Origin of the sequence: Mesorhizobium sp. 2RAF21 (genome assembly GCF_052115345.1) — a bacterium.
In the GTDB taxonomy this organism is placed as follows: Bacteria; Pseudomonadota; Alphaproteobacteria; order Rhizobiales; family Rhizobiaceae; genus Mesorhizobium; species Mesorhizobium terrae.
In genome coordinates, this window is record NZ_JBFRGM010000029.1 from 1 (window position 1) to 57,671 (window position 57,671).

Here is a 57,671-nt window from a genome sequence, read left to right on the forward strand (position 1 = left end):
CCAGCGGGAGGAATGATCGGCCTCGTGATCCAACACCAGCCGCACCGCACGCTCGCGCACCTCAGGGGAAAACTTGTTCGTCGTTTTGCTCGTCATGGCTCCATCCTATTTGGAAGTTGGAGCCTCCGGCAAACCCGGGGCGGTTCAGAGTGATGCTCCGAGATCGCGCTCCACAGCGCCTCACGGAGCAACGACGCGCACTTCATGGCATGAAGCGCCCTCACCCGCGCCCCGTCCGGCTTCTCGCCATAGTATGTTTCAAGCATGAGCACGTCCTGCGACGCATCGAATTCGTTGTTCGAGGACAAGTTGGCGAGATCGAAGAGTGGGGTGTTCAATCCCGCATAGTCCCAGTCAAGGACCCAAAGCCGCTTCCCGTCGTCGATGAAGTTCGCCGCAAGCAGGTCGTTGTGGCTAAACACAATGTCGACAGGCCCGACTGACGACTCGAGCATTCGGCAGTGAGCAGCAAGCTTCTCGAGTCGTGGCACCAGTCGGCTGCCTTCCCGTCTAAGGCGCGCAATGTAGGACCGCACGACCTGGAAAACCCAGAATGCCAGAACCGGACCGGTGTAATGGTCGCCGATGCCCGTGTGGTACTGTTTTATCAGTCCGACGATACGCTCGATCCGCCCGCTGTTGCGGACATCCGAAGGAGTGAGAGTCGCTCCTGTAACGAAGCGGCTCACCATCATGCCCGGCACGGCGTGCACGACTTCCGGCGAGACACCAGCATGATAGGCAGCGGTCGCCGCCGCCGCCTCGTTGAATCGCATCACTCCATGCACCGGAATGTCGTCGCCGAACCTGACAACGTAGGTGTCGGGGCCGTCCACCACGCGATAGTTCCTATTGGTAAGCCCTCCCGCAAGGGGGCTGACGTCGATGTTGCCATTCCATATTTTCAGGGATTCAATTCGTTCGACTGCTCCCTGCAGGTCGTCCTTGGCCATGTTTTCAGTTCCCAGATTCTTATTTGCCGATCCGATGACGGGCAAACTTGTTACACCAAGAACGACTAAAAGCAACAATATCCAACGATAATTGATCACTTTCCGTGGTTTTGTGTTGACAGACGAGGCTTTCGAAACGTAAATCCACATCAAGAAAGCGGTGGGAACGGAATGCTCGGCGGCTTTAAACCGCCTGCAACGCGCAGATTTTCGTCACCGCTGCTTCGCCTCTCAAAGTCGTTCTTCTTGCGAACCCGAAAGATGGAAAAATGAGCGAGCCTACAAACCTCCGTGGCAACTGGAATTACCCAACCTCGATCCGGTTCGGCGCCGGCCGCATCAGCGAACTCGCCGAGACATGCCGCTCGTTGGGGATGTCGAATCCTCTTTTCATCACCGATGCCGGCCTTGCAAAGCTTCCGGTCGTCACCGACACGTTGGCCCTTCTCGCTCGTGACGGACTTCCATGCGGTCTATTTTCAGAGATTCAGGCAAACCCAGTCGGCAAGAACGTGGAAGACGGCGTCTCGATCTACAAGAAGGGCGGCCATGACGGCGTGATCGCCTTCGGAGGAGGCAGCGGCCTGGATGCGGCGAAGGCAATCGCACTTATGGTCGGCCAGACGCGACCGCTGTTCGACTTTGAAGATCGTGAGGATTGGTTCACTCGTGTCGATCCCGAGGGTATGGCGCCAGTGGTGGCTGTTCCAACAACGTCCGGGACAGGCTCGGAGGTCGGTCGTGCGTCGGTAATCACCGACGAAAGCGATCACACGAAGAAGATTATCTTCCATCCCAAGATGATGCCTGCCGTCGTCATCGCAGATCCCGGCCTAACGGTCGATCTTCCTCCCAAGATTACGGCGGCGGTGGGAATGGATGCGCTTTCGCATAGCCTGGAAGCATATTGCAGCCCCTTCTACCACCCTATGGCTCAGGGTATTGCTCTCGAATCCATCCGCCTGGTGAAAAACTACCTTCCGACAGCGGTGCAAGACGGCAAGAATATTGAGGCGCGTTCGCAAATGATGGTCGCCTCCAGCATGGGGGCCACGGCCTTCCAGAAGGGGCTTGGCGCCATGCATTCGCTGTCGCATCCATGCGGCGCGCTTCTCAACACTCATCACGGCCTGACGATCGCAATCGTCATGCCTTACGTGCTGAAGTTCAACCGCTCGGCGGTTGAGGATCGCATCGTCGCTCTGGCCCGTTATTTGAATCTCCCCAATCCCTCGTTCGACGCGGTCCTCAATTGGATACTCTCGCTCCGCGAGCAGATCGGCATCCCTCATACTCTCGATGCTGTGGGCGTGAAGGAAGAACACATCGCCGAACTTGCGAAGATGGCAGAAAACGACCCGTCTTGCGGCGGAAATCCGATAGCCGTGAACGCAGAAAATCTGGGCAAGCTTTACAAGGATGCTCTGGCGGGTCGCCTGTAGAGCTGACCAGACGGATGCGTCGCCTCGTAAGGCGGCGCATCTTGGGAGGGAATGGAACATGTCGACTTGGACACCTGCAACATGGCGCGGCTTACCTGCAAAGCAGATACCCGACTATCCGGACGTCGAAAGCCTTGCTGCCGTCGAGAACCGCATCGCCGGTTATCCGCCGCTAGTTTTCGCCGGGGAAGTTCGTCAGCTCAGGCAGCGGCTTGCTACGGTTTGCAAAGGTGAGGCCTTTCTTCTCCAGGGTGGAGACTGCGCCGAAAGCTTCGACGATCATGGCGCCAACACGATCCGCGATTTCTTCCGCGTCTTCCTGCAGATGGCGTCTATCGTCACCTTCGGGGCCTCAAAGCCAGTGGTAAAGGTGGGCCGCATCGCGGGCCAGTTCGCAAAGCCTCGTTCCTCCACGAGCGAACGCCGCCAAGGTATTGAACTGCCCGTTTACAGGGGCGACATTGTCAACGGATACGATTTCACACTGGAGCAGCGAACGCCGGATCCAGAAAGACAGGAAGCAGCTTACAGGCAGTCCGCCGCAAGCCTTAACCTTTTGCGTGCCTTTGCGTCCGGTGGCTTCGCAAACTATGAAAACATCCACAAATGGACGTTGGAGTTTGTAGCCGGAACACCGGCCAGCGAACGCTTCGCAAGCCTTGCCCACCGTGTATCGGAAGCATTGGGATTCATGGCAGCGTGCGGTATCGACGCGGAGAATGCCACCGCTCTCCGCAGTACAGAATTCTACACCTCGCACGAGGCCCTGCTCCTGGGGTACGAGCAGTCGCTGACAAGGACAGACTCCACTTCGGGCAACTGGTACGCGACCTCCGGTCATATGCTTTGGATCGGAGACCGAACACGACAGCTCGACCATGCACATGTCGAGTTTTGTCGGGGAGTTCAAAATCCGATCGGGTTGAAGTGCGGCCCCTCGATCAGCGCCGACGAACTGATCCGTCTCCTCGACATACTGAATCCGCTGAACGAGCCCGGCCGTATCGTCCTCATCGCCAGAATGGGCACGGACCGCATCGAGGATCGACTGCCCGAGCTCGTAAAACATGTACGGCGCGAAGGCCGTGAGGTCGTTTGGTCCTGTGATCCGATGCACGGTAACACCATCGAGGCCGGCGGCTACAAGACACGCGCGTTCGACCGCGTCGTGGGCGAGATCGGATCCTTTTTCGATATTCACGAGGCCGAAGGAACATATCCTGGCGGCGTTCACATCGAAATGACGAGCCGCGACGTCACCGAGTGCCTTGGCGGAGCGCACGCGCTTTCACACGAGGATTTGCCGCTTATGTATGAAACCAAATGCGATCCGCGCCTCAATGCAAGCCAGTCCGTCGAACTCGCGTTCATGCTGTCGGAAAGACTGTCAGACTTCAAACGGTCCGTGCGCACGCAGCATATGACGAAACACGTTAATGGAACAACACGATGACTGATGTGCCCGAACGCGAAAGCATGGAATTCGACGTAGTGATCGTCGGCGGCGGTCCTGCCGGCCTTTCGGCGGCGATCAGGCTGAAGCAGGTCAATCCGGATCTCTCCGTCGTCGTCCTGGAAAAGGGTGCCGAAGTCGGCGCGCATATCCTCTCGGGCGCGGTCGTCGACCCCATCGGTATCGATCGCCTGCTGCCCGATTGGCGCGAGGAGGCAGATCACCCTTTCAAGACCGAGGTGAAAGACGACCACTTCCTGCTGCTTGGCCCCGCCGGCTCGATCCGCCTTCCGAATTTTGCCATGCCGCCGCTGATGAACAACCACGGCAACTACATCGTCTCGCTCGGCAACGTCTGTCGCTGGCTGGCGGGCCACGCGGAAGCCTTGGGCGTCGAGATCTATCCAGGCTTCGCCGCCACCGAAGTGCTCTACAACGTCGAGGGCGCCGTCATCGGTGTCGCCACCGGCGACATGGGCGTCGAGAAGAACGGCGAGCCCGGCCCCAACTTCACCCGCGGCATGGAACTGCTAGGCAAGTATGTGCTGATCGGCGAAGGCGTGCGCGGCTCGCTGGCCAAGCAATTAATCGGGAAGTTTGGTCTTTCCAAGGGGCGCCAGCCGCAAAAGTTCGGCATCGGCATCAAGGAGCTCTGGCAGGTCAAGCCGGAGAACCACAAACAGGGTCTCGTCCAGCACTCCTTCGGCTGGCCGCTCGGCATGAAGACCGGCGGCGGCTCGTTCCTGTATCATCTGGAAGACAATCTCGTCGCAGTCGGCTTCGTGGTTCACCTGAACTACAAGAACCCCTACCTTTCTCCGTTCGAGGAGTTCCAGCGCTTCAAGACTCACCCCGCTATTCGCCGCACCTTCGAGGGCGGCAAGCGGCTGTCCTACGGCGCTCGCGCCATCACCGAAGGCGGTTACCAATCGGTGCCGAAACTGACCTTCCCAGGCGGCGCGCTGATCGGCTGCTCCGCCGGCTTCGTCAACGTCCCCCGCATCAAGGGCAGCCACAATGCGGTGCTGTCAGGGATGATGGCGGCGGATCGGATCGCGGCAGCGATTGCCGCAGGTCGCGCCAATGACGAAGTGGTCGAGATCGAGAACGACTGGCGTTCGAGCGACATCGGCAAGGACCTGAAGCGGGTCCGCAACGTCAAGCCGCTGTGGTCGAAGTTCGGCACGGCTGTTGGCGTGGCGCTCGGCGGTCTCGACATGTGGACCAACCAGCTCTTCGGCTTCTCCTTCTTCGGCACGCTCGGCCACGACAAGACCGACGCCCAGTCGCTGGAGCCGGCTTCCAAGCATAAGGAGATCGATTATCCGAAGCCCGACGGCGTGCTGACCTTCGACCGTCTCTCCTCGGTGTTCCTGTCGAACACCAACCACGAGGAGAACGAGCCGGTGCATCTGAAGGTCAAGGATATAGGGCTGCAGGAATACTCAGAGCTAGGAGTTTATGCCGGCCCGTCGACGCGGTTTTGTCCGGCAGGCGTCTACGAGTGGGTGGAAAAGGATGGACGGGAGACCTACGTCATCAACGCCCAGAACTGCGTCCACTGCAAGACCTGCGATATCAAGGATCCCAATCAGAACATCAACTGGGTGCCGCCGCAGGGTGGCGAGGGGCCGGTTTATCCGAACATGTAAGACGGTGAACTTGCGATGTCATCTCCACTACCGCTGGCTTTGGCCCTGCAAAGGATGGACGAGCTCACGAACTGGGAACAGCGGCCACGTGGAGACATGCGCGTTGGCCTTTCCGCAATAGAGGATCTGGCGGATCGCCTCGGCAATCCGCATCGCGGCTACCCGATCGTCCACGTGACCGGCACAAAAGGAAAGGGGTCGACCTGCGCGCTGATCGAGGCGGGGCTTCTCCGAGCGGGTCTTTCCGTAGGTCGATATGGCTCGCCTCATGTCCATCGGGTCAACGAGCGAATTTCCTTGAACGGGGCGACCATCGACAACACCACGCTAGGTGTCGCGTTGAACGCAGCGCTTCGTGCCCACTCCGCCGCGGTCGAAGACGGAACGCTAGGTCGGCATGCTACGTGGTTTGACCTCATGACCATTGCTGCATACCTCACATTTGCACAGTCTTGTATCGACGTCGCCGTAGTTGAGACTGGGCTTGGTGGAAGGCTGGACTCTACCAACATCGCGCGCGCTGACGTCGCCGTCATCACGAACGTGCACCTTGAACACACGGAAGTTCTGGGCAATACGAGGTCAGCTATCGCATTTGAAAAAGCCGGCATCATAAAGCCGGCCTCAGTCGTGGTCACGACGCTGGCCAGCGATGACGAAGCGGGGAGCATAGTACATGCTCGAGCCCATTCGCTTGGCTGCAGGCTCTTTTTAGCAGAAGTAGACGCTGGGCAAACAATCGCGGACAGGAACAGATCCGTGGCATGCACGACACTTGACGCCCTTGGAAGCGCCCTTCCCCGCCTTTCCGTCGGAGGCTGGCTTATCGACAAAGACACAGCAAACTCAGTAAGGCTGCCGGGGCGGCTGGAAGCCTTTACCGAACGTTTCCGCGCACGAGACCGGCTAACGTCGGTGCCTGTAATCGTCGATGGTGCCCACGTGCCATTCAACCTGGCTGCCGTTCTGCAAGACCTGCAGGTTCGACCGGAATGCAGCACCCGGCCCGTCGTCGTTATCTCAATCGCGTCTGACAAGGATGCAGACGGTCTGTTGGCAACCCTTGCGGTCATTTGTCCCACATTGGTTGTGGGAACAATTGTCAACAGAAGCTCGCGCCCACTATCTGACCTCCAAGGCATTTGCGCTGAACTGAATATCAGCTTCGTTGCCCAAGAAAACCCTCAGGCCGCGTATCAGAAAGCAGTCGAGGCTGCGGCAGAATTGAACTCATGGGTCTTGGTGACAGGCTCGCTGCATCTGGCTGGAGCTCTCCAGTCGCCCTATCGCTCCAACTGACACCAGACAGCGAGGAAAGGCTTTGCGGTGCATCTGATCGCGAGGCCGCGTCCCGCATCGTTGAAAGCCATCGAGCCGATACCCATGCGCGTCCAGTGCCCTTCTCCGATCCGAAATTCTCCGTCTGACAAGGCAAGAAACGTTCTGGCGCGCGATTGCGTGTGGTCCGGGAAGCGGGTGTAAGGCGCCATCAGCATGATACCGATCCTTACGTCGCCTCTTTCCTCCATTCCACCAGGACCGACAAGGATTGCCTGCGCATTCGCGTGCTCGAAGTTCACACTGGCGAAAAGGCCGGTTTTGCACGGATACCAGTCCACTTTGGAAGAGATATGCCGGAGAGATTCGGCTAGGCCCTTGAACCGAGTACCAAGTTCGGAAAGTTCAGATAATGCCTGCGCAAAAGGTTCGGTCAGGGAAGTTGCGATAGCCGCCGACGCCGCCCTCGATCTACCTGGCTTGGAGAGATTATGGACGACTTTTGCGGCGGTGAATTTCGCCATCATCGTACTCTCGCTCGCCAACATGATGTTGTAAATGCAGTCGAGCGCTTCCTGCAGGCACGGCGGACGGCCCCTAAGGCCGCCCGCCTGGGCAGTTTCCTGGCTCGGCGCTATCGTGTCAGCGACCAAGAGGTCGGCGTTACTTCTCACTGACCATCCTCCCGCTGCCGACACCATAGCGCTCCCTAGATCGCTTTTTGGAACTCGGGAAGTACCTCGAAAAGATCCGCCACAAGGCCGTAGTCGGCAACCTGGAAAATCGGTGCATCTTCGTCTTTGTTGATAGCGACGATGACCTTTGAGTCCTTCATGCCTGCGAGATGCTGGATCGCACCCGAAATGCCACACGCGATGTACAGGTCCGGTGCAACGACCTTTCCGGTTTGGCCAACCTGCCAATCGTTCGGAGCATAACCGGCATCGACAGCGGCACGCGAGGCGCCGACAGCGGCCCCGAGCTTGTCGGCGACCGGTAGGATCACCTCCTGGAACTTATCCGAGGAGCCAAGGGCGCGGCCACCTGAGACGATGATCTTCGCCGAGGTCAGTTCTGGACGATCCGAGGAAGAAATCGCTTCCGAGACAAAGGATGAAAGCTCGGAGGAAAGAGCTGCCGTCGAGATGGCCTCGACGGCAGCCGAGTTGCCCTGAGCGGGCTGGGGAAACGACGCCGTGCGTACGGTTATGACCTTTTTCGGATCGACGGACTGGACTGTCTGGATGGCATTTCCAGCATAAATCGGGCGCTTGAACGTGTCGGACGAAACAACCTCGATGATTTCCGAGATCTGCGGCACGTCGAGGAGGGCGGCGACGCGAGGCAGGACGCTCTTGCCGACAGAATTCGCTGCCGAAATAACGACGTCGTAGTTTGCGGCAAGCCCGACGATGAGGTCGGCGAGTGGCTCTGCCAGCTCGTTTGCCAGGCTTGGGCTTTCAGCGAAAAGGACCTTGTCGACGCCCGCGAACTTCGAAGCCTCGTCCGCCGCAGCGCGCGCGCCGTTTCCCGCTACAAGTACGTGGACGGGTCCGCCGATCTTCGTGGCTGCGACGAGCGCGCGAGCCGATTGGTCCGACATGGTGTTGTTGTCATGATCAGCAAGCAAGAGAATTGACATAAGAGATACTCCGATATCCGTTTAGAGAACGCGCGCTTCGGTCTTGAGCTTTTCGATCAGTTCCGCGACGGACTTGACCTTGACGCCGGCCTTGCGTCCAGCAGGCTCCTCGACCTTGAGCACCTTCAAACGCGCTTTGGTATCGACGCCGAAGTCGGCCGGCGTCTTCTTGTCCAACGGCTTCTTCTTCGCCTTCATGATGTTGGGAAGCGACGCATATCTCGGTTCGTTCAGCCGGAGATCTGAAGTGACGACGGCAGGCAGCTTGACCTTGATTGTCTGCAGGCCGCCATCAACCTCGCGGGTGACCATGGCGTAGTCGGCATTGATTTCAATTTTTGAAGCGAATGTCGCCTGGGCGCAGCCGAGCAATGCCGAAAGCATCTGACCCGTCTGGTTTGCGTCATCGTCGATCGCCTGCTTGCCGACAATGATCAGCCCCGGCTGCTCCTCAGCGACCACGCCCTTGAGGATTTTCGCGACTGCGAGCGGCTCCGTAACATCATCGGTTTCGATTAGGATCGCGCGGTCGGCGCCCATGGCCAGAGCCGTACGAAGAGTCTCCTCGGTCTTTGACGCTCCGATCGATACCACAACGACCTCAGAGGCCGTTCCAGCCTCACGCAGGCGCAGAGCCTCCTCAACCGATATTTCGTCGAAGGGATTCATCGCCATTTTTACATTGGCGAGATCGACGTCCGATCCGTCGGACTTCACCCGGATCTTCACGTTGAAATCCGCGACCCTTTTGACCGGAACCAATACCTTCATTGAAGCGCCTCTCCTTTGAACCACCACGCCGGCATCCTCATCACAACCGGGTGTTCGAATTGGTGTTTTACTACCTACAAACTCCGCAGATGTCAACGCAAACCCACACATAACCGCACTATAGTGTGGATATTCGAGCGTTTGTCACGCCTTGGTGTGGAAATTCGGCATATCCAAGCGACCTAAGCCTTGTCGCGCGAGGGTTCAGACCAAAGTGTTCGAAATAAGCTCTCGAAAAATGAGAGGACGAGATGAAGCCGCATTGGCTGGCGATCTCGCCAATCGGGATGTTCTTGCTCGACAGCAGATATCTCGAAAGCTCCAAACGCACGCTTTGATAATACCGAGCCGGGGTGCATTGGGCATGTGTTTGAAAGAGTCTCTCCAACTGGCGCCGGGAGATCCCGACGTTGAAGGCGATCTCCTTTAGCGTAAGCATCGGCAGAACGTGGGTCTCCATCAGCTTGATCGCTGCCACGACGGTTGGGTGCGACGCTGGATGCCTGCTTGCGAATGGTCTCGACTGCAATTCGCCACTTGGCCTCACACGCTCGACAATTGCAGCTTGGCAGAAATGAGCAGCTACGGCTTGACCGCCAGCAGATCCCACCAAGTGGGCCATCATATCCACAACGGCAGAACCACCTGCGCAGGTGGCAACATCTTGATTTTCCACGAACAGCTCCCATCTCGCAGGGACCGCCGCGCCGAACTCGGCGAGAAACTCCGATGCGTGGCCCCAATGAAGGGCGGCCTCAGTGACCAGACCGGCACGGGCGAGTTCGAACACGCCCCGTTCAATACCGACAATTCTCGCGCCTAAAGTCCGTTCCTTATTGAGAAAACGCCCGAGCAGTTTGGAAGTCTGGGGACTGACGCTTGAGGAAATGACATAGACACTTTCGAAAAAATTCCCCCGTCCTTCGCCGGACCTATGCAAAAAAGTAGAGTCCGCGGCGATTTTCACGCCCGCGTCGCTGACTACATCGGCCGAGTTCAGCGACATGACCCACCACCCGTATGCCGGCTCGGAGGAGCATTGGTTTGCGATCCTCAATGCCTCGAGGACAGCGGTGAAGGAAAACAGGTTGAATCCATCGGCGACAATGATGCACGCGCGGTGACGAGGTCGCACGGAATCATATACCAAAGGGCTATCAAGTTTTGGCGCATGTTGCATGGTTCGCAGTCCAAACTTCCGTTGAGCCATGAATTTGCCAAATGGCACATAAAGCCACATATAGCCACAGTTATATTGCACAAAATGTGGTTCTTATAGTGTCGTAAAAGTTCGAAACGCGATAAGCGAAGGTGTTGTGGCCTCGGCAGTGTGATCCGTCCGGACCCGAATGGAGATGGGACAGGTAGTTGCGGGAGATTGAATCCACCAGAGTTTGGCGCAATCACATGACCCGTAGGAAACGGGAAGGAGCTAAGATGTTGTCGCACGCACAAGCCACCGTGCGTAGCTCGGATTCAAACATAAAAAAGGGGATCGAGTTCATGAGAATGCTTCGAAAGACTGCAGCAATGCTGGCAGTTCTAACCGCACTCACGATCGCGACAGGCGCTGAGGCGAAGAGTTCCTGTGACGACATAGATAATCGATGCAAGCAGCCGCTCTCTACCGGCATCACAATGTCGTACATGGAGTTCGGGCCGAAAAGCGGTACGCCCGTCATTTTGATACATGGCCTGACGGATAGTGTTCGCTCATGGTCGACGACGATTCCCTTTCTCCTCCGATTTGACCGTAAGCTGCATATCTTTGCTGTCGATCTGCGCGGTCACGGCGGCAGCACGATGCCGCCGCGTAGGCTCTGCGCGACCGAGCCTGAATCGTGCTTTGAAGTGAAAGATTTCGCAGACGACGTAACCGCGTTCATGAAAGCGAAAAAAATCAACAGCACTTTCTTGGTAGGTCACTCGCTCGGCACCTTCGTCACTCAGGAAATCGCGCTCGACAGTCCTTCGATGGTCCGAGGCGCCGTTCTCGTTGCGACAGCCGCGAAGGCCACCGACAATGCTGTGCTGCGCGACTACGTGCTCAATGAGCCGGTAGAGGGAAGTTGGAAGAAGGCCCTTGAAGCAAGGGGTAAGAGATACCCTATCGACTTCTATGACGAAATTCCAGCGAGCGCCGATAAGGACGTGGAGAAGTGGTTGGCCGCGAACTGGGATGTCGATCCACTAGCTCCTGATAGCTTCTTGCGGCCCTATCTTCCCGAGACAGCCCATGTGCGACTCGGTACCTGGATCGGCGCCACCATGGCCCTGCTTGCAACTGATCATACTGAGCGCTTGAAAAAGCTGTCCGTTCCGACGTTCGTGATTTGGGGTTCTCAGGACAACATTTTCCCTGCTTCAGACCAAGAGCAGGTGAGGCAGCTTCTCACAGAAGCGGCCAAGCGTAGGGGCGGCCAAAACTTCTGGAAGCAGTATGGAATGATCCCCCTGCCTGCGTCAGGCGCGCAGGAGAGCGATGTCGGACATAATGTGCAATGGGGAGCACCCGAGGCGGTAGCAAAGGATATCGTTTCCTTTATCGAGACCGGAAAACCTCTGGATGCAAGGCCGGCAGCGAAGAAGACCTCGGACGGCTTCACGATTGTGGAGGTTAAAACTCCTGAGGGCTTTGTGGGCCTGAAGTAGTCGACGAAGGGCGATGCGGCGGTGGTTGCCTTCGCATCGCCGCGTGCCGGAGCGACAGACTACCACGTTTTCATTGGCGAGCCAGCACGGCCTTGGCCGCCAGCCACATCGAGCAATGCAAGTCCGGCATGCGAGCTCAACCCCATGCGGCACTTACCTAGGGAATACACGATATGGATTTTGAAGCACGGAGCTTCTTAACCTCCCTTTTCAAGGCGGCTGTAACGGCTGCCGACCCACTGAACGGTGTTGTGCGGCATCTTCCGGAAAGGCCGAAAGGCAAGACGGTGGTCGTCGGCGCGGGCAAAGGCGCGGCTCAGATGGCGCGCGCACTGGAGAGCATTTGGGACGGCCCACTGGAAGGCGTCGTCGTCACCAGATATGGCTATGGCTGTGAGACCAGACATGTGGAAGTCATCGAAGCTTCGCATCCAGTACCAGACTCTGCGGGGCTCGCCGCGTCGAAGCGCCTGATCGAGACGGTCAAGGATCTATCCGCCGATGACCTCGTCATCGCTCTCATCTGTGGCGGCGGCTCCGCTCTGCTCCCATCTCCGCCTCAAGGTCTGTCGCTTGAGGACGAAATTTCTTTGAACGAGACACTGCTGTCTTCGGGCGCGCCCATCTCCGCGATGAATGTCGTGCGTAAACATCTGTCAACTATCAAGGGCGGCCGCCTGGCGACGGCGACTAAAGCGCGCGTCGTGAGCCTCATAGTCTCTGACATTCCGGGCGACAATCCCGCCCATGTTGCATCGGGCCCTACTGTGCCGGATTACTCAACCCGACACGATGCTCTTGAGATCATTGCCCGATACGGCCTCACATTGCCGCTGGCGGCAATCGACCACCTAAACTCGGCGGCAGCCGACGCGCCGCGGCCCGACGATCCTGCGGTCGTACGCAACAGTCACCACGTTATCGCCTCGGCCGGCGTTTCTCTCGAGGCTGCCGCGCAACTCGCTAGAGCGAACGGCATAGAGGCGGCGATCCTGTCGGATGCCGTAGAGGGGGAAGCTCGCGAGGTGGCACTCGTGCACGCAGCCATCGCCAAGGAGATCCTTGCCCGCAATCGGCCGTTTTCCAAACCTGTTGTGATCCTCTCCGGTGGCGAGACGACGGTCACCATTCGAAAAATGGGCGGCAAAGGTGGGCGAAATGGCGAGTTCGCGTTGGCGGCGGCGATTGCGCTCGACGGGTACGATTTTCACCTCATCGCCGCCGACACCGATGGCATCGACGGCTCGGAGGCCAACGCCGGCGCCTTTGCCGATGGCACGACCGTCAAGCGACTGCGTTTGACGGCGCTGGACGCGCGACGCATTCTTGATGCCAACGACAGTTTCACGGCCTTCAACGCCATTGGCGACTTATTCGAAACAGGTCCGACCGGGACGAATGTCAACGATTTTAGGGCGATCTTGTTGAGCTGAGCCGAGATCAGCGTCGCGAAATACTGTGCTCTATCATCTTGCCGGCACACCATGAGGTAGTGCGGCTTTCGAAAAAGCTCGTTGAGCCTTGTGACCATCTCCGCCCGAACACTCACCACCCGACCCCGTTCGTCTGAGCCTCCACACACCGCCACCTTCCGCGCCGTATTAGCGATCACTTGTTTGATCGGTTGAATTTGTTTGAACGGGGGATCATCGCTGGCACGTCTCGACTCAAGTTTTAGCAATTGCCTTGCAGATCTGGAAAGCTGTGGTGCGATATGTGCGTATCAAACTGACACAACGGAATGGCGCGATGCACGAGACGGCTGCAGCTCTCAGCAAAACGAGATCAGAGATCATCAAGCTCCGCAAGGCAATGGTCGACAAGGCATTGGAACTCGCGACGAAGATCTCTGAACTTGAGAGCCAGATCGCCCCTGCTGATGCACGGGAATTCCTCGTCGCCCGATGCAATTTATCGCGATCAGAAATTGCCTTTTACGGAAAAGTGACGAGAAGGCTTGCGCCATACACCGATGTGCTCAGGAACAACGGTGTCTCCTACGACATGATCAGGAGCTTGGCTTCAGCGCGCGAAAGCGTGCGAGGCCGCGCACTGGCATCGATCGCCTCCGGTGCACGTTTCGACCTGTCCGACTTTCGCGTACTGCGAAAGCGGATCGCGGACGACGCAATGTCCGCGCGCGAAATTTCGGTCTCGATGCGCAAACGCATGATGCACGCTTTTGCAAAGCGACACGCGAAGACCGTGATTGCTGAATTCGAAACCGGTGCAACAGACCTGATGCACGAAATAGCTGGCTTGAACCCGTCGACTGTAGACGGCTCACCTTCCAGTTCGGCTGCCTCCATCGCCGACAAAGCTCAAAAGCTAATGCCGAAGTTTGAAGCAGCCTTCGGATCATCGCACGCCCGCCACGGCGACGCCGAATGGCGATCGCTCAAGCCCGCAGCCCGCGAGGTCGCGACAACCCATCGCGCATTGGGCAACCTCGCATCGGCGGCCGAAGGATCGCCACGGTCGCAGAAAATCCGGTCGCACATGCTTTCCACGCTCGCGACTGGCCCCCTTGGGACCTTGGCCCGATTTACCGGAAACGACCACTTCATGTCAGGGATTTTGCCGCCGCCCAGGCAACCGCTGACGAAGCTGCCGACAAAGCGCCTTCGGACCCTGGAACTGTGCGCGGGGGCCGGAGGTATGGCGATTGGGTTGGAAGCCGCCGGCTTTGAACACGTAGCCCTTATCGAGTTTGATAAAAACGCAGCGGCTACAATGAGACGCAATCGTCCTAACTGGCCCGTTGTCGAAAAGGATCTAACGACGATCGACTTCACCCAATATGCCGGCCAGATTGACCTCGTTTGCGGAGGTCTACCATGTCAACCCTACTCCGAAGAAGGCGAAGGCAAGGGACATGCGGACGAGAGAGATCTACTGCTTGAGGGCGCCCGCGCCGTACGTGAGATCCAGCCCAAAGCATTTCTCTTTGAAAATGTCCGTGGTGCTCTTTTCGCAAAACATTCCGACCAGATAGCGCGCTTTCTGAAGGAGTTGAACGAAGCGGGATACGATGTCCAGATCGTCGAAGTAAACACGCAAGACTACGGGATCGCGCAGAACCGCCCTCGTATTTTGTTCATTGGACTTCGGACGCGCGACCGCCGCCACTTTGAAATGCCTAGCCGGTTCCCAGAGCGCCGTGCCAATGTCGGCGAGACTCTTTACGATCTGATGTCCGCCAATGGTTGGAGCGAAGCGAAAAATTGGGCCGAATATTGCCGAACCGCCACCTTTGAACTCGACGACGGCGCCGTCGTCCAAGGTGCGCAGGCGTTCACACTTCTTGGCAGAAAGGGTAAAGCGCGAAAATTGGAGGCACTCCGCTGGAAGCGCAGTGGTCTCGATCCGTCCGGCGTTCCTGACGCGGCCCCGACCGATGAGCTCGCCCGCAGAAATGGACCGGACTTTGTGCCGGGCTTGACGATCCGCATGAGGGCAGTTCTCCAAAACTTCCCGACCGAATTCGAGTTTGTCGGCGGAAAAGAATCGGTCGCAAAGCAGATTGGCAATGCTGTCGCTCCCAGGATGGCACAGGCATTCGGACTGGCTCTGTATTCCGCGCTGGAACATGTCGAATTTGATATCGAAGCCATGCTGTGGCCTGAGGACGTCCGCCGAAAACGTCCGATTATCGACCCACCACCATTGGAACCCTCTGTCGCGCTTCGAGAGGAAGTGGAAGCCTGACGATGTATTTGCTGATCGTGATCAGGCCTATCTGACCTCCCAAAGACTCGATGGGGTCGGCTCTGTTTGAATGAACCGAACCGGCGATGGATCGACATCTGTCGAGGGTTGTGCTGCTGCACCGCATGTTGTGTTTCCGCCACTCGTCGCGCCTCCATTTCGATTTAATCGAGGATGGCGCGCCGATTTCAACTTCACAACAGGTTTAATCCGCTCGCGCCCTATAGGCAGCCGCTCGGGCGGACATGCGTGTTATATGATTCCTATATTCGCAATTTCGGGAACCCGCGCAAGCAATTGAAAAATATACGTAATTTACGCCGATGAAAATTTACTTCACTACTTTTAGACAGAACTTCACTAGAATTCGAGCAAGTTTGAGCCGGAACGGGAGATTATTCGGGGAGTCGGAACAATAAAGCAGCGCAGTGCGGATTGCGCGACCAATAGATTTGCACTAGCAGGCGCCTTCCCCGCGGATATCTGAGTGGGCATCGAATCCGAGCCGTGATGAGAAAGCAGACGGTCAGTCGATTGTTCGGAGGATCCGAATAACAGTTCGGGAAATCCGATGAAGCGCACTTTGTGGGGACGCACTCTGATTCACCTGGTGGAACGACAGACAATCAACAAAAGGGGCCCGGACTTAACGGGGTCTTGCGTTCGAACTCTTAGTTGAAAAGCTCTGTTGATTGGCATGGCCGACAGCTCGGTCGGCATGGATCTGCGCCCGCCGATTGGCTATCGATATTCAATGGTCGATTTCTACATTAACCGCCGCCTAGTCATTGATCTCGAACACCTGTCAGAGCAGGAGGTTTTGGATCGCGGCTCGGTGTTTGTCGTCCTAGCTGAACCAGGAGCGGGTAAGACCGAGCTGCTAGGCGAGCTGGGTCGAATCTGGGGCGTGAAACCGGTCCGGGCAAGCCTGTTTCGCCATAGCTCTAGGACCGCGCAGACAACACCCTTGATTGTTGACGCCGTGGACGAAGCGGCGAGGATCGATCAGTCGGCAGTAGACCAAATAATTGTTCGGGCACGGGAGGCATGTGACGGTCGCGTCGTATTCGCCAGTAGATCGTCGGAATGGGCGGAAGACCGTACACGCTTGGTCAGGGATTGCTTCGGCACTGACCCGATAATCGTTAGAATCGAGGCGTTTTCTGACGAGGAGCAGAAGCGGCTTTTTGACACACATCTGCATGGCGAATCCTTTAGTGACTTTTCGAAAGAGGTCGAGCGTTTCGGGCTTTCAGATTTGCTGGGCAATCCGCAGTTTCTCAAGCTTCTCGCAGATGCATTTGTTCAGGGTGGTCGGCGCTTCAGTTCCAGAACTCAAATTTCGAGGATGCTGTCGACAGGCTTGCGCTCGAGCTAGGACCGATCGCTGGTCAAAGGCGCGCGCCCACGAAAGACATCGTCGCTGCCGCGTCCGAAATCATGGCGAAGCTCCTACTCTCGGGGACATCGGGCACAGCCACGAAAGAGCAGCAAGCAACCTCGGAGTTTCCCTACCTCCCGCTGCTGTTGAACTCCAAGGTAACTGAGTCATTCGCAGCGCTGGATACGAAACTATTCAAGCCTACCGCCCACTCCGACCATCACGAACCGGCCCACCGGATCGTCGCCGAATATTGCGCGGCGCGGTACATCGTTGGTCGGGTATCGGACGCTCGAAATCCACTACCACTTCGAAGAATTCTCGCCGTGATCGCACCCAATGGCTTCGTGCGCGACGAACTGAGGGGGCTGGTAGGATGGTTAGCAACGGTAGGTTCTGAGGCTATCCAGTGGAAAGCGGTGGAGTTGGATCCTTACGCAGTGCTGGGCAACGGCGATCCTTCGCGACTTGCTACTTCTTCGAAAAGACGCCTGCTCCAAGCGCTGGAAAAAGCGGCGTCGATGAACCCCGGCTTTCGGCGCGGCGATTACGTTCGAAAGTTCAGCGTCAACGGGTTCTTTTGCAACGAGGTGGCAGAGGATGTGGTCTGCCTTCTACGCAGGTTGTCTGTGAACTCGCCTCTTACCGACTTGCTTTTGGAACTCCTGGTGGTGGCCGGTGGTCCGACAGTGCTGGTTGGTGAAGTTAGCAAAATACTCCATGACGTCTCCGCAGCGCAGCACACGCGCGTCTGGGCGTCGCGTGCACTTATCAAAATTTCCGGACAAGAGCCTGAAGCAGATTTTCAAAGACTCCTCGACGAAGGAACAGCCGCGGCGTTAGGCGTGGCTGTTGATATGGTTCATGAAGCGGGAGCAGATGCGTTTTCTGACACACTGTTCGCGAAGTTTCTCGATGTCCTCATTCTCCACCTGCAGCCGCCACGTCGCATTCGTGACGACGCCATATGGATGGCTTCATTCGAGCTCAAGAATGTCCTGGCGAAGTTCGCACCCCAACGGATAGCTCTTCAACTAGATAGACTAACAGAGAACCTCGCTTGTTCTTGCGGTCGACCAAACCACGATTGTCAATGCAGGCGCGGCGTGAGCATTGTCGCTGGACGACTGCTCGACCGCTATTTCACGGACATAGTGGGTCCACACCATCCGCAAAATGTTTGGAAGTGGATCCGGGCGCTTTGGTATGAACATCAGGGAGACGCCAAGACCAACGCCGCAATTCGGTTACTCGTGAACGACGACGGACTTCGCCACTATGTACATAGGCTAGCGTTCATCAATGCCGACAGCATTGACACAGCATGGGATATTCGATGGAGCCTTTGGGATGGTCATCACCACAGTGGATTGTTGCTGAGGAGCGACGATGACCGATTGCTGACTGACTACGCGTTCGAAATCAACAACGTGCATGTCTGGGCTGTCCTATGGCATCGGCCGCGCTCCTCAGGCGAGAACCAAGGCCCGGATGAGCGCCGTCGGCGTCTGCGAGAGCAAGCAGCACAAAAGCCGACTTTCGCGGCGGAATGGGCGCGGCGAGAGAGGCGCTTCCGACTGCAGTTCGCAGAGGATCGGTCGACGAAAAGCAGACGTCTCCGTCGGAGGGAGAGGAAAGACAGGCAGCAAGAGCTTCAGTATCAGGCGAAGCTATTTCAAGAACGTGAACTTATAGAAAGCGGTCGAGACTGGGGATGGGTCAACTATTTCACCAACCGATATCTCTCCGACCGAGCGAGCCTCTCCGATTCAAACGGAGAAAAAGTGATTGCCGAGAATTGTCTAAAAAACTGTCTCCACCATCTCGCCGTGCCATCATTGGCCCAGCTCGCTGTTGGGCGAAATCTTCGAGGCGCACGCGCTGCTTTTGCATCGACTTGGATCCACTCCTGTGAGGGAGGGGCTTTGGACCGGATCGACACGCCGTTTCTGCTTGCCGCTTATGTGGAAGCGAACAGATCTGGCTGGATGGACGAAAGCGAATTCAAAGGATTCGAGCATGAGCTCGAAAAACGTCTTTTCAAAACCGTCAGCGACGTGGAGGCCTTTGCTCGGGGCTACATAGAACCTGGGCTGATGGGGCCGAGGGAAGGATTCACGCACGTCTGGTGGCTCGTCAGAACGCAATTGTGCTCGACGTTTCGTTCGGAACTGGCGCGGGAATGGTTGTGGAGATTCCCAGACATGCCCGCCTCTGCTCAGGAGACACTGTTCAACTTGGCTATAATGACGAAAGATCGCCATAGCCTTCTGGCACTGATTGGCGAGCGCGCGCGTGCTGAGGCATGGTCGGATGGCGAAATGGCTGCCGAAGCTAACGATCGCCATTTGGACAGGCGCTTCTGGAGGATCAGGAGGTTTTTCTTTGAAAGTGAGGATAACGACGGATGGGACGATCTTAGGTTCGACCCTAAATCAATTTTCGCCATCGATGACAAAGCCGGGCGCCTAAGCGACGGGAACAAGGGCTGGCCAGGCCTTTCTGCAGAAAAGATTTACAAGATCCTCGACGCTTTCGTCGAGGAGTGGCCAGAGGTTCACCTTCCCAATACCTGGGGCACAGGAGATCCAGATGAACAGCGCGCCTACCGCTTCCTGCGAGACGAGGTTTGGAGGATAAGTCGCGACGCTCCTGATCGCGCGTTACCGGTGCTTGATCGACTAATTGCCGATCGGCGGTTCGCCGGTTTCGACGAGGCACTATCGACGATGCGTGCGGAAACTCTCAAAAAATTGGCGCTTTCAGGCTTTACTGCACCGACTGCCAGGGAGATTTCATCGCTGTTCGACGTCGCAGGCGTCGCAAGCGTGGAAGATTTGCGGGCACTCATGGTGGAAGAGCTGGAAAATCTTCAGGATTGGCTTCGTACTGCGGAGACTGACGCGCTCGAAACTTATTACCGTGACGACTTGCACGTCGACGAAAACACTGCGCGCAATCGCGTTGTGGACGTACTGAGGCACCGTATGACGGCCATGAACATGCCAATCGTGATCGAGCATCACATGGCGGACAGTAATCGATGTGATTTCACAGCATCCGCAATGATCGAGGGACGGCGCCGTCTTCTCGTGGTTGAAGCAAAGGGGCAGTGGCACCCTAAACTATTTTCGGCCGCCGCGGAGCAATTAAACGAACGCTACGCCACCCATCACGATGCTGAGTCCCAAGGCGTGTATTTGGTTTTCTGGTTTGGACCTGACGTCAAAGTCGCCGATCGCGTCGGCCACGATCTGCGAACCGCGAGTGATCTTCGCACGCGGATTGAGGAAACGATGCCGGCGGAACTGCGAGCGTTCATAGATGTAGTCGTGTTGGACGTGTCTCGGCACCCGTCTGGAGAGAAATATCCTCCTCGTTCAAGTGTCTCTGCGCAGAGAAATGCCTAATGTCGCCACGCTATAGAAGGTTTCATTATCCGCACGGAGGAGCGTCGAGCTGAAGGGACGAAAACTTTGCGTTTATCGATCCACTTTTTGGTTCTATCGATCCAAAAAGTGGATCGTAACCGGTGTCCCGCTCTCACGTTGTCCTCGCTCGATCTGATCTGTGTCGAACAAGCCCTGATGACGATGGAACTGCCGGGCGCCGGCCGCGAGGGAGCAGTCTGAGGCGGTGTCGCTTCACGCCTTTACGTAGACCCAGGCTTTTGTGCCCGAGGCGAGCACAACTTCGATCCGCTTGTAGTCGGACACCTCGTAAGCGTCCGCAGCCTCGAGCTCAGCAGCCGTGATATCGAAGACTGTGCCGGCGATCGCGTCGCCGTAGCTGTCCGACAGAATAACAATCGGGTGAAACCGCTCGCCGCTCTTCGCGAGCACATCAGGGTCGGTGATTTCTACCATCTCTTTGCGGAAACCCGGCATGGCGTCAGGTCGCCCGGTGAGGAGCCGCCCAAACGACGACATCTGGACGTTTTCCAACTGCAAAGTGCCGTAGGAAAAAAGGTGGATCTTCGGGTCGGACATGAACGCCTCTATGTGCTTGCGGCCGAAAACTTCTGAGTTGCAACCGCCGTGCTGGTCGATATATCCGTTGGAATATAGCGATCACCTTAGCGGCGCAACAGCGGCTGGCCGCCGGCAGGCTTAAGCAGGGAGTATGGATTTGACGTTCGAGATAATTGTTTCGCAGGGACGCATCGCCGACCGAACACCTGGTGCCATCACGGGCGCGGCCAAGACGGCGAAGGCCCTTCAGGATCTAACCGGACTGTCTGCGTGCTCCATCGGAACGCCGTCACCGGCCAAACAGGACGACTGGTCGAACAGCCTGCCGGACGCGCGCGACAGTCTGTCCAAGCTCCAGACCGAGGTGGTCGATATCTTCGGCCGCGGCAACACGCCATTGATGGCCATGAACACCTGCTCCGCGAGCTTGGCGACATTGCCGGTTGTTGCGCGTCTATTTCCCGAAGCGACAATCCTCTGGATCGATGCGCATGGTGACTTCAATACGCCGGACACCACCGAGAGCGGATACCTGGGTGGCATGGTCCTCGCCGCGGTGTGTGGTTTCTGGGAAAGCGGCTTTGGCCAAGGCGTGGATCCCACCAGGATCGTAATTGCAGGAGCAAGAGATATCGATCCTGTGGAAGCTAGACTGCTCGAGCGCGCTGGTGTCCGATCCCTTTCACCGACGCAAACTAATCCGGACTCGATCCTGTCGATTATCGGCGATCGCCCTGTATGGATCCATATCGATTGGGATTCAATGGAACCTGGCTTCGTACCTGCCGCCTACGCCGTGCGGGATGGCCTGCTGCCGAAGACGCTGCGCACCATATTCGAGAAAATTCCGGCACAGCAGATCGTCGGCATTGAACTCGCCGAGTTCGAGGCATCTGGCGATGACGATAAGGATGCATCCGCGCTCGGCGTCCTGATCGATGCGATATCACCATTGCTCGGATCGAGGTGATTCATGCACTACGCCGAATTCAAGCTCAACGAGCCCGACCTGATCCCAGCCATGGTTTCAGCCTTCCCCTTTGCGACCATCATGGTCAACGGCCCGACCTCTCCGCTCGCTGTGCACGCGCCGGCAACCTTGAGCACTGGCGCCGATGGCTCTGAGAGCCTGGAGTTTCATATTGCCGTGGCAAATCCGGCGTTCGAGACGATGCAGACGGATCCTTTCGTCACCGTATGTTTTCACGGGCCATCGACAGCGATCTCGCCCAGTTGGTACGAGGGCCGCTTCCCCACCAGGGACGCCGACCGGAGCCGGACCGCACCGACATACAACTACCTGAACCTCGTCGTGACCGGGCGCGTGACGCCATTGAACACGACCGAGCTTCGAGACCAGATAAGAGACCTGGTCCAAAAGCTCGAACCGGGTGGCGGCTGGCAGTTCCACGAAATCGCTACCGAAACCTATGCGGCGTGGTCTGCACTCATTCGCGGGTTTCGCGTCAGGATCGAAACAGCCGATTTGACCGCCAAGCTCAGTCAAGAGCAGAATGTCGAAGATCGTCTTGGAATAGCCAAGGGACTGCGCCGTCGGTCAGGGTTCATGGATGATGCAATGGCAGGGCTAGTTGAAGGATTCGATGGGTCCGCCGGCTCGCTCACGTCTTTGATCTGTGCGCGATAACAAATCTAAGTTTGACGGGATCAGGCTTAGTCCTCGTGAGCCTGTCCCCGCCCTTGCGAGCGCCCAATGCGCAGTCTCCGTCAGCCGAAGGTAAAGGCGTAGGCTTGTACGCCGGGATCGAGGAAGCGAATCTCGAACGTATGATCGGCTACTGGCCCGCGCTGGCGCAAAAGCTGATAAAGTCGCTGCCCGGTCACCGTGCCGTTCCCATCCGCATCGGTATCGACACCATGGCTGTCGCCCGGCGCCTTCCCATCGACCGTGACCTTGAAGCGCACGGGCCTGCCATCGACGCCGGGGCCGAGGACAAGGTGCAGATCGCGGGCGTGGAAACGAAAGTACACGCTGCCGTCCTTGTCGTTCAGATCCGCGTTCTCAGCGCCGACGGTCCAGTTCCCCGTCAGTCCCCATTCGTTCAGGCGAGGTTCGGCGGCGGTATAGACGTGCGGCGCGTCGTTGGTGGTGCCCTTGGCATCGACGAAGTGCTCCGAGCGCTGCCAGCCGACATAGGTTTCAGGAGACTGGACATCGCTCGCGTTGGAGGCTGCTTCGGCACCCGTCGCTATCACGTCAACGACATCGCCGGCCACGTTTGACTTGCCGGCCTCCGCAAGGAGCTGCTGGATGACCCTCTCGGACTGGTCATACTCGCCTTCCCCAAAATGGTGATGCCGCACGCGCCCTTGAGCATCGATGAAATAATGCGCCGGCCAGTACTGATTGTCGAAAGCGCGCCAAATGGCGTAGTCGTTGTCGATCGCCACCGGATAGGCGATGCCGAGATCGCCGACCGCCTTCTTCACGTTGTCGACGTTCTTCTCGAAAGCGAACTCCGGCGCATGCACGCCGATCACGACCAGTCCCTGATCCTTGTACTTCTCAGCCCAAGCTTTAACGTACGGGATGGCGCGGATGCAGTTGATGCAGGAATAGGTCCAGAAATCAACGAGGATGACCTTGCCCTTTAACGCGGAGACAGAAAGCGGTTGCGAGTTCAACCACTGAACGGCACCGTCGAGCGACGGCATGGTGCCTTCGACAGGGAGGACGTCGGCGCCAGCCTTCGGTTTTGCCTGCATCATCATCGCATTCGACCCGCTCATCATGGCCGGGTTGCCGCTCATCATCATGGCGCCTGTATCATTCTTGCTCATGACGACCGAGGATGGATGCCGCGGCTGGAGACTGTCGATCAGGCGTTGCTCCAGCGACGCCGTACTTGCAACGGAGGCCCGCGTCAGAAATCCGGTGTCCAGGCCCAGTCCGATGGCGACGACAGCGACCAAGACGGCAATGCCTACGCCGCGCCGCAGCCACTCGCCGACGCCGAGGGACCGTTTCATGACCTGGTACACCCTGCCGCCGACGAGCAGTGCCAGGGCAAGTGAGGTCGCCGCGCCGAGTGCATAGAAAAGCAGGAGCAGCGTGGTGCCGACACTTGCGCCTTGCAAAGCAGCGCCGGTGAGGATGAGGCCGAGAACCGGGCCGGCGCAAGGCGCCCACAAGAGACCCGTGGCAATACCGAGAAGAAGCGACGAGACGATTGTCGATCCACTCGTCCGGGCATCCTTGTCGGCAGACTGCGAAAGACGCGCGCCCAGCGAAACGATGGGGCGCGTCAAACGGTCGGAGAGTGCTGGGAACAGCAGGACAATGCCAAATGCCGCAAGCAAAGCCATTGCCGCGTAGCGACCATATTCGTTCGCCCGTACCGCCCATCCGCCGCCCAAGGCGGCAAGCGTTGCGACAGCGGCAAATGTCGCCGCCATGCCCACGAGCATGGGCAGGGTGCTACGCATGAAAGGCTGCCCAGCGCGGGCGAAAACGAACGGCAGCACCGGAAGAATGCAAGGACTGACGATCGTCAGGACGCCGCCGAGATATGCAAGGATGAAGAGGATCATGGAATGGTCTCTGTGCGATCAGGCCGAAGCCGGATGAAAAGTCATGGCGACGCCGTTCATGCAGTAGCGAAGACCGGTAGGCTTCGGACCGTCATCGAAGACATGGCCGAGATGACCGCCGCACCGACTGCAGTGAACCTCGGTGCGGGCCATGCCGAACGAGGTATCCGTCGTCGTTGCCACCGCACCATCGAGCGGCACCCAGAAACTGGGCCAGCCCGTGCCGCTTTCGAATTTCGTGGTCGATGAAAATGCGTCCTGCTCGCAGCCCGCGCAGGCGAAGTTGCCCTTGCGGTGTTCCTTGAGGAGCGGGCTGGTGAACGGGTATTCGGTTCCTTCCTTGCGGAGAACGGAATATTGATCCGCGGACAACAGTTTTTGCCATTCCGCATCCGTATGCGACACGGCAAAGCTTTCCGCGGCTATGGCCCTGCCTGTGAAACCGAAGCGAAGTGCGAGGATGCCGAGCCCCGCACCGGTAAGAACGTGACGTCTGTTGACCATAGTCGTGATCTCCTCGCGTAGCCCACTGCGCCCGGACGTAGGACGCGTTGAGGGTGTTTAACTCTGGATCGCTATATCGTCGTGAATATAGCGATACTCAGCTCTACGCGAGAAGAGCTCGTTTTGTTACGGCGCGGCGACGACAATAAAATGTGATCTGGGAACAGCCGGCCAGACAGATCACGGCCAGAGTTGTCCACGCAGCTAGATATCCACGCGTTCCGCTTGGTCGGTCTCGACTGAAGAAATTCATCAAGGTGGCCGGGTACCGCGCCGCTCAGACATCTTGCGTCGTGCCCGCCTCGTGACGCCAGCTCCTTCCATCACCTCCTTTAAGGACGGGGACGGCTCCACAATGACTTCAGCTAGATCATCGAGAGAAATGAGACAGACAAAACCACCTTCTGTCTCGATAACGACCGGGGACCCATTTTCGGCTGTTACCGACAGAAGGTAGAGGCTGCGCCTTGCTAGTCTTAGTTTGAGTGGCACCCCTCCAGCTTCCAAGATTGCAGCGGCCACTGCGGGACGGGCTACCGGAGGTGGTTTCTGCTTTAGAGTGCGAACGATCATCTTCCACGGCGGTCTCATGCTGCAAGATCCTCCGTTTCAGCCAAGATTTTCGCTACCTCCATGCCTTCGGCATGTCCCCGCCTTTCCAGGAGCTCAGCGAGCACCTCGATCGCCGCGCGGCGTCGCCTCACGATCTCGCGGGCTCGTGCCATTTCTCGTACGAGCACCCGCTCGACGCGTAGGGCGATATCCGGATTGCTGCTACGGAGGCGATCTCGGAGCAGAGGCGTGCCAGCCTCGAAATAGGACAGCCCCTCGCCCATGCCGAAAGAGATTTCCATTTCAGTGGCGATGTCGGTTGCGATCTGGAGATCCGATCCCTGACCTCCGCCGGCTCCGACGTATGCCGTCCCCAGCAGCTCTTCTTCGGCTGCTCTTCCTGCAAGATAGAACGCAATTCGATCGAGATGGAGCTGCCTATCCATTTCGTTGTCGTCCTTGACCATCAGCCTGGCGAAACCAACCGGCTGTGGACCACTGGCAGCGTCTAGCACGACAACATGGTCCAGCGTGCCGAGCTGCAAGTGCAGGGCTAGAATGGCGTGAGCCGCTTCGTGCACAGCGATCAGCCTTCGTCGCGGGCCCTCAAGCCTTCGCGCCGGCGGCAGGGCACGCATGATCATCTCGATGCTGACTTCAGATTTCAAACGCCGCGCTTCGCGCCTTACCTGGCGCCCGGCCTGCTCGAATGTCGCCCCGGTAAAACCCGCCGTAACCGCGGCGATGCTATCTACATCTTTGGCCGAGAGATGTTTACCAAAATAGGTCCGTGCGAGATGCTTTCGCTCGCCAAGGTCGGGTAGCCCGATCCTCAAATGCCGATCTAGTCGTCCGGGTCTCAACAACGCCGCGTCGATCGCCTCAGGATGATTGGTCGCGCCGACGACCACCACCCCTTCCAGCTTGGTGTGACCGTCCATCAGTTCGAGAAGCAGGTTGATGCATTGCGTCCAGTAGAGCTCGTGCCCATCGCTCCCCAACCGAGCGCGATCCCCGATGGCATCGAGTTCGTCAAGAAAAAGGATCGACGGCTTGTTGGAGATAGCCTCGTCGAAGCTTCGGCGCATGGCTGTCAGCGTATCGCTCAAATAGCCCGCAGATTGCCAGCGTGCAGCCGAAGTCGCGACGAGATGGGCGCCGCAAGATGTCGCGAGCGCCGCGGCGAACATAGTTTTGCCAGTGCCCGGCGGCCCGCTCAGAAGTAAACCGCGGTCGATGTCGCTCCAGGAAAGACGACCTTCTGTCCAGTCGCGAATATCCTTGGCAAGCGAGAGCCCCCAAACTTTGGCGTCGCCATATCCGACCAAATTCTCCAGATTTGGTTTCTCAGTGTTCGGGACAGAAAGTTGCGACATCCGCCGCAATCGCGCGAGCGCATCCTCGGCTGGCCTGCCAAATCGCAGCGCCGCAAACATCGAAGTGAGAGGAAAATCAAGGAGAGCCTTGGCGTCGGCGAGTCCGAGAACCTGCCCTGACAATGACTTTGCAGCCGCAACGAGGTGATAGGGCCTGACGGGATCGACGTCGATGATTTGATCAGCCGCAACGTCGAACTCTTCGGGCAGATCGTGGCCCGGCGGCCAAATGATCACAAATGACCCTCGGCCGTTCATGGCATCAAGCACCAAATCAAGTTGGAGCTTGCCGCGTCGATCGACCCGTGGCCAGACCGCGTCGACGTTCGATAGCTCGGTGGTCCGCCACACGAGATCAAGCGCGGCCCTCTCGTACTCCTTGCAGTTCGCCCCGATTGGGAGGCGTAGCACGACGACATGCTGCCGGTGATCGGGCACCTTGACGCCTCCGCCGAGGCGGACGGCGTGCTTAAGAGCGACACCATAGGCAAGGCGCTCCAAAGTTGGCTGCATGCTTGGTCCCCTGCGGTGGTCGATCATCTTGGACCTCCCGCAACGAAACGCCGGAGCACCGTCTCGGGTCCAAGCATGCGCTCGTCGAGATCTACAGAGATCAGGCGATTGAGGATCATCCACGAAATCCCGGTCATCGGCTGAACCTCCCTGAAGAGGTTCATGCAATCACCGATAGCCATCGAGCCCACCTCGTCCAAGACGGCTAGCATGCGGAGCCTGTCGTTCAAGGGCGTTCGATAATGTGCGTAGCGCAGCATGTCTTTCGCGTTCGCCAACCGCCATCCTTCTTCAATTTCCCCGCGAGAAATGAAACGGTGGTGGATGTGACTGCAGGCGGCGCCTTCGGAAACAGCAGCGTCTCCATCCAGATCGCAGGCATCGAGGAACTCGCGCCTACCGTTTCTGTAGTCGACCATGAAATCCGGGACGTGGACGCCATCGCACGTCGGGAACTCGATCGGGAGGCACAGCCACGCAACGATGTCGTCGTCGACATCTAAAAGGCAACCAAGATCGCGTGCCCCCTGAGTTCGGAACATCACGTCGCCGGAACACCTCACGGTGCCGAGCGGGTAGAATTTTTGGGAAATGGCATGCTTGTACGCAGCATGGAGCGCCTGCGGCATTTCAAAATGCTGGTGGCTCATAACGATACCCGAACAATGATTGACCCTAGCCGCGTCATGCGGCGCTAAGGACTCAACGTATTCGACGTATTCGTAGGAGAGCGATCATCATGGTGAACAAAATACGAACAAAATTCTTGGCGTCAATTGGAATTTTAAAATAGAGCGGCGATAATATGTTGTGCGGTGAGATCATGCCACACAACCGGCCAACAGAAGTTCTGCCTTGAATTTACACTGAAGCCGTGTTGAACCGAGATGCATTGTGCATCGAGCTTTCTCGTCACACTTTTTTGAATAATGTGCGCGGCGTAGCGCTGGAGGCGATCCAAGTGGACGCGACGATTTCCGACACTGTCGGCCTTGATAAACGCCTTTCTAGGATTGAGAGTGTCGCACGAGCTCTGTCGGACCTTCCTACAGACTATCTTGGCCCTCAAGGTACCGTTATTGCAGACGTGGAATGGTACGCGCTTGGGGCAATCAAGAAGACGGCGTCGCTGAGCCACGCTTTCTGCGCCCTTGTACGAACACGGAACACGTTAGCCGCTGCCGCTCTGGTAAGGCTTCAACTCGACACCGCCATGCGCATCTTCGGGCTATCGCTGGTTGCCGATGTAGAGGCCGCGGGCACTTGGCTGATGAATGACCAAAGCTACCTCAAGCTTCGATCACGGGACAACCACCCCCTCACCGACGCTTTTCTTCATCGCAAGCTCAACGAACAATATCCGGGTCTGACGGAAGCGTATGAGGATGGTTCGTCATACGTACATCTTTCCGCGCTGCACATCAAAACAGGCCTGTGGTCTCGCGCTGACACCCCTACACTCTTTTTTCACTTGCTAGGAACGGATGCCTCCCGCCCCGACGAATGGTTTTTCGACTTGATTGACTCGTTTGACCAGGCCACCAATCTGACCGCCGAGCTGATCGCTACCTTCATCAAAAGCCGTCGCGCTGGCCGCACCCCTGCCATAAAGCCGGGAGACTAGGCAGGCGTACTGATCTTCCACCAGGCAGGCGCCGGACGGTGCTCTGTGGTCTATTCGAAGCATAAGATGGAATTTGAAGCTGAAGGGGGCGGACTGACCGACCGGTCGGTTTATGAACTCGTAGGTATCGTATTTCAGGATGAAACGGGTTTCATGCTTAACGAATCCTTACCAGAACGCGCAGAAAATCCGTGGCTAGGAACGCCGAGCAAGGAAGTCGGCCGCTTCGCCTTTGGTTCTATCGAGCCTCACTCGAAGCTCATAAACGCCTGTATCATGCTGAATTTCTTGAGGTCCAACTTTTCTGGCAGCGTCAAGCAGTCGCTCGAAGTCTCCTTGCGCGTCTTTTGCGGTCCAGATTTTCCGAGATTCCATCGAGTGTCTCCAAGGACTCAATAATTAAACACTTAGCAAATGCCGACGCCTTAGCCTAGGTCCATATCGATCGACCCACGCGGGACCCGGCAAATCATGGGCGCAGTCATACTCGATACCAACGTTGTCAGCATCGCGCATCTACCCGAGCCGCCAACGTGGCTGATCAATTGGTTCCGCCGCCTGGGGCCAGAAGCCGTCGCCATATCGTGGGTGACGGTCTACGAGATAGAGTATGGAATACGGTTGTGCGAGCGCTCGAATTCCGAGACCGCATGTTTTGTTCTGGATTGGTTTGAGAAGCTTTTGAACACGCGCATGTACTTCCTTGAGATGAACTTGCCAGCATCGCGGATATTGGGAGAAATGGCCGCCTGCTCTCACCTCAGGCAATTGTTCGAAACGCAACCAAAAATAAACAAATGGGGCGAACACCTCAAAAATGAGAAGATCAAGCTCGGCGCGGACGCGATGATCGCGGCGATGTCTATTGCCTACGGCCTGCCAATTGCTTCGATGAACGTGAAGGACTTCGTGCTCATCGATCGCCACTTCCCCTTGCCCGGTCTCTACAACCCTCAGATAGACGAATGGGTACTCGGCCCTCCCGTCGGCTGGGGAATGGACAACAATGCGAACGATGACAACGTGCTCTCTGCGACCGACCGACCGAAACGGCACGAAATCGGTCCGGAAGTAAGTCGCCGACAGTCGAACTTGATGCTCGCTACGCGGGAGGAGCTATCAGACTAGGTCGTCACAGGTCGATCCGCTCAATGAAGAAGATCCCTCCCAGATCGCACTCCACTCCGATTTTCTTGCTCTCCGGATACTTGGCTTTGTCGTAGAGGATTTCCGCGCCGTGCACCTCAACCTTCACGAAGTAGTCGATGTATCGCGGGTTCAGCGGGTTGAAGCAGAAGACGCGCTCAGGCAACTGAATCGTACCATCGGGCAGACGCTCACCCTCACCCACGTGTTCGGATAAAGGCGTCGGATTTTCCTTAAACCGCTCTTCCTGCTCAAAGAACGAGATCGAGTACGGCACGCGATCGCCACGACCCAGAGCGAAATTGCGTTGCAAGACTTTGAACGCATAGAGTCCGTTCACAACGCGGCTTTCTTCAACAGGGATGAAGCCCATGCGCTTCCAGAATGGTTTGGCGCTTCTCGGCGCAATTTCGATCTCGAGGACGGAGCGCCCCTCCGCACGCGCGCACCCTTCCATGAAACCAGCTAGAATGCGGCCGTAACCTTTGTCGCGCACGTCTGGCCTGATTTCGAGGATGTTGGTTCCATCGAGGAACCCAACCGCCGCGTCGTTGACGATGAGTACATGGATTGTTGACGAACCTTCCTGCCAAGCCCTCTTGACGGAGTCCCAATTGCATCGGAACCCCTCGACCGGATGAGGCTCCTGCCAATCGCTTTCATTCCATTTGCGCGCGGCAATATCGTATGCCACCTGTTCCGCATCCAACCATGCCTCGATTTCGGCCATGCGAACGTCATCTGCCACATCAATCTGATAGTCCATCGAAGCTCGCTGTTAAAGAGGAAGGGATGCAGCCGGCCGGCGCGGACCATATATCGAAATTGCGTTATAGGAGGTCAAGTCCCATCCACCGCGGGCGTTGTCGCGGAATTCGAGGCCGAAGACATACGTGGACCTCTTTCAGCGATGCACGAAGACAGTAGGAATCCGGCGCCGCGGATTTCGCGCAGCACGATCAAGTCCCTTGCCACTTACCGAACCTTGACCTTGACGACTACAACTTGAGCTTTTCTTTTGGGAGAAGCGCAATGTGATTTTTGTAAGAGGTCTCCAACAGGAGACCGCAATGACCGCACCATCTGATGAGAAGTCCAGGGCGAAAGCAGAGAGAAAAGAAGCCGACGCCCGGCTGAGACGCCTTACGAGAGCTAAAGCGGCGCTGCTCAAGGCACGATCGAACCTGACCCGGTGCCTTGTTGAAACCGCAGAACTTGTAGAGTCCACGAAAACAACTCAGGAATGGACGAAAGAGCGAACCAAGGAATGGCTGGTATCGGAGATCGGGATGTCGCCGCGCGAGGCCACCACCGCCATATCGCTCAAAGCATGCTTAGGTGACAACGCCCAGGCGACTGTGGATGCCGGCCTACAATCCGAAGTGCTCGATCGCTTGGTTGATAGCGACGAGGAAGTTAGGTGCGACTTCTTCTCACGCCTTCAATCGGGCCGAAGTGTCGATGCCGAGCTTGTTGAAAAACTCGGCCAGGATACTTTCCTTTCCCGGCTTCCCGTTGGAGAAGCGCGCGACGTACGGCGGAGTCAAACGCTCGAGACGGCTGGACGCATTGCGGGGCCGGACCTCACTGCGGCACTCGAGGACGCCGCTTCGAAGTTGCTAAAGTGCCTTGATGAGGTGGTGGTTTATCTCCCATCGATGGATTGTGAAGAGCCGTGCTCTGAAGCTTCCCTGTTAGAGCCAATACGTTCCAGTGCAAACGTCACCCGAACCCTGTTTGTGATTTTGTTTGGCGACCAACATGCCGATTTGGCGAGCATGATCGATCTGGCTCTCGTCAACGACGTTCAGGCGTCGATCGCGTTCGCTTGGTATGCTCTGCGGAAGCTTGAAACCTCGCCGCTGTATCGGGAGGATATCGAGAATTCAGCCGGCCACTTGCACAATGTCCGGCCCGCGATCGAATTTCTCGCAGGCCGCCGCTCAGTCGCCGTCCCACTTTCGACCGAGAGAGCGCCAGTTAGCCGTGCAAACGCCGATCTGACGTTCATCGATTTCGGAGCGGGCATCGGTTGCGCAGCGCTTGGCTTGCAAAGCGCGGGATACAGAACCGTGGCGTTGTACGAGAGCTGGCGTAGTGCGTTCGCGACAGTGCAGATAAATCGGCCATCGTGGCCGTTGGCATCAGAACCCGCTGCATGGCACCTAAAGAAACTTTGTACAGAACAAGTCGATTTGATAACTGCGCTTCCGGTCTGGCGCCCATTTTCCACGTCTGAAGACTACCAACGCTCTTTTTATCAGCGCTCCCTGGCTGCCACCGCGGCAGTGCGACCAAAGGCGTTTTTCTTCGAAGTCCACTCATCAATGTTGGAAGACAAAGCCGTGCATTGCCGTGCGGAAATCGAGCGCGATCTTGCCGGGGAAGGATTCGACGTAGCATGGCACGCACTTGATACCGCCCACTTCGGACTTGCCCAGTCCAGAACGATCGGCGTGATCACCGGCGTGCGCAGCGGTATAGACAAACCTATCCTTCCAGCCTTCTCCGATGCTCCGCGCCGCTTTCTTCCCGAGGTAATCGGCGAGCTGGTCGAAAAGGAGCTCTCTCACTTTGGTCGCACATCGGCGGCGCGACGGTATTCAACGTGGCTGAGCCTTTGCGCCGGCCAGATCGCGCCTCCCTTTTTCAAAGGACCGGACGACGAAAGGAACGTTGAGGAGTGGGCCAAACTTGGATTGGGCTTCTCAAGCGACCCTCGAGTTAAAACGGGCGAGCTAATTCCTCTCACCATCAAAATGATGCAAACGATCCAAGGGCATCCTCACGGCTGGGCAATTCAAGGGGCGACGTTGGAACAGGAACTCAATGGGACCTCGTCGATGCCGCCAGCAGTTGCCAAGATGATAGGTCTCGCGATTTACTCGTCTCTGACCGGCAGGCCGGTCGACTTCGCCAAAGCACTGTCGGAGCCTTTGCTTCCGGAGATTCCAGCCGGATACAAACTCGGGAACTCATATTATGGCATTCATCCCCGGCTAGTTCCAATCAAGCCACGCAAGACGCTTCGACAGGTCGTGCATCCAGCGATCGAGTTAAGAGAAGCGTGGGCCAGGGAGTTCGGCCTCCCAAGCCCATACGGCCCATATGACTCCGATTTTGATGACCACGATATCGATTAGATAGTCGGGCGAGACCGTCGATCGATGTCCATGAATGTCGAAACCAACAACATTCGGATGGCATTCTGGTCACGCTTCAATGGGTCGCCGGCGAGTTCGCCGTCCACGGTTAGAATAACCTTGTTCCCATCTTCCGGATAAGCAAGAACGAACTCATGCCCCGCATACTCAAAGGTCAAGGATTCGCCGGTCTCGTCTCGGGCGCATTCCATCTCCGTGACACCAAAGTTATAGATGGATTGATTGAGCTTCTCCCAGCCCTCGATTAGGTACGAGTTGTCGATCACGAATGGCACTTCCTTCGCAAACGGCCGCAGATCGTAGTCACGAAGGTCCGTAGCGGTGCGGTTCAAAACTGCGTCCTTGCCGCCAAGGATCGGACCGTGGGCGATACCGTGAGATCTATACGCCTGCCAGCCGTTCGTTCCGATGTCGTAGACGGAGAAGTCTTGGATCCCCCCATAGGCATCCTCCCACTCCGCTTCGGCCTTTTGCGTCTGATACTCGTTCGGGAACATGATCATGACCGGCGATCGCCAATCGCCCTCGCCCGGTCGATGAAACGAAATCCGATGATACGGTCCGTACTCGTCGCGTACTGGCACCAGGCGGAGCACCTTCAGCAGCGGCCGAAGTGCATCTTCAATCTCGCGGAATCTGTTCTCGATGTACATTGCGTAAGCCCTCGTCTCGATTGGATATCCGAGAATCGTCGCCGGGTGCTTCGCATGAGACAAACGGATTCGGCGTGTATCAAGAGTTAGAGCTGTCTATCGCTCCGCCGAGCCAAAGCGGCGAACAGCCCCTGATCGGGTTGCCGGGAAATCGCCGCGTTAACCATAGTTAAAATTTTACTAAAATGCGGACATTGACGCCCGCGACAGTCGGCGTCCTTATATACGCGAGTTCTTCAACACACGGATCCTTCCGATGAAGATAGCGCGAATACATAGCCCGTTTCGGGCGATAGGCTCACAGGCCAACTGATCGCGCGGTCGCGGGTAAAAACCCCCTCGTCCTGAGCCAAGAAACCGGCAAAGGAATAAATTCCTAAACTCCTGCGCAAAAAAGAACAAACCCAGAAACGAACATGGATTCGTTGGGCCCGAAAACCTGTTGCATCGCTCAATGCAACAGGTGTTAAAGACCGGAATTTGCTGGCTTTTTCCTTGTAGACGAGCAGGCAAATGCACTGCTACCAATCCCTCAACGCTGAGCAACACGCTCATCGCGGTTTGTAAGGAGTACGCAGATGAAGATGTTCGATATCACTGAACTGGACACGTTCAAGCCAGCGCTTGTCGAGTTCCTGAAAGCACGGTTTGGGCGCCGTGTGAGTGGCACGCACGTCCTCATGCTGACCGAGATTTCGCAGTTACTAACGAAACGCAATATGACGTCGGCGAAGCGCCACCAGGAAGTGGTGATGCGGATCCGCCTCATTGCAAGTCTCAGCCGTCGTCCCCAACGCGTTCCCACTTTCCGGGAATGGTCCAACTTCGCGGTGGAGATCCGCAATGTTGCTGCCTCACGCGTCGGTGGCGAACCACTCGTCGCGGATCCTCGCAATCCGAAATTCGTCAAGGCGATTTTCGCTCATGAACTGGCTGCAAAGGCGGATCGAATAGTTGGCACGGTCTCCCGCGCCCCGCTCGGTAGCCTGCACGTCCTCTAACTTACCCCGATCCCAATCCTGCAAGGAGAACTGCCGTGTCGCAGAACGAACACGCATGCCCTTTGCCGTGCCTGCCTGACGGGGACGGTTTCCATCTGAATACCACGGTCGTCCTGAAAGGAGCGCCAATGACTACGCACCTAAACCTCGCCAATGCCGATGTTCCCTTCGCAAAGCCGACCCCGCCCGAAGTTCATCGCCGCATTGCTCGTGCATGCCTTCGTCTGGAGCGTCGTAACGTCGAGAAGACGCGCGAGAAGATGCTGGCGCTTCTCAACGAGGCAGTCTCGGAATGCCTGACGAATGCCCGTCGCCAGTCCGTGCGTGACTATCATCGCCAGCTCCAATGGACGGCTTTAAAGGAAGGTCTCGGCATCGCGATCGTTCCGTCGGAGACCACCTTCCGTCGGCGCGTGAAAAGCGCGGGCGCGGCGCAGACCGCAGCGACGAAGGGTGGAAAGCGTTCGATCCGCTCCAAGGAGCTCGAGGCTGTCGTCATGCAGGCTGTACTCGCCGCCTTCGAGATGATGCCGGATCGCACGATACGCCTTCGCCGCAACTGCTAGCCGACCCCGGCTAGATCTCCTCCCCATTCAAAACCTCCCCTCAAGCGTCCGGCCCACTCCGGCGACGGGAGAACTGCGCCCTCGAAAGGAGCACGAAATGAACACGACGACCAAAACCGCCCTTGGCACCACCCTAGACCACGGTCTCGCGACCGGAGCGAAACGCAGTCCGGGAAAACCGCTCGCGCCGAGTGCGGAGCGCAATCCCGGAGAGGGACGCCTGCCAATTGGCGGCCTCCGCTCGACGACCATCCTCAATTCCTTCGCCACTTTGATGGAGAACCTGATGCGTAAGGCCAAAGCCGCGCTCAAGCGCGTGCTCTACACCCGTGCCGGTGTCACTATGGACAACACCATTCCCGATACGACCACGTACCTCGTACCGGACCGCAACCACTTCGGCGTCATTCAGATGCCCAAGGACGGCTCCCCCACCGGTGAGGTGTGGATCGAGCCCGGCTCGACGACCGGCACCCGCGACGTAGATTTCGTGAGCACCGCAAGTTTCCGCGGCGCGATGAACTATGCCGACTTCAACCGCCAGCTCGTGATGGAAAGCACGATCGAGGGCCGCTTCATCGTCATCGCGATGAGCCGCCGCGACATCGTTGAAATCCGTGACCAGTGGCCACGCGTCGAATGGGTGGATCAGCACGGCGAGGTTCACGAGACCACGTTCGACTTCTGGATCCGCCTTGCCGACGGAACGTGTATCGCCGTCGCAGTCAAGCCCGTGTCGAAAGTGCGCAGCTCCGGCATTCTTGACACGTTGGCGGCGGTGCAGGCCCAGGGCATCGGCGGTTTCGCTGATCGCGTCGCTCTCGTCACCGAAGTCTACGCGAACCACGACGCAGCGTTCAATGCCGGCTGGAAGCTGCATGCCCGACGCATGCGCAATCAGTCCGAATACCTCGAGGCGTTCGGACTGGTCTCCGCAACCAATGGCTCGGTCCGCTTCCACGATCTTCTCCAGGGCGCGAAGTGCTCTGCCGGCCGCCGTATCGCGCTCTGGAACCTCATCGACGAAGCCGTCCTGGTTCCCGTCGGTACAGGCCGCATCGACGACCTCTCCTTCCTCCGCCGCGCAACCTCCAACTAACAGGTGCTCCCAATGACCGCTTTTTCCCGCCTGCTTCGTCGCCTCGCTGGCGCCGCCCCGAACAAGTCCGCAGCCGCTCCGGCGGCTTCGGAAACCAATTCCCCCATCGGACAGGAGAATCCTTCCATGACTACGCCTACGCACTCCATCAGCTCGGCCGACTTCATCCACGGCACCGCCGTTCTTCGCATGCTTGAACAGATGCGTGGCGTCGGTCACGGCGCTCAGACCAAGGCCTCGTTCACACGCAGCACGAAGATCCTCGCCCAGGCGTGCCGCATCTACCTGACGCTCGAAAGCTCGGTGATGGACGACCCAAATCGTCCGAAGGGATTCCGCTGCGACGATCTGCTCGAAGACTTTCTGAAGAAGGTCAAGACGGTGCTCCTCAATTCCGGCTTCACGACCGCGAACGACGATTTGCCCGGCCCGCATGGTTTCCGCCGCGCTCTGCGCGAATACGAGCGCGCCCGCGCCAAGGCGGCTCAGTCGCTCGAGTTCATCATCAACATTCACTGATCGAAAGGAGATCAGACATGACGAATCTGCTCATCGAAACTGCCAGCCTGCCTACGGTTTCTCCGTCCAGCTACGCTGCTTCGACCGCGATCCGCACCATCGAAGGCGGCGTTGAATACCGCTCGTCCGGCATGACCGACGCGGAGGCTGACGGGATGACAAAAGCAATGCGTGATCAGAAGAGCCTGGAAGAATTTTGGGAGAGTTTGCGCGCCCAAACGCCCCGCCCCCGTTCCAAGAACTTGAAACGCCGCCGCCGTTCGATCTGGCCGCACCTATTCGAGGAAGCAGAGGAGGAATTGCGCTCGCTCACTTCGCCGGTCGGACGCAACGCTTTCGGCGATTACCACGGCCGCGGTCGCAAGCCCTTCTTGGACAACGCCTGCATGCCGTTCGCGGCCACCGCCCACCCAGCTCTTTCCCTGAACATCAACTGATCGAAAGGAGATCAGACATGACCAATTTTACCCGCAATTTCGTCGACGCCAGCAAGCGTTACTACTTCGCACCGACGGCGCTCATCATCATCGACAAGACCAAATACCGCACATACCAGGTGACGGATATCGGGCAGGTGTTCGTCCCATGCGAGAACACGGCCATGCGCGAGTTCTTCACGCACGACCAGATCTACGATCTCGTCCACTCCGGCAAGTTGGACTTCGACCAGGATCACTTCGCCGAAGGTCGCGCAAAGTCTCGCGCACGCTTCGATGAAGCACGCGTCGTCGATCTCTCAGACGACGAGCAGGCCCGTGTTACCTACTACGCGGCGGCATGCGACATCGTACTTCGCATGAAGGAAGAAGCCCGCGCCGACCGCAAGTTGCCGCGCGTCTCGCTCAGCGACGAATCGCTTGACCGCATCATGCCGCTCATCCAGGCCGAGCTGGACGGCAAGCAGCGTGCCGGCAAGCGCACCACTATCACCTTGCCTGGCAAGCGTCATTTCCGTCGTATCTATAAGCGCTACATCGAAGGCGGCTACGAACCCATGTCTCTCGTGAAACGCTGCAGCGGCTCCAAGGGTCGCCCCAGCGTGCATGATGCGGGCGACATGCTGGTCTGGATGGAGAAGGCTGCTGAGTTTGCGGATCCGCGCAAACCGACGATGGCAGTGCTCTATCGCGAGCTCGAAGCTAAGCTCCACGAGCTCAACGCGGCCCGCGCAGCCAACGCTCTCCTGCCGCACAAGATGCCGACCCGCAAGGTCTTCGAAAAGCTTATCAAGGACATGGACGGCTTCCATGTCTGCCAGGCCCGCGAGGGTATGGATGTTGCTTTGCGCAAGTACCAGATCAGCTCCAAGGGGGTCGATGTCCAGCGCCCCGGCGAACGCGTCGAAATGGACGAGTGGACGATCGATCTGCTCCAGTGGGTCGGCTGGCTCGGCATGGTCGCCCATCTCACTGCCGAGCAGCGCGCGAAGCTGAAATCGACGCGTATGCGTGTCATTGTGGCAATTGACGTGGCGACCCGCTGCATCCTTGCTCTACGCTTTGTGCAGGGCGCTGCTGACGGACAGCATGCCATCGATGCCATCGAGATGATGGTGACGGACAAGGCTTATCTCGCCAAGCTTTGTGGTGCGACCTCGCTGTGGCCGTATCATCTTACGCCCGAGCTGTTGGTGACCGATAACGGCGGCGCCTTCAACAACTACCGTGTTCGTTCGGTCACCCGCGCCATGGGCATGATGCACATGTTCCCGCAGGCCGGCCGCCCCCAGATGCGTGGTGCCATCGAGTCGGTTCTCAAAACCTTCTCGAAGCAGTTCATGCACTGGTTCGAAGGCCGCACCTTTGGCGACATCTTCGAGAAGGGCGATCTTGATCCCACGAAGCGCGTGACGCTGGCTATGGACGAGGTCAACACGCTCCTCGGCCAGGCAATCATCGATATCTATCATCATGTCCCGCACGAGGGTCTCTCCGGTGAGACGCCGCATAACGCCTGGATGCGTCTGGCCAAGGTGTACGGCGTCATGCCGCCGCCTCCGTCGCGCATTCGCCGCCATATTTTCGGCTCCAAGGTTACGCGCATCGTTACCGACCACGGCGTCGAAAGCTTCGGGATCTACTATCAGTCCCGCGAACTCCAGGCGTTGCGTATGAAGACCAAGGCCACGGTCGATATCCGTGTCGATCCGTACGACCTGAAAACGATCAGCGTCTGGAACGGCACCGGCTGGCTGAGCGTCGATGCGACCGCCGCCATCCCGAACGACCTGTCGATCTGGGAGTGGACGGGTGCATGCCGCGAAGTCGCACTGGAGAATGCGGAAAACCGCAAGCTTCATCTCTCCACGATGCTCGACGCAGTCAACCGCCTGCGTCTCGCCGGCGATGCGGCCCGCGCTCGCGCCAACCTTGCGACCGTTTCGATGGATGCGGTCAAGATGAAAGAGCTCCAGCTCCGCTACTTCGACCCGATCACGCTCATCGATGATCTGGAGGACCGCGATCCGATCCTGGTGCCGCTCATCGTCGCCGAAGATCCGCTGATGCACGGCATCCCCGGTGTCAACGATGAAATCCTCACCGTCGATCCGATCACCGGCATCGCCGGCTACGTCTCCCCCGCGCCGATCGCTGCCGCCTCCGCGGCCCCGGTCACTATCAAGTCTGCCAGCGACATCCAGCTCTAAAGGAGGGCTACGCTATGACCAATTTTGACGCCAAGAACTTCTTCAACAAGGCCGCCGCGCGTTTGCTGTCGGTCCTCACTCCAGAAGCCGCCGATCGCGCCAAGAAGCGCGGCGGTCTCTACTCGGCCTACATTACTTCCGACCGCCACCAGCGTGTCGAGCGTGCCGTCTCCAAGATCGTCGAGAACGCTGCGGCATCCGTGCACGGCACCTCTGGTCGTCGCCGCGCGCTCTTTGTCATTGGCGAAAGCGGCTCCGGTAAATCGACGGCTCTTCAGAACACGCTCCTCAAACGCGCGGAGCTTCAGCCTTATCGCAACGATGAGGGTGAAATGATCAGCCCCATGATCTACTTCGACATGCCCAAGCCGCTAAAGCTGCGTCTGCTTGCGACCAAGATCATCAAGGCGACCGGCTATCCGCTCATCAATGCTGATCGCATTCCTGAGTACGATCTCTTCGAATTGGCGAAGCGTGTGCTCAAGGAGTACTCGGTGCTGGTGCTCTTCATCGATGAGGCTCAGCATGCTCTGAAGGAGACCGACAAGGCGACCATCCGCAACCTTGCCGACATCCTCAAGAGCTTGCTGCAGATCGAAGACTGGCCGCTCCACCTCGTCTTGGCCGGCGTACCCGCCCTAGCCAAGTTCATCGAGCACGAACCCCAGCTCCGCAACCGCAGCCTGGTCGTGGAACTCGAGCGCGTCACCTTCCCCGGTGACCTCGAACGCATTCGCGTCATTGCACAGGGCATTATCGAAACTCACGCCGGCATGAAGGTCGACGGGGCGCTTCTGCAGGACATGGAGGTGGAAGATGTTGTAGGGGGGCGCAAGGTCAAGAAGGTTCGCAAGGCTTTGACCGAGGATCTCGTGCACCGCCTGATCCACGCTTCCGAAGGTGGCTTCGGCACCATCATCGACTTGGTTCGTATGGCCTGTGATTTTGCGATCGAAGTCGGATCGGACGTTGTCGGTCTCGCGCACTTCGTTGAGTGCTACGATTTCCTGACAGGATGCCAGCCGCATCACAACATCTTCCTGGCTGCCGACTGGAAGGACCTGACGCCTGTAGTGCCGCTTGCGGAACTGGTTGCGCGCCAGGCTGTCGCCGATGCGCGTATCGAAGCCGGTGAGCGCAACCGTAAACGAGGTGGCAAATGATGTTGAAGCCTGTGGAGGTCGCATCCTCCGAAACGATCTTCAGCATCATCGCTCGTCTTGCTGCGATCAATGGCTCGGGCAATGCCCGAGCCATGGTCCGGCATCTTGGGATCTCTTACATGGGCTTCGACCGGCCGAGCGATCCCGTGTACGAAACTCTCAGCGCCTATACGGGCATGTCGGCGGACACATTCGCAAAAGCGTCGATCCACCGGCATGACAAGTTCAGCATCAACGTTGGGGGTTCGGTTGTCAGCGGCCGCACAGTATCACGATCTGCACCTCGCTTCTGCTCGCTCTGCGTTATGGAAGATATTGATAAGCGCACCGGCCGTCCGGTCGTTCGTCCGTTCGAACGTTTCTCTTGGACAATCAGGGACGTTGCGGGCTGCCACAAGCATGGAGTCGTCTTGGACCATGCCAGCGGTCCGGATGAACTGCGCCGCGAGTTCGTGAAGGCTGTTTCCGAGCGAATTTCGATGGTCGAGTTCAAAGCCAGTCGCGTTGAGCCGCTTGAACTTTCCAAGTCAGACCGCTACTTCGCGGCCCGTCTCGATCACGAGGCCGACCCCGTTCCTGATCTCGATGCGCTTCCCTACTACGTGGCCAAGCAGCTTTGCGAACGGTTAGGGGTCCTCGATGCGAGCGGTCCCGATGCGCATGTTCCCACCTCTGTTGAAGAATTGGCGGTCGTCCGTGAACGCGGATTTAATCTGATCGGGGACACCGCAGGCAGTCTTCGGTGGCACCTCGAAAATCTGACAAGTGCGTTCTGGCATTCGTCGCGTCCCAAAGGCGCCCAGCATCTATTTGGGAACCTCTACCGCTATCTGGACAACCATCAGGACGACGACCACAAAGGTCTGCGCGATCTACTTCGGGACGTCGCCACTGACGCCTTGCCTATCGGTCCAACGGATTCGTTCTTGGGATCACCGAAAAAGCGGCGGTGGCATAGCGTTATTTCTTTCGCACGCGAGTACGGCATCAGCCCACTCGTGGCCGAAGGTAACCTTACCCGAGAGGGCTTCATTCCTCCGCAGAGCGGCTTTCACCGTGAAGCTCACAGCAGGATCGTTTTTGATGCAGAACTGGCCGAGCGCGCATTCCCACGCCAGGAGTTGCTGCCACGTATGGATCTAGTGAAGCGCATGCGATTGGAGCGGTTGCGGAATACTGCGATCTTCGCAAAGCAAGGCCCGAATGCATTGAAGCCGCGTCCGGACCCCGCAGGTATCAATCGCCTCTACTCGATCACCGAGGCGGAGAACCTGCTTGCGAAACTCACTCGCATTGCAAGTGAGACCAAGACGCCGGACATGCGTCGTATTTGCGAAGCAGCGGGTCCAGGCTTGTGCTTTGTCGACGATGTTATCGAAATGCTCGCCGACGGCAAACTCGAACAGGTGTTCTTCGTGCCTGATCAATTCTTCGAAGGGATTCACGTCTCGACAAAGGAGCTGCGCGCCAAAGCTGACGGGCCAGATCAAGGTTGGGTATCTTGCTACGACGTGGCCGAAGAGATCGACGTCTGCGAAGCGGACGCGATGGCGCTGATGAGAAAAGGGTTTCTGAAGTCTCAGCCCGTTCAGCATCGGAAGCAGACACACTTGCTTACGACGAAGGAGCTGCTGACGGACTTTAATCGCCGCCATATTTCACTCACAGCACTTGCAAAACTTAATGGGAAAAAGCCGACCGAAATGTTCCGCAAGCTCAACAACCGCAACATCGTTCCGGCCATAGACGCCAAAAGTTGCCAATCGAGAATTTACTATCGACACGACGTCGATCAATAAGATCCGAGAAAGCCAGCCTTATCAAAACCCGCCCTCACCGGCGGGTTTTTGTTTGTCTTGTTAACAGATAGCTCTAAGAAACCGGGCTATCGTTACAGGTGCGAAACTCAGGTTTTAGGTGCATTTCGCGGGATAGATCGACGTACAATCAATGACTTAGGTGGTAATCGCGGACATTGTCAGCGTGCCGGATCACCGTAGAGGACGAACGACTAAGTGATCTACTAGACGATGATTGGCGAGTGTACCTAGAGCAAAAAGTGAACGATGCTCAGGGTAGTACGGCTAAATCAGACTGGGCCGAATATATAGTTGGTTTACCTGTTGCGCAGCTAGAACCCATTTCAGCATCACACCTTCAAGTACTTGATGATGCCCTGCATAAATTAGGTGTATGAAGGCAGACATGCAAAAGAACGTTGCAACCTGCTCAAAATCTGCAGATGCTTTCGCGCGCCTTATGTTTGGAACGCTGTCGGTTGCCTCTCTTGCGCCAAGAAGTCACCCTCCATCTCTGAGCATGGGCGGCTGGCCAACTGACCGTTATGCACTTCGTGGAATATCCTTATGAAGGCTATATCGGTCATATTCATCCGACTTCCTCATTTCGCAAGGTTTAAGGTATGGTGCCGCGGTGCAAAGGCGGCCATCATATGGCCTGGATGAGGCGTATTCCGAAAACAAGGGCCAAAGAGGCCCGCCGTTCTCCTGTATTTGCACGCCACATCCCTACGACGACGAAAATCTGTTGAGCCCGCCCAAAATCTGGCTCTCTTAATCATCCCCGTGCCGAAAGCGTTTGTTCGCTCGCGGCAGAAATGGGGATCGGATGGCCGCTTCACATCACAATTCGGAAGGCCTCGCGCGCGGCGCACGGATGCTGCGCACGGCGCTTGGCCCGGCCATTGCCCGGTTTCTGGAAGACGCTTCCATCGTTGAGGTGATGCTGAACCCGGATGGGCGTATCTGGATCGATCGTCTCTCTGAAGGGCTATCCGATACGGGGGAGCGTCTTTCGCCCGCCGATGGCGAGCGCATCGTGCGCCTCGTCGCGCACCATGTCGGCGCAGAGGTCCATACCGGCGCGCCGCGTGTCTCGGCTGAGTTGCCCGAAACGGGGGAGCGGTTCGAAGGACTGTTGCCGCCCGTTGTCGCCGCCCCAGCCTTCGCTATCCGCAAGCCCGCAGTCGCTGTGTTCACCCTCGACGATTACATTGTTGCGGGCATCATGTCGGCAGCCCAAGCCGAGACCCTGCGCGAAGGCGTTGCCTCTCGCGCCAATATCCTCGTCGCTGGCGGCACCTCGACCGGCAAGACGACGCTGACCAACGCACTGCTGGCGGAGGTGGCGAAGACCTCTGATCGCGTGGTCATCATCGAGGATACGCGCGAGCTGCAATGCGCCGCGCCGAACCTCGTCGCCATGCGAACCAAAGATGGCGTCGCCTCGCTCTCCGATCTCGTCCGTTCCAGTTTGCGCTTGCGTCCCGACCGTATCCCGGTCGGCGAAGTGCGCGGTGCGGAGGCGCTGGACCTGTTGAAAGCCTGGGGCACTGGCCATCCCGGCGGCGTCGGCACGATCCACGCCGGATCAGCCATCGGCGCACTGCGACGGATGGAACAGCTCATTCAGGAAGCGGTCGTCACCGTCCCACGCGCGCTGATCGCCGAGACCATTGATCTCGTCGCCGTGCTGTCCGGCCGCGGCTCAGCGCGCCGCCTCACCGAACTCGCGCGTGTCGAGGGCCTCGGCCCAGCCGGCGACTACCGCATCGCGCCCGCCACAAGTCACCCCCAGCCAGAAGAAGGAGCCTCCCAATGAAGCCTGCTGTTCAGTCCTCCCATCCCGTGGGCCAGCGCCTTACGTGCAACCGCTTCACCATGGCCGTGTCGGTCGCTACGCTCTCTGTGATAATGGCCGCGCCCGCTCACGCCTCCGGCTCGTCCATGCCGTGGGAACAGCCGCTGCAACAAATCCTGCAATCGATCGAAGGCCCGGTCGCCAAGATCATCGCCGTCATCATCATTATCACCACGGGCCTGACGCTGGCCTTCGGCGACACGTCAGGCGGGTTCCGTCGTCTCATTCAGATCGTGTTCGGCCTGTCGATCGCTTTCGCGGCTTCGAGCTTCTTCCTGTCCTTCTTCTCGTTCGGCGGCGGAGCGCTGGTCTGATGATAACAGCTGGTGACGAGGTTCCAGGCTTCACCGTGCCGGTCCACCGTGCGCTCAGCGAGCCGATCCTGCTCGGCGGCGCGCCGCGCGCCATCGCGATTCTGAACGGCACGCTCGCCGGCGCGGTGGGCCTCGGCCTGCGCCTCTGGCTGGTCGGCATCCTCATCTGGGCAATCGGGCATTTCGCGGCGGTGTGGGCAGCCAAGCGCGACCCGCTCTTCATGGAGGTCGGTCGCCGCCATCTGCGCATCCCGGCGCACCTGACAGTTTGAGGAGAGCGCCACCATGATGAACCTCGCCGAATACCGCAACAAAAGCGCCCGCCTCGCTGACTTTCTGCCCTGGGTGGCGCTGGTTGGTCAGGGCATCGTGCTCAACAAGGACGGCAGCTTCCAGCGCACGGCGCGGTTTCGTGGGCCTGACCTCGATAGCGCCGTGCCCGCTGAACTGATCGCTGTGGCGGGCCGGTTGAACAACGCCTTTCGCCGTCTCGGCTCGGGCTGGGCGATCTTCGTCGAGGCGCAGCGCCATCCGTCGAACAGCTATCCCGACAGCCGCTTTCCAGATCCCGCATCGGCTCTGGTCGATGCCGAGCGCAAGGCCGATTTCGAGGAAGCAGGCAGCCACTTCGAGTCCAGCTATTTCCTGACCTTCACCTATCTGCCGCCAGCCGAGGACGCCGCACGCGCCGAGACATGGCTTTACGAGGGCCGCGAGAAAACCGGCATCGATCCGCACGAGGTGATGTCGGGCTTCGCCGACCGCACCGACCGGCTGCTGCGCCTGATCGAAGCCTTTATGCCGGAATGCCTCTGGCTCGATGACGGCGAGACCCTGACCTACCTGCATGGATGCGTCTCGACGCACCGGCATCGCGTCCGCGTGCCGGAGACGCCGATCTATCTCGACGCGCTACTCGCCGATCAGCCACTCATCGGCGGGCTGGAGCCGCGGCTGGGATCATCCCATCTGCGCGTCCTCACCATCACCGGCTTCCCGACAGCGACAACGCCCGGCCTGCTCGACGAGTTGAACCGGCTCGCCTTTCCCTATCGCTGGTCGACACGCGCCATCCTGCTCGACAAGACCGATGCGGTGAAACTGCTGACCAAAATCCGCCGCCAGTGGTTCGCCAAGCGCAAGTCGATTGCCGCGATCTTGAAGGAGGTGATGACCAACGAACAATCGGTGCTGGTGGATACCGACGCCTCGAACAAGGCGGCGGATGCCGATCTCGCGCTTCAGGAACTCGGCGCTGACTATGCCGGTATCGCCTATGTTACTGCCACCGTGACGGTGTGGGACGCCGACCCGCGCATTGTCGACGAGAAGCTGCGGCTGGTCGAGAAGGTCATCCAGGGCCGCGACTTTACCGCTATGGCGGAGACCATCAATGCCGTGGACGCCTGGCTCGGCTCCTTGCCCGGGCACGTCTACGCCAATGTGCGGCAGCCTCCGATCAGCACTTTGAACCTTGCCCACATGATCCCCCTTAGTGCCGTGTGGGCGGGGCCAGAACGGGACGAGCACTTTGCAGCGCCCCCATTGCTGTTCGGCAAGACCGAAGGCTCCACCCCGTTCCGGTTTTCCCTTCATGTCGGTGATGTTGGCCATACGCTGATTGTCGGGCCGACCGGCGCCGGTAAATCGGTCCTGTTGGCGTTGATGGCGCTGCAATTTCGGCGTTACCAGCGGTCACAAGTCATCGCCTTCGATTTCGGCGGCTCGATCCGTGCGGCGGCGCTCGCCATGCGCGGCGACTGGCACGATCTCGGCGGCGGCCTGACCGATGGATCGGATACCTCTGTCAGCCTTCAGCCGCTTGCCCGTGTCGATGATGCCGCCGAACGCGCCTGGGCTGCCGACTGGATAGCCGCGATCCTGTTGCGTGAAAGCGTCGCCATTACCCCGGAAGTGAAGGAGCATCTCTGGACGGCCCTGACATCGCTCAGCACCGCGCCGGTCGACGAACGCACCATCACCGGCCTGTGCGTCCTGCTCCAGTCCAACGACCTCAAGCAGGCGCTCCGCCCCTATTGCATCGGCGGTGCCTGGGGCCGATTGCTCGACGCCGAAGACGAGCACCTCGGAACCGCAACGGTTCAGGCCTTCGAGACCGAAGGTCTGATCGGCACGGACGCGGCACCCGCCGTGCTCGCCTATCTGTTTCACCGCATCGAGGATCGGCTCGACGGATCGCCGACGCTCATCATTGTCGATGAAGGCTGGCTTGCGCTCGACGACGAAGGTTTCGCCGGCCAGCTTCGCGAATGGCTGAAGACGCTCAGGAAGAAGAACGCCAGCGTGATCTTCGCCACGCAGTCGCTGTCAGACATCGACGGTAGTTCAATTGCACCGGCAATCATCGAAAGCTGCCAGACGCGGCTTCTGCTGCCCAACGAACGGGCGATCGAGCCGCAGATCACCGCGATCTATCGCCGCTTCGGCCTGAACGACCGCCAGATCGAGATCCTCGCCCGCGCCATGCCGAAGCGCGACTACTACTGCCAGTCGCGGCGCGGCAACCGGCTGTTCGAGCTGGGACTGTCCGACGTGGCGCTGGCGCTCTGCGCCGCATCGTCGAAAACCGATCAAGCCGCCATCGCCGCGATTGTCGCCGAGCATCGCGCGGACGGTTTCCTCGACGCCTGGCTGCGCCATCGCGGCGTCAATTGGGCTGCCGACCTCATCCCCAACCTCACCAACCTGGAGACATTGCCATGACACTTCGTGATTTCTCTGGCTACACCCGCGCGGTGATGATCGCCGCCGCTCTTGCCGTCCCGCTCTCGGCATCGCCACTGCTGACGACACCGGCGTCTGCGCAATGGATCGTCTACGATCCGACCAATTATGCGCAGAATCTGCTTTCCGCGACGCGCGCGCTCCAGCAGATCAACAACCAGATCACCTCGCTTCAGAATGAAGCGCAGATGCTGATCAACCAGGCGCGCAATCTGGTAAGCCTGCCGTACTCGTCGCTGCAACAGCTCCAGCAGTCGGTGAGCCGCACCCAGCAGCTCCTAAGCCAGGCCCAGAACATCGCTTACAATGTGCAAGCGATCGATCAGGCTTTCCAGACCCAATACGGCAATGTCTCCATGTCTGCCTCCGATGCGCAACTCGTCGCTGACGCCAAGACCCGTTGGCAGAACACGGTTGGCGGCCTTCAGGACGCCATGCGCGTGCAGGCCACCGTCGTCGGCAATATCGACACCAACCGCACCGAGATGTCATCCCTTGTTGGCGCCAGCCAGTCCGCCACTGGCGCTTTGCAAGCGACCCAGGCCGGGAACCAGCTCCTCGCCCTTCAGGCCCAGCAACTGAACGATCTCACGGCGGTCGTTGCCGCCAATGGGCGGGCACAGGCGTTGCAATCGGCCGAACAAGCAGCCGCGGCCGAACAAGGCCGCGAACAACGCCGCCGTTTCCTGACGCCGGGTTCCGGTTATCAGGCTGGCAGCGCCCAGATGTTCTACGGCAATTGAGGGTGAAGCCATGGACGGCAAGACCCTCGCACGTCTCGCGGCCGTGATTTTCGTGGCCGTCGCCATCATCGCGACCGCTATCGAGATGAACCGCCGCGATGTGTCTCAGGATGCGTCTGCGACCTTTCCACCCTCCACCCCAAGGCCGGATCCGCTCGATGCCGAGCTTGCCCGATGCAGCGGGATTGGCGAAGCCGGAAGCCGCGATCCGGCCTGCCTGAAGGCATGGGCGGAGAACCGCCGTCGCTTCCTCGGTCAACCTGCCTCGTCCGCTCCAGACCCGCAGCCATCGTCACCTGAGAACGGAGCGCGCTGAGCATGGGCAATACCGGCGTCATCGATCACTTTCTCGAAGTCTTCACCCGCTATATCGATGGCGGTTTCGGACTGCTTCGGCCCGAGGTGGCCTTCATCGCCACTACCTTGATCGTCATCGACGTCACGCTGGCGGCCATCTTCTGGTCTTGGGGCGCCGACGAGGACATCATTGCCCGTCTCGTCAAGAAGACGCTCTTCGTCGGCGTCTTCGCCTATATCATCGGCAACTGGAACAACCTTGCGCGTATCGTCTTCGAAAGCTTCGCCGGTCTTGGTCTGAAGGCATCCGGCACAGGTTTTACCGTGAGCGATCTTCTTCGCCCCGGCAAGGTGGCGCAGACCGGCCTCGATGCGGGTCGCCCCCTCCTCGATTCCATATCGAACCTGATGGGCTATTGGGCCTTCTTCGAGAATTTCATACAGATCGCCTGCATGTTGTTCGCCTGGGCGCTGGTGCTGCTCGCCTTCTTCGTGCTCGCCATCCAGCTCTTCGTAACGCTGATCGAGTTCAAGCTGACAACGCTCGCCGGTTTCGTACTGATCCCCTTCGGCCTCTTCGGCAAATCCGCCTTCATGGCCGAGCGCGTGCTCGGCAATGTCATTTCCTCCGGCATCAAGGTATTGGTGCTGGCCGTCATCATCGGCATCGGCTCAACGCTGTTTTCCGAGTTCACGGCCGGTTTCGGCGGCGCGACGCCGACCATCGACGAAGCCATGGCCGTTGTTCTTGCGGCGCTTTCGCTGCTCGGTCTTGGTATTTTCGGCCCAGGTATTGCCAGCGGCCTCGTGTCCGGCGGCCCACAGCTTGGCGCGGGCTCCGCCATCGGCACCGGTCTCGCGGCCGGCGGCATGGTTGCGGCAGGCGCGGCAACGGTTGGCGCCGTCGCCTCCGGCGGCGCCTCTCTTCTCAGCAGTGCCGCAGCGGCCGCGCGTGGTGGCGCAGCGCTGGCTGGTGGCGCATCGACCGCCTACAGCCTCGGTGCCGCCGGTGAGACAGGCGCATCCGCTGTTGCGTCCGGTCTTGGCAATGTCGCTTCCACGGGCGCGAAAGCCGCCGTTTCGCCCCTGAAGAAAGCAGCAAACCGCGCCTCCGATAGCCTGAAATCCAGCTACCAGTCCGGTGCCCGTGCCGCCTTCGAGGCTAGTGGCGGGTCATCGACGGCGGGCACCGTGGGCGGCGATGCCCCGGAAGCCGCGTCAGGCTCCTCCTCGACCTCCGAAAGCCCGCCCGCCTGGGCGAAACGCATGAAGCGCTCCCAGACCATGACGCACGGCGTTCAGGCTGCCGCGCACGCCGTCAAATCCGGCGACGCCCATGGCGGCGGCTCGTCCGTCAATCTCTCCGAAGGCAATTGACCATGTTCAAGCGACCCTCCACCCACTACGGCAAATCCCCCGAGCCCGAGACGCCCTATCAGCGTGCGGCCCAGGTCTGGGACGATCGCATCGGCTCTGCCCGCGTTCAGGCAAAGAACTGGCGGTTGATGGCCTTTGGCTCGCTCGCCTTGTCGGCGGGAGTGTCAGGCGCTCTGGTCTGGCAGTCGATGAATGGTTCGGTCGTTCCCTGGGTGGTGCAGGTCGACAAACTCGGACAGGCGCAAGCCATTGCACCTGCGACCGCCGACTATCAGCCGAACGACGCCCAGATTGCCTTCTACCTTGCCCGTTTCATCGAACAGGTCAGGAGCATTCCCGCCGACCCGATCATCGTCCGGCAGAATTGGCTGCGCGCCTATGATTTTACGACGCAAGGGGGTGCGCTGGCGCTCAACGACTATGCCCGCGCCAATGATCCCTTCGCCAAGGTCGGCAAGCAGCAGATTGCCGTCGAGGTTTCCAGCGTGATCCGCGCCTCGCCTTCGAGTTTCCGCGTCGCCTGGATCGAACGCCGCTATCAGGATGGGGCATTGGCCGCGACCGAGCGCTGGTCGGCCATCCTGACCGTGGCCGTTCAGCCGCCGCGTGACGCCGACACGCTCAGGAAAAATCCCCTCGGGATCTACATCAACGCCATAAACTGGTCGAAGGAGCTTGGATCATGATCCGGCCGTCTCATCTGACCGCCGGGCATCCGGCGGCGCGAAACCACGCATTTCCGCCTTTCCGTAAATCCGGCTTGCCGCTTCTGTTGCTTTACGCCTCGGCGCTTGCCGGGTGCGCAACACCGCAAAAGCCCCCGGAAATCTCCTATGACGATGCCGCACCCGCCGTGCTGGCGGCCGATCCGCCGAAGCCCGTTCAAGTGGTCGAATTGCCAAAAGTCCTGCCGCTGCCGGGCCAGTTGAAGCCGGTCGGCAAGGATGGCAAACCGGCGCCGGAACTCGCAGACCCCGCCGCACGGGTGAGCGAAGCCAACGCCGCTGCGCGCATGCAGCCGGTCAGGAATGGCTTCATCAACTCGATGCAGGTCTATCCCTTCGTCGATGGCGCGCTTTATCAGGTCTATACCTCGCCGGGACAGATTACCGATATCGGCCTGCAACCCGGCGAACAGCTTGTTGGCTCCGGCCCGGTCGCCGCTGGTGACACAGTGCGTTGGATCATCGGCGATACCGAAAGCGGCTCAGGCGCAACCAAACAGGTCCATATCCTCGTCAAGCCGACACGACCCGATCTGACGACGAACCTGGTCATCAACACCGACCGGCGCACCTATCACATGGAGCTTCGTTCGACCGAAAAGACCTACATGGCCTCGGTTTCCTGGCAGTATCCGCAGGACCAGCTTATCGCGCTCCGCCGACAGAACAGCCAGGCCGAGGCTCAGCAGCCGGTCTCCAGCAGTGTCGATCTCTCTCGTGTCAATTTCCGCTACAACGTGACCGGAGACCGTGCGCCTTGGCGGCCCCTGCGTGCCTTTGATGACGGGCGGCAGGTATTCATCGAGTTTCCGCGCGGCATCGGTCAGGGCGAAATGCCGCCGCTGTTCGTCGTTGGCCCAGAGGGCGACACTTCTGAACTCGTAAACTATCGCGTGCGCGGCAATTACATGATCGTTGACCGGCTGTTTGCCGCCGCCGAATTGCGCTTCGGCGCAGGCAAGGACCATAAACGTGTCCGCATCTCCCGGACCGACGGGAGGCCTGCGTCGTGAGCACCGAATTCGATCCCGAAAAGGAAGACGGCCAGAAGCCTGACGCGGCTGAGGATGATGCCCGGCCTCTGACCGGCGAGCCGGTTTCGTCCATGCGTCTTCGCCCCGATCCGCCGCGTGTCACGCGGCTGTCACGCAAGGTCCTGGCCGGTCTGGGGCTCGCCGCTGGCCTCGGCGTCGGCGGTGCCCTCATCTATGCCCTTCAGACCAGGAATGGCGGCAATCAAGGGCAGGAACTCTATTCGACCGACAATCGCACCACACCCGATGGCCTTGCGGGCCTGCCCAAGGATTATAGCGGCGTGCCGAAGCTCGGCCCTCCGTTACCCGGCGATCTCGGGCGGCCGATCCTGAACGCGCAAAACGGCGGCCAGACGACCCCGACACCCGGTATTGTCGCCTCTGCGCCGTCCGGCCCAACTCCGGAAGAGCAGCGCCGCGCGCAGGAATTGGAAGCGGCTCGCACCGCCCGGCTCTTTGCCCCGACCGAGACGCGGCCCTCCAACACGAATACGGCAAACCCGGCCCCGGCCGCAGCAGCGACGATACCGCAAACGCCCGACCTGGCCAGCCTGGGTCTGGCTCCTCAACCTTCAACGCCGTCAGCGCAGGATCGCCAACTCGCCTTCCTCAACCAGACGCCCGACAAACGCACAGTTTCGACCGATCGCGTCGCGGCCCCAGCATCGCCGAATATCCTTCAGGCGGGTGCGTTGATTTCTGCCGCGCTGATCACCGGCATCCGATCCGATCTGCCCGGCCAGATCACCGCCCAGGTAACGGAGAATGTCTATGACAGCCCGACCGGCAAGATCCTGCTCATCCCACAGGGCACCCGCGTGATTGGCCAATACGACAATGGCGTCGGTTTCGGTCAGCGTCGGGTGCTCCTGGTCTGGAACCGGCTGATCTTCCCGAATGGCCGCTCGATCGTGCTGGAGCGCCAGCCGGGCGCCGATGCCGAAGGCTATGCCGGGCTTGAGGATGGTGTCGATTACCATTGGGGTGAGTTGTTCAAGGCTGCGGCTCTTTCGACTTTGCTCAGCGTTGGTGCGCAGGCCGGTTCGTCCGGGAACGACAGCGACATTGTTCAGGCCCTGCGTCAAGGCGCGTCGCAGAGCATCAACCAGACCGGCCAACAGGTCGTCAGCCGCCAACTCAACATCGCGCCAACGCTGACCATACGGCCGGGCTTCCCGGTCCGTGTAATCGTCACCCGCGATCTTGTCCTCGAACCGTATGGAGGTTGACATGACGAAGTTGAAACTCTCGGTGATCGTCGACGACAAGCCGGTCAAGGTCTCACTGGAACTACCTGCCGGCTTGCACCGCGATCTCGTCGCCTATGCCGACATCCTCGCTCGTGAAGCGGGCCAGTCGCCCGCCGATCCCGTCCGCCTGATCGTGCCTATGCTGGAGCGTTTCATTGCCACGGACCGAGGCTTTGCCAAGGCGAAGAAATCCGTATCCCAGACTACGCCGTCGATGTGACAAGCGAAACGTTTTGGGCCTCCAAAGAAGATGCGATGTCCAGAAACCGCAGGAAGGCTGGATTGTCGTTCTGCGCCGACCAGACCATGCTGTAAGGCAAGGTCTCTTTGCCAATGGGGCGAAATACGACACCCGGTACCTGCGTCGCGGTAACGCCCTCGCTTGCCAATGTCAGGCCCTGGCCGAGCGCCACGAGCGAAAGAAGGTTATGCCGCCCGACACTATGCGGCAGGATTTCAGGCTGGCGCCCCAAACCGGCAAGCCTTTGGACCAGATAATTGTAAATCTCCTGTCCTGGGGCAGCGTCACTGACGATGAAGCGTTCGCCGATGACATCGGCCCAATCCAACTGCTCGGCTTCAGCGAGGACATGCTGTTCCGGCATGGCCACAAAGACCTGCTCGGACCAGAGGTGGCGGCATTCGCAGCCTTCCCATTCGAGGGTTCCCGTCAGAAACGCCACGTCAAGCTGACGCTGGCGGATCGCGGCGACATGCTCTGGCTGGTCGCCATCGGCGAACGACATCTGAATCGTCGCGTATCTCTCGGAAAACTTCTGAATGAGGTCGGCCAGAAAGCTGGAGCCCAATGACGACAGGATGCCGATCCGCAACTCTCCATCGCCGACCCGCCCAATCGCGGCGACTTCCGTTCGAGCAAGACCGATTTCGGACAGCGCCTTGCGGCCCCGGTCCACGAACTGCTTACCTGCGAGGGTTAGTGTGACCCCAGAGTGAGAACGGACGAACAAAGCCGTTCCAAGACGAATTTCCAGATCGCGTACCCGCCGGCTGATCGCCGATTCCTGAACCCCGAGCGCCGCTGCCGCCCGACGGAAACTGCCGTGTTCGGAAGCGGCGACAACGTAATTGATGTGACGAAGTTCGATACTCGATCCGGGCACGCGCACTCCTTCAGATCAATTTCGCCTTGCAGATAGTGGGCGGTATTTTCAACCTCCCATAGATTTGCGGCGAGTATTCGACCAAAGCTTGGCACAATCATTTACCTTTTTCCGGAGCAACTCTCACCGTTTCACACGCTACGCTACCCGCCGCTTTTTATCCTCCACTATCCGCTTCTTCTACGCCAAAAGAATGGGGCTTCCCTTACCCCGTGCTCGTATTGCAACCATCTCCGTGCAGAAGCGTGAGCCGCAGGAAGCCGAGAAGACCGACGATGCCACTGAGTGACGACCTCCTTCGATTTCATGCCCAACGACCAACCCTTAGCCGACGACCCGGCCCAAAGCGCCGTTAATGCAGGAGGCATTATGTCAGATACAAAATTCCTCACTCCAGACGAAGTTACCGAACGCTACAGAGGAGGCGTCTCCGCAGGAACGCTGCGGAACTGGCGTGTAATGAAAATTGGGCCGTCGTTCGTGAAGATCGGCAAGGCCGTTCTCTATCCGCTCGAGGAACTTGAAGCGTGGGATAAAGGGAATAGAGTGCAGTGCCGTAATGCAAAGCGACTCAACGAACACCCTGATGATCGAGCATGACGATCACGGTCGAGCATTGTGGACATATCCCACTCACCGGCACCAGTCATCGAGAAATTCGCAAGAAACAAAGCAATTACATAATACTATGAAATTCTCTAGGCTGGTGCACAACCATCCCTCCGGCGATCCGACCCCGTCCCGCGCCGACATCGAAATGACCAAGGAGATCGTCGAGACCGGCAAGCGCTTGGGCATCACGGTCCACGACCACATCATCATCGGCAAGAAGGGCCATGCATCGATGAAGGGGCTGATGCTGATCTAGCCGCGTGCTCAGGGCGTGGCGATCTTGCACTCCGCCGCGAGCCGATCGATCGCCTCGGCGGCTCCAGCCAGGAAGAAATCAGCGTCGACACGCCCGGTGATGAGACCGAACCGCCAGGACAACCGCAACCGTTTTGCCGAGGCAAGCCGCGAGACCGCGTCCGCGCCGTCGTGCATCAAGGTCATGCTGTTGCTGGCAACCAACCAGTTTTCTCGAACGCTGCTGCCGTGGTCGACCGTGACCGCAACGGTGATCGTATCGCTGGCCGCCACGCCATCGCTGAGTTGCAGCCATTCGCTCCAATGCGGATCACCCACCGGTCGGCAGGCGATGGTCAGCACTGGACTATAGCCAAGCGCGCCATTGCCGGTGACCAGCATGCTGTCAGCGTAGATCGAAGCGGTAATGACGCCGTCGGCCGCGGAGCCGAAGCGCCAGCGGTCGGCCGCGTCGCTGGCGAGGGCAGCCGAGCAGCCGAGCGCAAGCAGCACCACGCCCATCAATGGACGAAGCACGACGATCGACCTTGCCAACTTGCCCTCCGCGAAACCACTGCGCGTTAATGCGGCCGCAAGCTACGCTGCGGCAGCTTACCAACTCATTAGTGCCCGATTTAGTATCAGCGGCGACCGATCGCCAGTAGTCCGCACAAGCAGACCGGCCAAGGCCGATCCAATTTCGCGCACGCGGGCTAGTAGATTTGAACGCCAGGAGCCGACCAAACAGCATTCAACCGACAAGGCTTCGGCACAAAGAAAAAGGCCGCCTCGCGGCGGCCCTCTTTCATTTGCCGGAAACGCTTATTCGGCGTCCTTGGCGGCTTTCTTCTTCGGCGCGGCCTTCTTCTTCGGCTCTTCGGCACCGGCCTCGTCAGCCTTTTCGGCCTTCTTGGCGGCAGCCTTCTTCGCCGGCTTGGCCTTGGTCTCGGCTTCCTCGTCGTCGGCCATCAGTTCTTCCTTGCTCACCTTGTTGTCGGTGACGGAAATCAGGCCGAGCAGATGATCGACGACCTTCTCCTCGAACATCGGCGCGCGCAGCGTGTTGAGCGCTTCCGGATTGGAACGGTAGAACTCGTAGACTTCCTGCTGCTGGTTGCCCGGGAAGCGGCGAACCTGCTCGAACAGACCGCGCTGCAGTTCATCGTCCGAAACCGTCACGCCAGCCTTCTCGCCGATCTCGGCAAGCACAAGGCCCAGACGCACGCGACGCTCGGCAAGGCGGGTGTATTCGGCGCGGGCCTCTTCCTCGGTCGTCTCTTCGTCGGCGAAGGTGCGGCCGGCAGCCTGCAGGTCGCGGTTGACCTGGTTCCAGATGTTGTTGAACTCGGCGTCGACCAGCTTGGACGGCGCTTCGAACGAGTAGGATGCGTCGAGCTGGTCGAGCAGCTGGCGCTTGACCTTCTGGCGCGTCATCGAGCCGAACTGGCTTTCGATCTGGCCCTTGACGATCTCACGCAGGCGCTCGAGCGATTCCAGACCGAGGTTCTTGGCGGTCTCGTCGTTGAGCTCGAGCTTGCCCGGCGCTGCAACTTCCTTGACGGTGACATCGAAGGTCGCTTCCTTGCCGGCCAGATGCGGGGCCTGGTAGTTTTCCGGAAAAGTCACGGTGACCAGCTTCTCGTCGCCAGCCTTGGCGCCGACGAGCTGATCCTCGAAGCCCGGGATGAATTCCTTCGAGCCCAGAACCAGCGGCTGGTCGGTGCCGGCGCCGCCAGAGAAGGCCTCGCCGTCGATCTTGCCGAGATAGTCGATGGTGACGCGGTCGCCTTCAGCGGCCTTGCCCGACTTGGTCTCGTAGGAACGCGACGATTCGGCCACGCGCTGGACCTGCTCGTCGATTTCCGTTTCCGGCACGTCATAGACCGGACGGGTCACCTTGATGTCGGAGAAGTCCTTGATCTCGATCGCCGGGATGACTTCGTAGTTCAGGCGGAATTCGAAATCGCTGCCGCCGGCCAGGATCTTTTCGGCTTCCTTCTCGTCCTCGGTCATGATGACCTCGGGCTGCATGGCAGCCTTTTCACCGCGACCGGTGATGATCGTGCGGGATTCGTTCAGAATCTCGTTGACCACTTCGGCCATGAACGACTTGCCGTAGACCTTGCGCAGGTGCTGTACCGGCACCTTGCCGGGACGGAAGCCGTTGATGCGGACTTTGTCCTTGGCGTCCGACAGGCGGGCCAACAGCTTGGCCTCCATGTCGCCGGCCGGCACGACGACCTTGATCTCGCGCTTGAGACCGGAATTGAGCGTTTCGGTGACCTGCATCATCAAACCTTTATCTTCACCAATGGGGCTGGCAAACGGTCCCGCCGTTCGCAGCCTGCCGGAATAGTCTTGCCGGGAGTGGCTTTTGGCGCGGAAGCTGGAGTCCTGACCGCTTCGGCGGCTCAATTCTCCCAACGACGCTCCAAAATGTGAGTAAGTCTTTGTTTTTCCGACTTCATATCACATTTAGAAGAAGCGGATCGTCGCATCCCGTCACATTCGACACGCCTTTTGTCACAGGCGAGGCCGATTTTCAACCATCTTCACGCCCAGTGAATGGCTGTC

The 57,671-nt window shown here is 58.8% G+C and carries 50 protein-coding genes and 1 pseudogene; 36 read left to right on the forward strand and 15 right to left on the reverse strand.

Annotated elements, in window-relative coordinates:
• Nucleotides 1–92: 92 nt before the first annotated feature.
• Nucleotides 93–953 (reverse strand): phosphotransferase, encoded by an 861-nt coding sequence (locus AB4136_RS30355; RefSeq protein WP_441932076.1) that lies wholly within the window; start codon nucleotides 951–953, stop codon nucleotides 93–95.
• Between the two features lie 269 nt (nucleotides 954–1,222).
• On the opposite strand from AB4136_RS30355, the gene AB4136_RS30360 reads away from it, so the two are divergent.
• From AB4136_RS30360 to AB4136_RS30375, 4 genes are all read left to right on the forward strand, one after another.
• Nucleotides 1,223–2,395 carry an iron-containing alcohol dehydrogenase gene (locus AB4136_RS30360; RefSeq protein WP_047627440.1) on the forward strand — a complete coding sequence of 391 codons (1,173 nt, stop codon included), beginning with the start codon at nucleotides 1,223–1,225 and terminating at the stop codon, nucleotides 2,393–2,395.
• A gap of 58 nt (nucleotides 2,396–2,453) precedes the next feature.
• Nucleotides 2,454–3,848, forward strand: a complete 1,395-nt coding sequence (locus AB4136_RS30365; protein WP_052227458.1) for a class II 3-deoxy-7-phosphoheptulonate synthase — start codon at nucleotides 2,454–2,456, stop codon at nucleotides 3,846–3,848.
• On the forward strand, nucleotides 3,845–5,500 hold the full coding sequence (locus tag AB4136_RS30370) for an electron transfer flavoprotein-ubiquinone oxidoreductase (protein WP_047627442.1): 1,656 nt from the start codon (nucleotides 3,845–3,847) through the stop codon (nucleotides 5,498–5,500). Before AB4136_RS30365 ends, AB4136_RS30370 begins: the two co-directional genes overlap by 4 nt.
• Nucleotides 5,501–5,596: 96 nt before the next feature.
• Nucleotides 5,597–6,799: a bifunctional folylpolyglutamate synthase/dihydrofolate synthase gene (locus AB4136_RS30375; protein ID WP_245432217.1), complete on the forward strand. Its 1,203-nt coding sequence runs from the start codon at nucleotides 5,597–5,599 to the stop codon at nucleotides 6,797–6,799.
• Here AB4136_RS30375 and AB4136_RS30380 read toward each other — a convergent pair.
• The 4 genes from AB4136_RS30380 to AB4136_RS30395 form a co-directional block, all read right to left on the reverse strand.
• Nucleotides 6,784–7,305 (reverse strand): dimethylsulfonioproprionate lyase family protein, encoded by a 522-nt coding sequence (locus AB4136_RS30380; protein ID WP_183079351.1) that lies wholly within the window; start codon nucleotides 7,303–7,305, stop codon nucleotides 6,784–6,786. The genes AB4136_RS30375 and AB4136_RS30380 overlap by 16 nt on opposite strands.
• Before the next feature lie 182 nt (nucleotides 7,306–7,487).
• Nucleotides 7,488–8,420: an electron transfer flavoprotein subunit alpha/FixB family protein gene (locus AB4136_RS30385; protein ID WP_047627446.1), complete on the reverse strand. Its 933-nt coding sequence runs from the start codon at nucleotides 8,418–8,420 to the stop codon at nucleotides 7,488–7,490.
• Nucleotides 8,421–8,441: 21 nt separating this feature from the next.
• Nucleotides 8,442–9,191: an electron transfer flavoprotein subunit beta/FixA family protein gene (locus AB4136_RS30390; protein WP_047627447.1), complete on the reverse strand. Its 750-nt coding sequence runs from the start codon at nucleotides 9,189–9,191 to the stop codon at nucleotides 8,442–8,444.
• A 118-nt stretch (nucleotides 9,192–9,309) separates the two neighbouring features.
• On the reverse strand, nucleotides 9,310–10,371 hold the full coding sequence (locus tag AB4136_RS30395) for a GlxA family transcriptional regulator (protein ID WP_183079352.1): 1,062 nt from the start codon (nucleotides 10,369–10,371) through the stop codon (nucleotides 9,310–9,312).
• Between the two features lie 257 nt (nucleotides 10,372–10,628).
• Here AB4136_RS30395 and AB4136_RS30400 point away from each other — a divergent pair, with 257 nt between their 5' ends.
• The 5 genes from AB4136_RS30400 (at nucleotide 10,629) to AB4136_RS30420 (ending at nucleotide 20,342) form a co-directional block, all read left to right on the forward strand.
• On the forward strand, nucleotides 10,629–11,843 hold the full coding sequence (locus AB4136_RS30400) for an alpha/beta fold hydrolase (RefSeq protein ID WP_183079353.1): 1,215 nt from the start codon (nucleotides 10,629–10,631) through the stop codon (nucleotides 11,841–11,843).
• A 173-nt stretch (nucleotides 11,844–12,016) separates the two neighbouring features.
• Complete coding sequence (locus AB4136_RS30405; RefSeq protein WP_047627452.1) at nucleotides 12,017–13,276, forward strand: glycerate kinase type-2 family protein; 1,260 nt, start codon at nucleotides 12,017–12,019, stop codon at nucleotides 13,274–13,276.
• 283 nt (nucleotides 13,277–13,559) lie between these two features.
• Complete coding sequence (locus tag AB4136_RS30410; protein ID WP_130270587.1) at nucleotides 13,560–15,551, forward strand: DNA cytosine methyltransferase; 1,992 nt, start codon at nucleotides 13,560–13,562, stop codon at nucleotides 15,549–15,551.
• 688 nt (nucleotides 15,552–16,239) lie between these two features.
• On the forward strand, nucleotides 16,240–16,929 hold the full coding sequence (locus AB4136_RS30415) for a hypothetical protein (RefSeq protein ID WP_441932081.1): 690 nt from the start codon (nucleotides 16,240–16,242) through the stop codon (nucleotides 16,927–16,929).
• A 62-nt stretch (nucleotides 16,930–16,991) separates the two neighbouring features.
• The gene (locus AB4136_RS30420; protein ID WP_441932083.1) at nucleotides 16,992–20,342 is read left to right on the forward strand and encodes a hypothetical protein; all 3,351 of its coding nucleotides are present in this window, start codon (nucleotides 16,992–16,994) and stop codon (nucleotides 20,340–20,342) included.
• Between the two features lie 234 nt (nucleotides 20,343–20,576).
• Here the strand turns inward: AB4136_RS30420 and AB4136_RS30425 are convergent, their stop codons facing one another.
• Entirely contained in the window at nucleotides 20,577–20,921 is a 345-nt protein-coding gene (locus AB4136_RS30425) for a gamma-glutamylcyclotransferase family protein (RefSeq protein WP_047627455.1), read from the reverse strand.
• A 133-nt stretch (nucleotides 20,922–21,054) separates the two neighbouring features.
• Between AB4136_RS30425 and AB4136_RS30430 the strand changes: the two genes are divergently transcribed.
• Together AB4136_RS30430 and AB4136_RS30435 are read left to right on the forward strand one after the other, a co-directional pair.
• Nucleotides 21,055–21,873: an arginase family protein gene (locus tag AB4136_RS30430; RefSeq protein ID WP_047627456.1), complete on the forward strand. Its 819-nt coding sequence runs from the start codon at nucleotides 21,055–21,057 to the stop codon at nucleotides 21,871–21,873.
• Between the two features lie 3 nt (nucleotides 21,874–21,876).
• Nucleotides 21,877–22,551, forward strand: a complete 675-nt coding sequence (locus AB4136_RS30435; RefSeq protein ID WP_047627458.1) for an FMN-binding negative transcriptional regulator — start codon at nucleotides 21,877–21,879, stop codon at nucleotides 22,549–22,551.
• An 80-nt stretch (nucleotides 22,552–22,631) separates the two neighbouring features.
• Here AB4136_RS30435 and AB4136_RS30440 read toward each other — a convergent pair whose 3' ends face one another.
• The 4 genes from AB4136_RS30440 to AB4136_RS30455 all read right to left on the reverse strand — a co-directional run bounded on the left by AB4136_RS30440 (nucleotide 22,632) and on the right by AB4136_RS30455 (nucleotide 28,050).
• A complete protein-coding gene (locus AB4136_RS30440) occupies nucleotides 22,632–24,455 on the reverse strand; it encodes a cytochrome c biogenesis protein DipZ (protein WP_047627460.1) in 1,824 nt (607 codons plus the stop codon).
• 18 nt (nucleotides 24,456–24,473) lie between these two features.
• Nucleotides 24,474–24,959: a peptide-methionine (R)-S-oxide reductase MsrB gene (gene msrB, locus AB4136_RS30445; protein ID WP_047627461.1), complete on the reverse strand. Its 486-nt coding sequence runs from the start codon at nucleotides 24,957–24,959 to the stop codon at nucleotides 24,474–24,476.
• Between the two features lie 587 nt (nucleotides 24,960–25,546).
• Nucleotides 25,547–27,427: an AAA family ATPase gene (locus AB4136_RS30450; RefSeq protein WP_052227461.1), complete on the reverse strand. Its 1,881-nt coding sequence runs from the start codon at nucleotides 27,425–27,427 to the stop codon at nucleotides 25,547–25,549.
• Nucleotides 27,424–28,050 (reverse strand): hypothetical protein, encoded by a 627-nt coding sequence (locus AB4136_RS30455; protein ID WP_245432218.1) that lies wholly within the window; start codon nucleotides 28,048–28,050, stop codon nucleotides 27,424–27,426. Before AB4136_RS30455 ends, AB4136_RS30450 begins: the two co-directional genes overlap by 4 nt.
• Nucleotides 28,051–28,277: 227 nt before the next feature.
• Between AB4136_RS30455 and AB4136_RS30460 the strand changes: the two genes are divergently transcribed.
• The 3 genes from AB4136_RS30460 to AB4136_RS30470 all read left to right on the forward strand — a co-directional run bounded on the left by AB4136_RS30460 (nucleotide 28,278) and on the right by AB4136_RS30470 (nucleotide 30,152).
• Nucleotides 28,278–29,024 (forward strand): hypothetical protein, encoded by a 747-nt coding sequence (locus AB4136_RS30460; RefSeq protein WP_130270583.1) that lies wholly within the window; start codon nucleotides 28,278–28,280, stop codon nucleotides 29,022–29,024.
• A gap of 66 nt (nucleotides 29,025–29,090) precedes the next feature.
• The gene (locus AB4136_RS30465) at nucleotides 29,091–29,423 is read left to right on the forward strand and encodes a hypothetical protein (RefSeq protein WP_120296419.1); all 333 of its coding nucleotides are present in this window, start codon (nucleotides 29,091–29,093) and stop codon (nucleotides 29,421–29,423) included.
• Nucleotides 29,424–29,495: 72 nt separating this feature from the next.
• Nucleotides 29,496–30,152 carry a type II toxin-antitoxin system VapC family toxin gene (locus AB4136_RS30470; protein WP_052227462.1) on the forward strand — a complete coding sequence of 219 codons (657 nt, stop codon included), beginning with the start codon at nucleotides 29,496–29,498 and terminating at the stop codon, nucleotides 30,150–30,152.
• A 4-nt stretch (nucleotides 30,153–30,156) separates the two neighbouring features.
• On the opposite strand, the gene AB4136_RS30475 is transcribed toward AB4136_RS30470, so the two are convergent.
• Nucleotides 30,157–30,936, reverse strand: coding sequence for a GNAT family N-acetyltransferase (locus AB4136_RS30475; RefSeq protein ID WP_047627465.1), 780 nt, complete (start codon nucleotides 30,934–30,936; stop codon nucleotides 30,157–30,159).
• Between the two features lie 304 nt (nucleotides 30,937–31,240).
• On the opposite strand from AB4136_RS30475, the gene AB4136_RS30480 reads away from it, so the two are divergent.
• On the forward strand, nucleotides 31,241–33,313 hold the full coding sequence (locus AB4136_RS30480; protein WP_047627466.1) for a DNA cytosine methyltransferase: 2,073 nt from the start codon (nucleotides 31,241–31,243) through the stop codon (nucleotides 33,311–33,313).
• Here the strand turns inward: AB4136_RS30480 and AB4136_RS30485 are convergent.
• A complete protein-coding gene (locus AB4136_RS30485; protein ID WP_047627468.1) occupies nucleotides 33,310–33,987 on the reverse strand; it encodes a hypothetical protein in 678 nt (225 codons plus the stop codon). The genes AB4136_RS30480 and AB4136_RS30485 overlap by 4 nt on opposite strands.
• A gap of 578 nt (nucleotides 33,988–34,565) precedes the next feature.
• Here AB4136_RS30485 and AB4136_RS30490 point away from each other — a divergent pair.
• The 19 genes from AB4136_RS30490 to AB4136_RS30580 all read left to right on the forward strand — a co-directional run bounded on the left by AB4136_RS30490 (nucleotide 34,566) and on the right by AB4136_RS30580 (nucleotide 53,347).
• A complete protein-coding gene (locus tag AB4136_RS30490) occupies nucleotides 34,566–34,988 on the forward strand; it encodes a hypothetical protein (RefSeq protein WP_047627469.1) in 423 nt (140 codons plus the stop codon).
• 128 nt (nucleotides 34,989–35,116) lie between these two features.
• Nucleotides 35,117–35,554: a hypothetical protein gene (locus AB4136_RS30495; RefSeq protein ID WP_047627470.1), complete on the forward strand. Its 438-nt coding sequence runs from the start codon at nucleotides 35,117–35,119 to the stop codon at nucleotides 35,552–35,554.
• Nucleotides 35,555–35,651: 97 nt separating this feature from the next.
• A complete protein-coding gene (locus AB4136_RS30500) occupies nucleotides 35,652–36,653 on the forward strand; it encodes a hypothetical protein (RefSeq protein ID WP_052227463.1) in 1,002 nt (333 codons plus the stop codon).
• Between the two features lie 126 nt (nucleotides 36,654–36,779).
• Nucleotides 36,780–37,172, forward strand: coding sequence for a hypothetical protein (locus AB4136_RS30505; protein ID WP_147413885.1), 393 nt, complete (start codon nucleotides 36,780–36,782; stop codon nucleotides 37,170–37,172).
• A 17-nt stretch (nucleotides 37,173–37,189) separates the two neighbouring features.
• Complete coding sequence (locus tag AB4136_RS30510; RefSeq protein ID WP_047627472.1) at nucleotides 37,190–37,609, forward strand: hypothetical protein; 420 nt, start codon at nucleotides 37,190–37,192, stop codon at nucleotides 37,607–37,609.
• Between the two features lie 17 nt (nucleotides 37,610–37,626).
• Nucleotides 37,627–39,819, forward strand: a complete 2,193-nt coding sequence (locus AB4136_RS30515) for a Mu transposase C-terminal domain-containing protein (protein WP_047627473.1) — start codon at nucleotides 37,627–37,629, stop codon at nucleotides 39,817–39,819.
• 14 nt (nucleotides 39,820–39,833) lie between these two features.
• On the forward strand, nucleotides 39,834–40,982 hold the full coding sequence (locus tag AB4136_RS30520) for a TniB family NTP-binding protein (protein ID WP_130270581.1): 1,149 nt from the start codon (nucleotides 39,834–39,836) through the stop codon (nucleotides 40,980–40,982).
• Complete coding sequence (locus AB4136_RS30525; protein ID WP_047627476.1) at nucleotides 40,979–42,781, forward strand: TniQ family protein; 1,803 nt, start codon at nucleotides 40,979–40,981, stop codon at nucleotides 42,779–42,781. The genes AB4136_RS30520 and AB4136_RS30525 overlap by 4 nt, the downstream gene beginning before the upstream one ends.
• 829 nt (nucleotides 42,782–43,610) lie before the next feature.
• The gene (gene trbB / locus AB4136_RS30530) at nucleotides 43,611–44,603 is read left to right on the forward strand and encodes a P-type conjugative transfer ATPase TrbB (protein WP_130270579.1); all 993 of its coding nucleotides are present in this window, start codon (nucleotides 43,611–43,613) and stop codon (nucleotides 44,601–44,603) included.
• A gap of 59 nt (nucleotides 44,604–44,662) precedes the next feature.
• The gene (locus tag AB4136_RS30535) at nucleotides 44,663–44,956 is read left to right on the forward strand and encodes a TrbC/VirB2 family protein (RefSeq protein ID WP_130270760.1); all 294 of its coding nucleotides are present in this window, start codon (nucleotides 44,663–44,665) and stop codon (nucleotides 44,954–44,956) included.
• Nucleotides 44,956–45,228 carry a VirB3 family type IV secretion system protein gene (locus AB4136_RS30540; protein ID WP_130270577.1) on the forward strand — a complete coding sequence of 91 codons (273 nt, stop codon included), beginning with the start codon at nucleotides 44,956–44,958 and terminating at the stop codon, nucleotides 45,226–45,228. The genes AB4136_RS30535 and AB4136_RS30540 overlap by 1 nt, the downstream gene beginning before the upstream one ends.
• Nucleotides 45,229–45,241: 13 nt before the next feature.
• On the forward strand, nucleotides 45,242–47,680 hold the full coding sequence (trbE, locus tag AB4136_RS30545) for a conjugal transfer protein TrbE (RefSeq protein WP_130270575.1): 2,439 nt from the start codon (nucleotides 45,242–45,244) through the stop codon (nucleotides 47,678–47,680).
• A 35-nt stretch (nucleotides 47,681–47,715) separates the two neighbouring features.
• Nucleotides 47,716–48,444: a P-type conjugative transfer protein TrbJ gene (gene trbJ / locus AB4136_RS30550; protein WP_441932102.1), complete on the forward strand. Its 729-nt coding sequence runs from the start codon at nucleotides 47,716–47,718 to the stop codon at nucleotides 48,442–48,444.
• 10 nt (nucleotides 48,445–48,454) lie between these two features.
• On the forward strand, nucleotides 48,455–48,760 hold the full coding sequence (gene trbK-alt, locus AB4136_RS30555) for a putative entry exclusion protein TrbK-alt (RefSeq protein WP_130270571.1): 306 nt from the start codon (nucleotides 48,455–48,457) through the stop codon (nucleotides 48,758–48,760).
• Nucleotides 48,761–48,762: 2 nt separating this feature from the next.
• On the forward strand, nucleotides 48,763–50,118 hold the full coding sequence (gene trbL / locus AB4136_RS30560; RefSeq protein WP_130270569.1) for a P-type conjugative transfer protein TrbL: 1,356 nt from the start codon (nucleotides 48,763–48,765) through the stop codon (nucleotides 50,116–50,118).
• Nucleotides 50,119–50,120: 2 nt separating this feature from the next.
• Nucleotides 50,121–50,804: a conjugal transfer protein TrbF gene (gene trbF, locus AB4136_RS30565; RefSeq protein WP_130270567.1), complete on the forward strand. Its 684-nt coding sequence runs from the start codon at nucleotides 50,121–50,123 to the stop codon at nucleotides 50,802–50,804.
• Nucleotides 50,801–51,856, forward strand: coding sequence for a P-type conjugative transfer protein TrbG (gene trbG, locus AB4136_RS30570; RefSeq protein WP_130270565.1), 1,056 nt, complete (start codon nucleotides 50,801–50,803; stop codon nucleotides 51,854–51,856). Before trbF ends, trbG begins: the two co-directional genes overlap by 4 nt.
• Nucleotides 51,853–53,106 carry a TrbI/VirB10 family protein gene (locus tag AB4136_RS30575; protein ID WP_130270563.1) on the forward strand — a complete coding sequence of 418 codons (1,254 nt, stop codon included), beginning with the start codon at nucleotides 51,853–51,855 and terminating at the stop codon, nucleotides 53,104–53,106. Before trbG ends, AB4136_RS30575 begins: the two co-directional genes overlap by 4 nt.
• A gap of 1 nt (nucleotide 53,107) precedes the next feature.
• Complete coding sequence (locus AB4136_RS30580) at nucleotides 53,108–53,347, forward strand: DUF2274 domain-containing protein (protein ID WP_113372456.1); 240 nt, start codon at nucleotides 53,108–53,110, stop codon at nucleotides 53,345–53,347.
• Here AB4136_RS30580 and AB4136_RS30585 read toward each other — a convergent pair.
• Nucleotides 53,331–54,251: a LysR family transcriptional regulator gene (locus AB4136_RS30585; RefSeq protein ID WP_245457781.1), complete on the reverse strand. Its 921-nt coding sequence runs from the start codon at nucleotides 54,249–54,251 to the stop codon at nucleotides 53,331–53,333. The two genes, AB4136_RS30580 and AB4136_RS30585, sit on opposite strands and share 17 nt — an antisense overlap.
• Nucleotides 54,252–54,620: 369 nt before the next feature.
• On the opposite strand from AB4136_RS30585, the gene AB4136_RS30590 reads away from it, so the two are divergent.
• Nucleotides 54,621–54,851 (forward strand): helix-turn-helix transcriptional regulator, encoded by a 231-nt coding sequence (locus tag AB4136_RS30590; RefSeq protein ID WP_130270756.1) that lies wholly within the window; start codon nucleotides 54,621–54,623, stop codon nucleotides 54,849–54,851.
• 103 nt (nucleotides 54,852–54,954) lie between these two features.
• Nucleotides 54,955–55,119: pseudogene (locus tag AB4136_RS30595) on the forward strand (JAB domain-containing protein); the annotation flags it as partial.
• Between the two features lie 8 nt (nucleotides 55,120–55,127).
• On the opposite strand, the gene AB4136_RS30600 reads toward AB4136_RS30595, so the two are convergent.
• Both AB4136_RS30600 and tig read right to left on the reverse strand, forming a co-directional pair.
• Complete coding sequence (locus AB4136_RS30600; protein ID WP_024925330.1) at nucleotides 55,128–55,619, reverse strand: hypothetical protein; 492 nt, start codon at nucleotides 55,617–55,619, stop codon at nucleotides 55,128–55,130.
• A 300-nt stretch (nucleotides 55,620–55,919) separates the two neighbouring features.
• Complete coding sequence (gene tig / locus AB4136_RS30605; protein ID WP_137900619.1) at nucleotides 55,920–57,386, reverse strand: trigger factor; 1,467 nt, start codon at nucleotides 57,384–57,386, stop codon at nucleotides 55,920–55,922.
• Nucleotides 57,387–57,671: the final 285 nt, after the last annotated feature.

Bases quoted from the DNA above. Each gene is read 5' to 3' on its own strand.
- AB4136_RS30400 (WP_183079353.1), top strand. From the start codon at position 10,629: ATGTTGTCGCACGCACAAGCCACCGTGCGTAGCTCGGATTCAAACATA.
- AB4136_RS30470 (WP_052227462.1), top strand. From the start codon at position 29,496: ATGGGCGCAGTCATACTCGATACCAACGTTGTCAGCATCGCGCATCTA.
- AB4136_RS30520 (WP_130270581.1), top strand. From the start codon at position 39,834: ATGACCAATTTTGACGCCAAGAACTTCTTCAACAAGGCCGCCGCGCGT.
- AB4136_RS30500 (WP_052227463.1), top strand. From the start codon at position 35,652: ATGAACACGACGACCAAAACCGCCCTTGGCACCACCCTAGACCACGGT.
- trbL (WP_130270569.1), top strand. From the start codon at position 48,763: ATGGGCAATACCGGCGTCATCGATCACTTTCTCGAAGTCTTCACCCGC.
- trbK-alt (WP_130270571.1), top strand. From the start codon at position 48,455: ATGGACGGCAAGACCCTCGCACGTCTCGCGGCCGTGATTTTCGTGGCC.
- AB4136_RS30380 (WP_183079351.1), bottom strand. From the start codon at position 7,305: ATGATGGCGAAATTCACCGCCGCAAAAGTCGTCCATAATCTCTCCAAG.
- AB4136_RS30365 (WP_052227458.1), top strand. From the start codon at position 2,454: ATGTCGACTTGGACACCTGCAACATGGCGCGGCTTACCTGCAAAGCAG.
- AB4136_RS30420 (WP_441932083.1), top strand. From the start codon at position 16,992: ATGGCGAAGCTCCTACTCTCGGGGACATCGGGCACAGCCACGAAAGAG.
- AB4136_RS30590 (WP_130270756.1), top strand. From the start codon at position 54,621: ATGTCAGATACAAAATTCCTCACTCCAGACGAAGTTACCGAACGCTAC.
- AB4136_RS30435 (WP_047627458.1), top strand. From the start codon at position 21,877: ATGCACTACGCCGAATTCAAGCTCAACGAGCCCGACCTGATCCCAGCC.
- AB4136_RS30525 (WP_047627476.1), top strand. From the start codon at position 40,979: ATGATGTTGAAGCCTGTGGAGGTCGCATCCTCCGAAACGATCTTCAGC.
- AB4136_RS30465 (WP_120296419.1), top strand. From the start codon at position 29,091: ATGGAATTTGAAGCTGAAGGGGGCGGACTGACCGACCGGTCGGTTTAT.
- AB4136_RS30405 (WP_047627452.1), top strand. From the start codon at position 12,017: ATGGATTTTGAAGCACGGAGCTTCTTAACCTCCCTTTTCAAGGCGGCT.
- AB4136_RS30580 (WP_113372456.1), top strand. From the start codon at position 53,108: ATGACGAAGTTGAAACTCTCGGTGATCGTCGACGACAAGCCGGTCAAG.
- AB4136_RS30425 (WP_047627455.1), bottom strand. From the start codon at position 20,921: ATGTCCGACCCGAAGATCCACCTTTTTTCCTACGGCACTTTGCAGTTG.
- AB4136_RS30360 (WP_047627440.1), top strand. From the start codon at position 1,223: ATGAGCGAGCCTACAAACCTCCGTGGCAACTGGAATTACCCAACCTCG.
- AB4136_RS30490 (WP_047627469.1), top strand. From the start codon at position 34,566: ATGAAGATGTTCGATATCACTGAACTGGACACGTTCAAGCCAGCGCTT.
- AB4136_RS30440 (WP_047627460.1), bottom strand. From the start codon at position 24,455: ATGATCCTCTTCATCCTTGCATATCTCGGCGGCGTCCTGACGATCGTC.
- AB4136_RS30495 (WP_047627470.1), top strand. From the start codon at position 35,117: ATGACTACGCACCTAAACCTCGCCAATGCCGATGTTCCCTTCGCAAAG.
- AB4136_RS30480 (WP_047627466.1), top strand. From the start codon at position 31,241: ATGACCGCACCATCTGATGAGAAGTCCAGGGCGAAAGCAGAGAGAAAA.
- AB4136_RS30375 (WP_245432217.1), top strand. From the start codon at position 5,597: ATGCGCGTTGGCCTTTCCGCAATAGAGGATCTGGCGGATCGCCTCGGC.
- trbJ (WP_441932102.1), top strand. From the start codon at position 47,716: ATGATCGCCGCCGCTCTTGCCGTCCCGCTCTCGGCATCGCCACTGCTG.
- AB4136_RS30505 (WP_147413885.1), top strand. From the start codon at position 36,780: ATGACTACGCCTACGCACTCCATCAGCTCGGCCGACTTCATCCACGGC.
- trbE (WP_130270575.1), top strand. From the start codon at position 45,242: ATGATGAACCTCGCCGAATACCGCAACAAAAGCGCCCGCCTCGCTGAC.
- AB4136_RS30395 (WP_183079352.1), bottom strand. From the start codon at position 10,371: ATGCAACATGCGCCAAAACTTGATAGCCCTTTGGTATATGATTCCGTG.
- tig (WP_137900619.1), bottom strand. From the start codon at position 57,386: ATGCAGGTCACCGAAACGCTCAATTCCGGTCTCAAGCGCGAGATCAAG.
- AB4136_RS30600 (WP_024925330.1), bottom strand. From the start codon at position 55,619: ATGGGCGTGGTGCTGCTTGCGCTCGGCTGCTCGGCTGCCCTCGCCAGC.
- AB4136_RS30390 (WP_047627447.1), bottom strand. From the start codon at position 9,191: ATGAAGGTATTGGTTCCGGTCAAAAGGGTCGCGGATTTCAACGTGAAG.
- AB4136_RS30515 (WP_047627473.1), top strand. From the start codon at position 37,627: ATGACCAATTTTACCCGCAATTTCGTCGACGCCAGCAAGCGTTACTAC.
- trbF (WP_130270567.1), top strand. From the start codon at position 50,121: ATGTTCAAGCGACCCTCCACCCACTACGGCAAATCCCCCGAGCCCGAG.
- AB4136_RS30510 (WP_047627472.1), top strand. From the start codon at position 37,190: ATGACGAATCTGCTCATCGAAACTGCCAGCCTGCCTACGGTTTCTCCG.
- AB4136_RS30540 (WP_130270577.1), top strand. From the start codon at position 44,956: ATGATAACAGCTGGTGACGAGGTTCCAGGCTTCACCGTGCCGGTCCAC.
- AB4136_RS30535 (WP_130270760.1), top strand. From the start codon at position 44,663: ATGGCCGTGTCGGTCGCTACGCTCTCTGTGATAATGGCCGCGCCCGCT.
- AB4136_RS30485 (WP_047627468.1), bottom strand. From the start codon at position 33,987: ATGTACATCGAGAACAGATTCCGCGAGATTGAAGATGCACTTCGGCCG.
- AB4136_RS30370 (WP_047627442.1), top strand. From the start codon at position 3,845: ATGACTGATGTGCCCGAACGCGAAAGCATGGAATTCGACGTAGTGATC.
- msrB (WP_047627461.1), bottom strand. From the start codon at position 24,959: ATGGTCAACAGACGTCACGTTCTTACCGGTGCGGGGCTCGGCATCCTC.
- AB4136_RS30430 (WP_047627456.1), top strand. From the start codon at position 21,055: ATGGATTTGACGTTCGAGATAATTGTTTCGCAGGGACGCATCGCCGAC.
- AB4136_RS30475 (WP_047627465.1), bottom strand. From the start codon at position 30,936: ATGGACTATCAGATTGATGTGGCAGATGACGTTCGCATGGCCGAAATC.
- trbB (WP_130270579.1), top strand. From the start codon at position 43,611: ATGGCCGCTTCACATCACAATTCGGAAGGCCTCGCGCGCGGCGCACGG.
- AB4136_RS30450 (WP_052227461.1), bottom strand. From the start codon at position 27,427: ATGATCGACCACCGCAGGGGACCAAGCATGCAGCCAACTTTGGAGCGC.
- trbG (WP_130270565.1), top strand. From the start codon at position 50,801: ATGATCCGGCCGTCTCATCTGACCGCCGGGCATCCGGCGGCGCGAAAC.
- AB4136_RS30455 (WP_245432218.1), bottom strand. From the start codon at position 28,050: ATGAGCCACCAGCATTTTGAAATGCCGCAGGCGCTCCATGCTGCGTAC.
- AB4136_RS30385 (WP_047627446.1), bottom strand. From the start codon at position 8,420: ATGTCAATTCTCTTGCTTGCTGATCATGACAACAACACCATGTCGGAC.
- AB4136_RS30355 (WP_441932076.1), bottom strand. From the start codon at position 953: ATGGCCAAGGACGACCTGCAGGGAGCAGTCGAACGAATTGAATCCCTG.